Source organism: Thalassoglobus sp. JC818 (genome assembly GCF_040717535.1).
Taxonomy (GTDB): domain Bacteria; phylum Planctomycetota; class Planctomycetia; order Planctomycetales; family Planctomycetaceae; genus Thalassoglobus.
The window spans coordinates 576714-634384 of the sequence record NZ_JBFEFI010000001.1 but is presented as its reverse complement, the minus strand read 5'-3'; the positions used below and the strand labels follow the sequence as shown (position 1 = coordinate 634384).

At 52.8% G+C, this 57671-nt stretch carries 42 protein-coding genes and 1 pseudogene (2 of these 43 cut by a window edge); 27 read left to right on the top strand and 16 right to left on the bottom strand.

Annotated elements, in window-relative coordinates:
* Positions 1 to 527: the 3' portion of a sulfotransferase gene (locus tag AB1L42_RS02220; RefSeq protein WP_367050700.1), read on the top strand. The gene continues 202 nt to the left of window position 1, outside the view; 527 of the gene's 729 nt are visible here — the last part of the coding sequence; its start codon lies beyond the left edge, outside the window; the stop codon is at positions 525 to 527.
* Between the two features lie 79 nt (positions 528 to 606).
* Here AB1L42_RS02220 and AB1L42_RS02215 read toward each other — a convergent pair.
* Together AB1L42_RS02215 and AB1L42_RS02210 are read right to left on the bottom strand one after the other, a co-directional pair.
* A pseudogene (locus AB1L42_RS02215) lies at positions 607 to 1323 on the bottom strand (sulfite exporter TauE/SafE family protein); the annotation flags it as partial.
* 260 nt (positions 1324 to 1583) lie between these two features.
* Complete coding sequence (locus tag AB1L42_RS02210) at positions 1584 to 1919, bottom strand: EF-hand domain-containing protein (RefSeq protein ID WP_367050698.1); 336 nt, start codon at positions 1917 to 1919, stop codon at positions 1584 to 1586.
* A gap of 449 nt (positions 1920 to 2368) precedes the next feature.
* Here AB1L42_RS02210 and AB1L42_RS02205 point away from each other — a divergent pair, with 449 nt between their 5' ends.
* The 5 genes from AB1L42_RS02205 (at position 2369) to AB1L42_RS02185 (ending at position 9268) form a co-directional block, all read left to right on the top strand.
* Positions 2369 to 2716, top strand: a complete 348-nt coding sequence (locus tag AB1L42_RS02205; RefSeq protein WP_367050696.1) for a helix-turn-helix transcriptional regulator — start codon at positions 2369 to 2371, stop codon at positions 2714 to 2716.
* On the top strand, positions 2713 to 3447 hold the full coding sequence (locus AB1L42_RS02200; protein ID WP_367050694.1) for a hypothetical protein: 735 nt from the start codon (positions 2713 to 2715) through the stop codon (positions 3445 to 3447). The genes AB1L42_RS02205 and AB1L42_RS02200 overlap by 4 nt, the downstream gene beginning before the upstream one ends.
* Before the next feature lie 234 nt (positions 3448 to 3681).
* Positions 3682 to 5670, top strand: a complete 1989-nt coding sequence (locus AB1L42_RS02195; protein ID WP_367050692.1) for a multiheme c-type cytochrome — start codon at positions 3682 to 3684, stop codon at positions 5668 to 5670.
* A 30-nt stretch (positions 5671 to 5700) separates the two neighbouring features.
* On the top strand, positions 5701 to 7248 hold the full coding sequence (locus AB1L42_RS02190) for a hypothetical protein (protein WP_367050690.1): 1548 nt from the start codon (positions 5701 to 5703) through the stop codon (positions 7246 to 7248).
* Between the two features lie 292 nt (positions 7249 to 7540).
* Positions 7541 to 9268, top strand: coding sequence for a hypothetical protein (locus tag AB1L42_RS02185; protein WP_367050688.1), 1728 nt, complete (start codon positions 7541 to 7543; stop codon positions 9266 to 9268).
* Positions 9269 to 9490: 222 nt separating this feature from the next.
* On the opposite strand, the gene AB1L42_RS02180 is transcribed toward AB1L42_RS02185, so the two are convergent.
* Together AB1L42_RS02180 and AB1L42_RS02175 are read right to left on the bottom strand one after the other, a co-directional pair.
* Complete coding sequence (locus tag AB1L42_RS02180; RefSeq protein ID WP_367050686.1) at positions 9491 to 9976, bottom strand: type VI secretion system tube protein Hcp; 486 nt, start codon at positions 9974 to 9976, stop codon at positions 9491 to 9493.
* Between the two features lie 343 nt (positions 9977 to 10319).
* Positions 10320 to 11933, bottom strand: a complete 1614-nt coding sequence (locus AB1L42_RS02175) for a protein kinase (RefSeq protein ID WP_367050684.1) — start codon at positions 11931 to 11933, stop codon at positions 10320 to 10322.
* Between the two features lie 195 nt (positions 11934 to 12128).
* On the opposite strand from AB1L42_RS02175, the gene AB1L42_RS02170 reads away from it, so the two are divergent.
* The 4 genes from AB1L42_RS02170 (at position 12129) to AB1L42_RS02155 (ending at position 18290) form a co-directional block, all read left to right on the top strand.
* Positions 12129 to 13751, top strand: a complete 1623-nt coding sequence (locus AB1L42_RS02170) for a hypothetical protein (protein ID WP_367050682.1) — start codon at positions 12129 to 12131, stop codon at positions 13749 to 13751.
* A gap of 69 nt (positions 13752 to 13820) precedes the next feature.
* A complete protein-coding gene (locus AB1L42_RS02165) occupies positions 13821 to 15611 on the top strand; it encodes a hypothetical protein (protein WP_367050680.1) in 1791 nt (596 codons plus the stop codon).
* Positions 15612 to 15618: 7 nt separating this feature from the next.
* Positions 15619 to 17424 carry an adenylate/guanylate cyclase domain-containing protein gene (locus AB1L42_RS02160; protein ID WP_367050678.1) on the top strand — a complete coding sequence of 602 codons (1806 nt, stop codon included), beginning with the start codon at positions 15619 to 15621 and terminating at the stop codon, positions 17422 to 17424.
* Positions 17425 to 17459: 35 nt separating this feature from the next.
* On the top strand, positions 17460 to 18290 hold the full coding sequence (locus tag AB1L42_RS02155) for a DUF1853 family protein (RefSeq protein WP_367050676.1): 831 nt from the start codon (positions 17460 to 17462) through the stop codon (positions 18288 to 18290).
* A 15-nt stretch (positions 18291 to 18305) separates the two neighbouring features.
* Here AB1L42_RS02155 and ggt read toward each other — a convergent pair whose 3' ends face one another.
* From ggt to AB1L42_RS02130, 5 genes are all read right to left on the bottom strand, one after another.
* Positions 18306 to 20012, bottom strand: a complete 1707-nt coding sequence (gene ggt, locus AB1L42_RS02150; protein WP_367050674.1) for a gamma-glutamyltransferase — start codon at positions 20010 to 20012, stop codon at positions 18306 to 18308.
* Between the two features lie 14 nt (positions 20013 to 20026).
* The gene (gene hisC / locus AB1L42_RS02145) at positions 20027 to 21136 is read right to left on the bottom strand and encodes a histidinol-phosphate transaminase (protein ID WP_367050672.1); all 1110 of its coding nucleotides are present in this window, start codon (positions 21134 to 21136) and stop codon (positions 20027 to 20029) included.
* 111 nt (positions 21137 to 21247) lie between these two features.
* Positions 21248 to 22615, bottom strand: coding sequence for a sulfatase-like hydrolase/transferase (locus AB1L42_RS02140; protein ID WP_367050670.1), 1368 nt, complete (start codon positions 22613 to 22615; stop codon positions 21248 to 21250).
* A gap of 292 nt (positions 22616 to 22907) precedes the next feature.
* Positions 22908 to 25046, bottom strand: a complete 2139-nt coding sequence (locus AB1L42_RS02135) for a hypothetical protein (protein ID WP_367050668.1) — start codon at positions 25044 to 25046, stop codon at positions 22908 to 22910.
* A 252-nt stretch (positions 25047 to 25298) separates the two neighbouring features.
* Positions 25299 to 26453, bottom strand: coding sequence for a lactate racemase domain-containing protein (locus tag AB1L42_RS02130; RefSeq protein WP_367050666.1), 1155 nt, complete (start codon positions 26451 to 26453; stop codon positions 25299 to 25301).
* Between the two features lie 208 nt (positions 26454 to 26661).
* On the opposite strand from AB1L42_RS02130, the gene AB1L42_RS02125 reads away from it, so the two are divergent.
* The 3 genes from AB1L42_RS02125 (at position 26662) to AB1L42_RS02115 (ending at position 29459) form a co-directional block, all read left to right on the top strand.
* A complete protein-coding gene (locus AB1L42_RS02125; protein ID WP_367050664.1) occupies positions 26662 to 27288 on the top strand; it encodes an RNA polymerase sigma factor in 627 nt (208 codons plus the stop codon).
* 217 nt (positions 27289 to 27505) lie between these two features.
* The gene (locus AB1L42_RS02120) at positions 27506 to 28054 is read left to right on the top strand and encodes a PspA/IM30 family protein (protein ID WP_367050661.1); all 549 of its coding nucleotides are present in this window, start codon (positions 27506 to 27508) and stop codon (positions 28052 to 28054) included.
* Positions 28055 to 28268: 214 nt separating this feature from the next.
* Entirely contained in the window at positions 28269 to 29459 is a 1191-nt protein-coding gene (locus tag AB1L42_RS02115) for a pyridoxal phosphate-dependent aminotransferase (protein ID WP_367050659.1), read from the top strand.
* Positions 29460 to 29480: 21 nt separating this feature from the next.
* Here AB1L42_RS02115 and AB1L42_RS02110 read toward each other — a convergent pair whose 3' ends face one another.
* Positions 29481 to 30461 (bottom strand): amidohydrolase family protein, encoded by a 981-nt coding sequence (locus AB1L42_RS02110; protein ID WP_367050658.1) that lies wholly within the window; start codon positions 30459 to 30461, stop codon positions 29481 to 29483.
* Positions 30462 to 30836: 375 nt separating this feature from the next.
* Here AB1L42_RS02110 and AB1L42_RS02105 point away from each other — a divergent pair, with 375 nt between their 5' ends.
* Positions 30837 to 31793: a homocysteine S-methyltransferase family protein gene (locus AB1L42_RS02105; protein WP_367050656.1), complete on the top strand. Its 957-nt coding sequence runs from the start codon at positions 30837 to 30839 to the stop codon at positions 31791 to 31793.
* A 158-nt stretch (positions 31794 to 31951) separates the two neighbouring features.
* On the opposite strand, the gene AB1L42_RS02100 is transcribed toward AB1L42_RS02105, so the two are convergent.
* A complete protein-coding gene (locus AB1L42_RS02100; protein ID WP_367050654.1) occupies positions 31952 to 32908 on the bottom strand; it encodes a PEP-CTERM sorting domain-containing protein in 957 nt (318 codons plus the stop codon).
* A 481-nt stretch (positions 32909 to 33389) separates the two neighbouring features.
* On the opposite strand from AB1L42_RS02100, the gene AB1L42_RS02095 reads away from it, so the two are divergent.
* The 3 genes from AB1L42_RS02095 to AB1L42_RS02085 all read left to right on the top strand — a co-directional run bounded on the left by AB1L42_RS02095 (position 33390) and on the right by AB1L42_RS02085 (position 36991).
* Positions 33390 to 34328, top strand: a complete 939-nt coding sequence (locus AB1L42_RS02095; RefSeq protein WP_367050652.1) for a PmoA family protein — start codon at positions 33390 to 33392, stop codon at positions 34326 to 34328.
* 140 nt (positions 34329 to 34468) lie between these two features.
* Complete coding sequence (locus AB1L42_RS02090; protein ID WP_367050650.1) at positions 34469 to 35782, top strand: Gfo/Idh/MocA family oxidoreductase; 1314 nt, start codon at positions 34469 to 34471, stop codon at positions 35780 to 35782.
* A gap of 54 nt (positions 35783 to 35836) precedes the next feature.
* Complete coding sequence (locus AB1L42_RS02085; protein ID WP_367050648.1) at positions 35837 to 36991, top strand: hypothetical protein; 1155 nt, start codon at positions 35837 to 35839, stop codon at positions 36989 to 36991.
* 182 nt (positions 36992 to 37173) lie between these two features.
* Here AB1L42_RS02085 and AB1L42_RS02080 read toward each other — a convergent pair whose 3' ends face one another.
* Complete coding sequence (locus tag AB1L42_RS02080; protein WP_367050646.1) at positions 37174 to 38478, bottom strand: Gfo/Idh/MocA family oxidoreductase; 1305 nt, start codon at positions 38476 to 38478, stop codon at positions 37174 to 37176.
* A gap of 322 nt (positions 38479 to 38800) precedes the next feature.
* On the opposite strand from AB1L42_RS02080, the gene AB1L42_RS02075 reads away from it, so the two are divergent.
* The 5 genes from AB1L42_RS02075 (at position 38801) to AB1L42_RS02055 (ending at position 44586) form a co-directional block, all read left to right on the top strand.
* Positions 38801 to 40600: an arylsulfatase gene (locus AB1L42_RS02075; RefSeq protein WP_367050644.1), complete on the top strand. Its 1800-nt coding sequence runs from the start codon at positions 38801 to 38803 to the stop codon at positions 40598 to 40600.
* Entirely contained in the window at positions 40593 to 41567 is a 975-nt protein-coding gene (locus AB1L42_RS02070) for a DUF6807 family protein (RefSeq protein WP_367050642.1), read from the top strand. Before AB1L42_RS02075 ends, AB1L42_RS02070 begins: the two co-directional genes overlap by 8 nt.
* Positions 41567 to 43117, top strand: coding sequence for an arylsulfatase (locus tag AB1L42_RS02065; RefSeq protein WP_367050640.1), 1551 nt, complete (start codon positions 41567 to 41569; stop codon positions 43115 to 43117). Before AB1L42_RS02070 ends, AB1L42_RS02065 begins: the two co-directional genes overlap by 1 nt.
* 178 nt (positions 43118 to 43295) lie before the next feature.
* Positions 43296 to 43688 (top strand): VOC family protein, encoded by a 393-nt coding sequence (locus AB1L42_RS02060; protein WP_367050638.1) that lies wholly within the window; start codon positions 43296 to 43298, stop codon positions 43686 to 43688.
* Positions 43689 to 43803: 115 nt separating this feature from the next.
* On the top strand, positions 43804 to 44586 hold the full coding sequence (locus AB1L42_RS02055) for a TrkA C-terminal domain-containing protein (RefSeq protein WP_367050636.1): 783 nt from the start codon (positions 43804 to 43806) through the stop codon (positions 44584 to 44586).
* Between the two features lie 42 nt (positions 44587 to 44628).
* Here AB1L42_RS02055 and AB1L42_RS02050 read toward each other — a convergent pair whose 3' ends face one another.
* The 3 genes from AB1L42_RS02050 to AB1L42_RS02040 form a co-directional block, all read right to left on the bottom strand.
* On the bottom strand, positions 44629 to 46326 hold the full coding sequence (locus AB1L42_RS02050; RefSeq protein WP_367050634.1) for an ATP-binding protein: 1698 nt from the start codon (positions 46324 to 46326) through the stop codon (positions 44629 to 44631).
* Between the two features lie 234 nt (positions 46327 to 46560).
* Positions 46561 to 47337 (bottom strand): response regulator, encoded by a 777-nt coding sequence (locus AB1L42_RS02045; protein ID WP_367050632.1) that lies wholly within the window; start codon positions 47335 to 47337, stop codon positions 46561 to 46563.
* A 294-nt stretch (positions 47338 to 47631) separates the two neighbouring features.
* Complete coding sequence (locus tag AB1L42_RS02040) at positions 47632 to 49371, bottom strand: hypothetical protein (protein ID WP_367050630.1); 1740 nt, start codon at positions 49369 to 49371, stop codon at positions 47632 to 47634.
* Positions 49372 to 49746: 375 nt separating this feature from the next.
* On the opposite strand from AB1L42_RS02040, the gene AB1L42_RS02035 reads away from it, so the two are divergent.
* Entirely contained in the window at positions 49747 to 51345 is a 1599-nt protein-coding gene (locus AB1L42_RS02035) for a glycosyltransferase family 39 protein (protein WP_367050628.1), read from the top strand.
* A gap of 69 nt (positions 51346 to 51414) precedes the next feature.
* Here the strand turns inward: AB1L42_RS02035 and hemE are convergent, their stop codons facing one another.
* Positions 51415 to 52461 (bottom strand): uroporphyrinogen decarboxylase, encoded by a 1047-nt coding sequence (hemE, locus tag AB1L42_RS02030; protein ID WP_367050626.1) that lies wholly within the window; start codon positions 52459 to 52461, stop codon positions 51415 to 51417.
* A 383-nt stretch (positions 52462 to 52844) separates the two neighbouring features.
* On the opposite strand from hemE, the gene groL (AB1L42_RS02025) reads away from it, so the two are divergent.
* The 4 genes from groL (AB1L42_RS02025) to dnaJ form a co-directional block, all read left to right on the top strand.
* Positions 52845 to 54545: a chaperonin GroEL gene (gene groL / locus AB1L42_RS02025; protein ID WP_367050624.1), complete on the top strand. Its 1701-nt coding sequence runs from the start codon at positions 52845 to 52847 to the stop codon at positions 54543 to 54545.
* Positions 54546 to 54757: 212 nt separating this feature from the next.
* Positions 54758 to 55048, top strand: a complete 291-nt coding sequence (gene groES, locus AB1L42_RS02020; protein WP_367050622.1) for a co-chaperone GroES — start codon at positions 54758 to 54760, stop codon at positions 55046 to 55048.
* A 115-nt stretch (positions 55049 to 55163) separates the two neighbouring features.
* Entirely contained in the window at positions 55164 to 56780 is a 1617-nt protein-coding gene (gene groL / locus AB1L42_RS02015) for a chaperonin GroEL (protein WP_367050620.1), read from the top strand.
* Between the two features lie 309 nt (positions 56781 to 57089).
* Positions 57090 to 57671 carry the 5' portion of a molecular chaperone DnaJ gene (gene dnaJ / locus AB1L42_RS02010; protein ID WP_367050618.1) on the top strand. 537 nt of this gene lie beyond the right edge of the window, so the window shows 582 of its 1119 coding nt (coding positions 1–582); its start codon is at positions 57090 to 57092; its stop codon lies off the right edge, out of view.

The window sequence follows — 57671 nt, the reverse complement described above, 5'->3', positions numbered from 1 at the left end:
TGAGTGAGTGCGATGGGCTCGCTGATTATCCCGTCTGTATTCCCGAGGTTTTCGAAGCGCTCGATCAGCAGTTTCCGAACAGCTTGTTCATCAATGTTCGTCGTGATGAAAATCTGCAATCGTGGCTGCAATCAGCGGAGAAGCAGTTTATCGGGCTGCGACTGCTGAAAACCGGCGACGGAGCGACCGAAGAAGACCGACAGTTTGCCGATGCGATGGCGGACTTTCGTCGAATGACGTTCGGGCAAAGTGAATTCGATCCCGAAGCCTTCTTGAAGGCTTATCATCGTCATCAGGATTGCGTCCGAAACTATTTCTCAGGGCGTGAAGATCAACTGCTCGACATTCCCGATGTCGGTCTCTTGCGCGAGAACGGTTTCAACCTGTTGTGCGGGTTCCTGAAGTGCGACACGAAACAGATCCTGTTCCCTCAGAAAAACGATCACAGTGTCGCGCCCCAGCAGGCATTCTTTGATGCTCTGAAGGAAGGCAAAATCGATTCCAAGACGGGGCTGCGACCCTCTTGACGGATTCCGCTTTCTGGACTTCGCTCGGAGCACTTGTTGACGCGAACGAAAACGCGACGTTGAGCAGCAAGAACACGGCGATCAGAATCAGCACGAGATGTACGATTCGGGCAAAGTGCGAAGGTGAAATCAATTTAGCGAGTCGATGTCCGGTCCAAATCGCCAGAGCCACCATGGGCAGGCTCGTCACGAAGTAATGAAGCACTGTTGTTGTCACGGAACCCGAGACAAAGTGCATCGTCAGGACCCAGATGCTGGTGACAGTAAAAAAGCTTTGAAGCATGGCACGAAAACGCTCCGGCGGCCATCTTCGCAGCGCTCCGTACATCACGACCGGAGGCCCAGACGTGTTGTATGCTCCTCCGAGAAAACCGGCGATCAGCCCTACGACTGGTCCCCAGCGATCGTCCTTGAGTCGAAATCCGTCAGGATGAATGAGCGACCACATCGAAAAGATGAAAATCACAACCGCCAAAAGAGATTTGGCAATGCGATCGTCTCCACTCTGAAGCAGCCAAACGCCCAACGGGACGGTGAGAATCGCGGGCAGCGTGAAGGAAAGTGCATCACGGAAGCGAATGTGCTGCCATTCCCGAATCAGGATTCCAATGCCGTTCAGAAATGAGAGCATCGCCACGAGCGGAGCAGCTTGCTGGAGAGGAAGGAGTGTTCCGAGCAAAGGCATCGCAATGAGTGCCTCTCCGAATCCGATCGTCGATCGAACCGTCGCTGAGAGAAAGACGATTCCGCAAATCAGAACGGTGCTCAGACCGTCTGTCAGTGTGAAAGCAAGCAACAGGGTGTCTCAAGAGTCGGAGAAAATGGGCGGGAGCGATCAAACCGCACATGGTGTCAATTGAGATGCGCGAGTCAAGAGAGTCGAGTTCAGCCCGAGTCGACTTCGGCCTGAGTCGATTCGGCAATGGATCGATGTGGAGGGAATCTGAAAACAAAAAACGACAGCACTCTGACTCCGAAATGTCGTAGCAGAGTGCTGTCAATTGGATTGCATCCAGAAGATCGGAAGCAGTTCGATTGATTCCTAACCTCGGAACCTTACTCAGCGGCAGCTTTTTTCTTTTTCTTTGCTGGTGCTGGTTTCTTGTACTCTTCCAGAGTCACTTTCTTGTCTTTGTCCTGATCCATACGGGCAAAGAGTGTTTTGAGCCGTGTTTCCTGCTTCTTGGTCTCTTCAGCAGTTTTTTCTGTCTTCGAAGGACGAACTTTGAACTCTTCCCAAGTCAGACTGCCGTCTGCGTTCTTGTCGAGTCGTTTGAAGACTTTTTCTGGATCAGCTTTCTTGGCGTCGGCTTTCTTTTCTTCAGCCGCGTAAAGCGAAGTCGCAATACCCACGAAAACCAGGCTCAGCAGTGCGAGGCGCAATTGACTCATCGGGACACCTTTCAAAACAAGTGGAGCGATAACTTGCAAGACGAAAAGAGGCAACGTTTGTAGAACATCTCAAACGTTGAAACAGCGATCGACCGCTAAATTCAAGCGGTCACATGGACGAGCCAAAAAGAAGAAACCACGCGCTGAGAGTTGGAGATTGCGGGCTGTCCGATGATCGATTGATGCTATCCACTTTCGTTGATATTGCAAGCGATCGCGAATCGACATTGTAACCTCTCGGGTACGCTCGCAGGTTCAGACCAGTTCTGAGCTGTGACTGCAATCAATGAGTCTGGCTATATACTTGTTGACGCTAGGTATTTTGTGAGGTATCGTTATTGTCGTGGTTCGGAATATCTTTCACGATCTTGATCGAGTCACACTCGCCCATCCAACAACAGATGCTTGGAAAGATTTTCAGTGTCTCTTTAGGAATAAAGGAGGGACAAATGTCGACGCCGATTGAAGGCAACCAAGTCCGTGGACATTTGGAGACGATGATTCTGTCGATCCTCGAATCCGAAGCCGCTCACGGGTTCGAAGTCGTCAAGCGGCTTTGTGCCGCCGGGAATGGGGCCCTTGAACTGAAAGAAGGCACAGTTTATCCCGTTCTATATCGCCTCGAAGATGCTGGGCTGATTCGTTCGAAGTGGGAGAAGGAGACCACCGGTCGACGCGGCCCGCGAAGGAAGATTTATCAATTGACCAAACGGGGTGAACGGCAATTGAACGCCGGTCGCGCTCAGTGGAAGTCGTTCGTCGAAACAATCGGTCCAATCGTGGGAGGTGTCGCATGAATCCTTCGTTAATGATTCCAGTCGAACGAGTTGTTCGTCCGATCCACGCAGCGATGACTAGCAAAATGAGAATGCGAAACGAACTCTATTCGCATCTGGAACAGATCTATCAGGAAGAGTTCGCCGCGACTCAGGACGAAACGAAAGCACTTGAGCGCTCACTGGCCCGGTTCGGTGATCTCGATGAAATTAGAACACAACTGCAATCCGGGATTTCGAAACCACTTCAATGGGTGGCGCGACTCGATGCATTGTTTTCGCGCCGTCCTGGGGAACCCCCTCTCTCGTTCGCGGTTCGGAATTCTGTTCAAATCGGAGCTGTGTTTCTCGTTCAGTGGGTCCTCATTCTGCTTCTCGCTGTCTTGAGGCTGTCTGCTGTTCGTGAGTCCGCTTGGCTGATCGCCCCATATTTCCTGATTCTGTCGCTGACAGCAGCTTCGGTGACGTTTGTCGTCCTGCTCATCGCGCAACCGTTAGTCGATCGTCCTGTCGGAGAATTGTCGAAGTGGGAACTCTTTCGCGGAGCGACTCTGTTTGGAGTGGTCGCGGCGGTCGCTGAAGCGGTTTTGTTGTTTGGCGGAAAGATTTTCAGCAATTGGGAACAGCCCTTGTATCTCTTTCCACTTATGGGAACAGCGTTCCTTGGGGCCGCTGGGATGTTTTCTGTCGTTATCTACTTGTTCAGAAACGAGTTAAGTCAGCTCTCGCAGTGGCACGAGCTCGAAATCTGAGCCTGAACTCAGCAAATGATTCGCTTGTCTGAGTGAACTTGCTGTACCCCAAAGCCCGCACAGTCCGATGATAAGGAAGGTCACTAGCGTTGTGTCTGGTGAATGAGCCGAATCTGCGGATTCTGCTGCGAACGCCTTTCGAAACGGATTTTGATGGCGTTGGGGGGTATGAAAAGCGACTCAACAAATGAGCCTGCGCGCTCAGTCTGCACTCAACCTGCGACCGATCCGACTGTGGATCGGCCAGCGAAGAGGATTCGTGGCCACCGCTGGACCGTGTTGCTGTTGGTCGCTGGCTGGCTGGGGATTTCGTTTCTGGTAACCGGAGAGTCGATCGAAGATTCTGCGGAAGCCGCACCGCCGGTCGTGCGCGACAACACCCTGCCCTACAACAAAGACTGGCTCGAAGTCCATTGGGTTCTCAGAACAAAGTGCAGCGGGTGTCATCGTCCCAACTCCGGACAGCATGACTTTTCGACATACGAAGCCGTCATGGCTGATGGTGAGTTCAGCGGGGAGCCGATTGTCATCCCCGGACTTCCTGAAGAGTCGCTGCTCTGGAAGTACGTGAACTGGAACCACGCTTTCGATCCTGATTCCGATGCTCCGGAACGTCCGGACATGCCGCCTGATGACAAGGGCGAATGGCTCTCCAAAGGGCAACTGGAAACGCTTCATCGTTGGATCGAATCGGGAGCGCTCGAATACGTGCTTCCGCCAACTTGCGATACGAGTCCACTTCTCGAGACCGATTTCGTCTCCGCTCGTGAATGTGCTCAGTGCCATCCTCGGCAGTACGAGGAGTGGTCCCGGTCCATGCATGCATACGCTCAGCATAGCCCCGTGTTCGAAGCCTTCACGTTGACGATGGTCGAGCGAACCGGCGGAACGATTGGCACGTTCTGTACGCGATGCCATACGCCGATCGGGGTCTCCATCGGCGAAGACGCATCGATGAGGAATGTGCATCGGTCGCGAATTTCCATGGAAGGCGTCACTTGCGTCGTCTGTCATCGACTCGAAAAACCATTCTACAAAGCGAGCGGTCGACTTCCGGTCACTCCCGGGTTGCTCAGAGACGGCTGCATGTACGGTCCGTTCAAGGATTCAGTTGATCCAGATGGATCAGGACACCCCGCGGAAGAGGCAGCCCATCTCACGAAATCGTCGTTCTGTGGCTCCTGTCACGACGTCACGAATCCCGTTGGTGTGCGGCTTGAAGAAGCCTTCAGCGAATGGCAAAACAGCCCGGCTGCAAAACAGGGAATCTCTTGTCAAGATTGCCACATGGGCCCGATCCCGGGAGTTCCGGTGAAAGCTTGTGACCGGCCATTCGGAAAAGTGGCTGTCGTCCCGGGCATCGATCCTGACATGTTGCCAGATCGACCTCTCTCCAATCACTCATTTGTCGGGCCGGACTATTCGATGCTCCCCGATACAGAGTTTCCGTACAAACTCGATTGGATGTACGAAACAGACTACCGGGACACAAAGAATCTTACGCCGCATCAACGGGAAACATTGACACATCTGCGCGTGCAGAACCGTAAGCAACTTGCCAAAGCCCGAAATCTTCGATTCGAACTTCTCAAGAATGCGGCCGAAATTCGCGTCGAGCATCCGCGAGAAGCAAACCGACATCGAAAAATGAAAGTCCACGTTGACGTCGTCAGCAAAACGGCCGGTCATAACTTCCCGACGGGATTCACTGCCGAGCGCCAAGTTTGGGTCGAACTGATTCTCGTCGATCCGCTTGGACGCACAGTGTTCTCGTCCGGCGATCTGGACTCCAACGGAGATCTTCGTGACGAACATAGCCACGAAGTCGAAGCGGGGCACCTTCACTGGGATCGCCATCTGTTGAATTTTCAGAGCAAATTCACGCTGCTTACCGTTCAGGGGACCGAACGTTCCGTCATCATCCCGGTCAATCGAGATTTGACGCCGATTAATGTTGTTCGTCCCAATCCGGCTCCAGCCCAGTCGTTTGGTCGCCCGGCAGATTTTCGAGTTGCGAAGGCGAGTTTGCCTCCACTCGACACGATGGGGAACACGTATCCGATACGCTTAGGAGACTGCGCAGGGCCACACCGCTTACGCGTGCGTTTGAATTACCGAAATCTTCCCCCTGCCCTGTTCGACAAGATTGGGATTCCACATTTGAAGCATCTCATTGAGACCGTTGTGATTGATGAATACGAGAGTGTGATCGACGTTCGTTGAGTGATATCCATCCCTTGAATTGACAACAGAATGTTTCAGCGCAGTCGAGTTCTCTGCACCTCTTTCTTGATCGTCATGTTCGGCATGACGAACGGTCACCCATGCGCTGCTGAAGACAAGAAAACTGCTGGCTTTTTGTACCTCGACGATGTTCCTCCGGAACCGACAGATTCTGACCTTCCGATCATGTACTACGAAGGGGAACAACTCGTCGAGTTGCCTCCGCTGGAGGAAGAGCTTCTGACCCATGGTGGGGCTCACATGTACTACTCGAGTGACTATCTCAATGCTGTCGCTCCGGTGTGTGAAGGCAGTCACTCCCAAAATTTGCGACTTGATGAATGCTGGGAAGAACCTCAGCCTTGGTGTTCGCGCCCTCATGAATACCTGGGTCCGGGAATCGTTGAGTGGAGTCCTGACTGGAGTTGGTTTGGTTCGAATCCCAATATGTGGGAGCCACGATTTGTCGGTCATGGAGCATACGAGGTTTTCGGAGCTGTCTTTGACCAGGGTGGCACCGAACAGAATGGAATCGGTCACCAACTCTTCATCGATCTCGACTTAAGATTGACGGGCACCGAGCGGTTTCATGTTCAGTTCCGACCACTCGGGAAAGATAACTCGGGCGGATCGTTTTGGAGATTAAATTCTCCGACGGAGTACATCGACAACTCGACAGGAGTCCCGCAACGCTGGTGGTTCGAAGGAGAGTTGCAAAGCCTGTTCGGGCCGTGGCTGGGTGATGAGCGTCATCAGCTCGACATCAACTTCACCATTGGACGATTCCCGTTCCGACTTCAGAACGGGTTGTTGATGGATGATGAAATCACCGGGCTTGCAGTCGCGAAGAACAACATTCTTTCGCTTGGCTTTAGCAACGTGAACATCCAGGGATTCTATGCGCTGGACGAAGTCGATTCGTACCCCGCGAGTAGCGATTTGGCTGGTGTTGCTGTGACTGCGGACTATCGTACTTCGTTCTTTGAAGCGGAGTATGTTTCGCTATTTCGCAATCGAGAAGAGGAATTTCGGGCACACTACTTTGCATTGAGCGGAACAAAATTCTTCGGCCCGATCAGTCTGGCTGCTCGAACGATGTATCGGCTGGGTGATCAAAACGCTGGTGGTGATGGCTATTTCCAGGTTCTCGAGTCGAACATGACCCGCTCGATGGGCCACACGATTGAACACCTGACCGGGGTCGATCTCGCAGTGAGTTACCTCAACCTGTTCTACGCAAGCGAAAACTGGGTGACGATTGCAGGCGGAAATCTCGACCGAATCCGCAACGCGTTTGCGGTTAACCCGTTGTTCAACATCGCTGCCGGAAGTCCGCCTGTGGAACGTTACGGAGTCGCTGCGGGTGTCGAGTTCTTCCGAAACAATCAGGATGAAGCGATCATCCCTGAGTTCGCGTTCGAGTCGCAAGCTTCTGATCCAATTTATGGAGCGGGACTACGATACCGCCGAAAAATGACGGCTCGCATGTTCTTCGAGCTTCGCGGCATCAAAAACTGGTCAACAAATCCCGCTCTCCGACGCGAAGGACTGTTCGCTTCGACGACTGTCATATTCTAACGCGGCATGCTTTGAAGACTCTCCTTGATCATTTCAGATCAATCAGACAACTGGCTTCAGCTTCATGTCCGGTGCAGCTCTTTGAATCTCAGCGCAAGCGTCGTCAGATACGTGGAGTGACAGAACAGGGCTTTTCGCCGTTTTTCACTTCTTAGCGGCTGCAGAAATGCGGGCTGATGAATTAGCTTAAAGCGAACTCGAAGCCTGCAAGTCGGGAGCTAGTGAGCGCTCTTATTCGTATTAGAACGAAACTTTCGGCTGGCTTTCTGAATGACTTGTGGAGTAGCTGAAGATGTTCGGACGACGTCAATGGGGACTGCTGGCCTTTTTAATCGCGAATACGTTCGTGAATCTGGTCTGGGGAGAAGTCCGAACGTGGGATAGCCGTCATTCGATCGAGAAAATCGATGTCCGTGTCGTTTACTTCGTCCCCAACGACCGGCAGCCTCTCACGGATTGGAGACGTCGCGTCGACTATTTCTGCCAGCGAATTGAACAGTTCCACGCACAGGAGTACGACGGACAATCGGTGCTGACCACGACTGTGGAAGCAGAGCCTTTCGTCTCGAAGATGTCGACTCAACAGCTTCGAGTCGGCGATGGAGATGCCATCTTTTTCCGAACGCTGCGGGAAGTTGATGCGAGTTTCGACTGGGACGAAAGCGACTCGGATGCGTTTCCCATTGTGCTCGTCCTGTCGGAGATCAACTGGAGGCCACTCGACGATTTCTATCGCCTTCGACAAACCGACAACGGGCTGGAATTTGAAGGCCAATTGATTGATTCGCAACACTTCCCGGGTGCAACTTCCGGAGGGGCACGAGCGACTTACCTCTCTCGCGAAGGCAAAGGTTGGGGACTGGTGAGCGCCGACGGTTGGCGCGTCCCCTATCGAGGAAGTGATTGTGTCGTCTATCACGAAGGCGTCGGACACACGATTGGACTTCCGCACCCGGAACCAGGCAACGGGTCGGTGATGAGCTTCGGTCAGTATCGCGGCTGGATCAGTGAATCATGGCTCGACAAAGATCAAAAACTCCGCCTGGGATGGCAGCCAAACGAGTCGAAGGAAGAGAACAGCGAAGACAATTTGTTCCGACAGTTTCGGGCTATCCCGAATCCACTCGAACCTAAATCGGGGGATGAAGTTTTTCTGAAACTCGATCTTCCCAGTGATGCGGTTGTGCAGTCCTGCGTCGCGGAAGTTCAAACCGATGTCCGCGGACCGTGGTTGGAGTCGACAGCGAGTTTTCGAGATGAATCACGCACAGATTTGACCTCGATTTCGCTCGGGCGATTCGATCGGAAGACTCCGGTCAGCTATCGCGTAAACGTGACTCTTGAGGATGGGCAATCCGAAGAATTGTGGGGATATTTCCAAGTCGGCGCACCGCAGGAAATCGCTTCTCTCAACCATCGGTCCGTTCTCTCGGATGAAGCCGCTCAAAAACCACGAGAAAGCAGTTCGTTCTCGGTAAAAGCCGAGAGTGATCAGTTGGAAGCACTTGATCTCGCTGAAGTTTGGAAGCAGGGAGATTGGACAGTCGAGGAAGGCAACCGAATTGTCTCTCCGAAAATGTATGGAGCCAAGATCGAACTTCCGGGAAAAGTTTCCGGGCCTTATCGATTGATTGCGATCGTTGAGCCGCTCGATGCTCCGAATGGGCTGATTCTTGGGAGTCGGATGGGAGAGTCACGTTTTGTGACGTTGCTCAACTACGCTCAGGGAGACCAATCGCTTTCTGCCTTAGAAAATGTCGATGGAAAAAACGTGGGCAACTTCACGACGGTGAATCGCGCACTGTTCAAGACCGGGCAACTCTCACAGATCGTTTTGACGGTGACCGACGACGCAGTTTCGGTTTCAGTCGATGGCGTCCCCGTCGTTGAATGGAGCGGAAAAGCAACGGATCTGAGCTTGAGTGATTATTGGCGGACTCCCGACCAGAGCTCCCTTTTCCTCGGCACTTATGATTGTCGATACCGTTTCCACCGAGTGACTTTGCAGACCAGCAAATAGAAAACTCCCAGAAACATGATTGCTCACGCTTCCGGGAGTGATCGAAGTCTTCGAACCATTCAATCGACAATTGAGCAATTCGCTCTTGTCGCTGCACTCGCCTGAACTTGTCTTTCACGATGTCTGAAACATTGACTCTTGCGAGTCGCTGCAGATCATCTCTCAGGGTGCTCAAGTTAGGCAGTTGTGTAATGCGACCAGTTGCCGTTTGAAGTCGGCTGGTTACGAAGCTCCTTTTCCTGGGTTGTACTTCGCAGGGACGTTGCCCTTCTTGTCGCCAGTCTTTGGATCGACAGTGATGTAGGTCCATTCGACTTCGGTGTATCCGAGTGTGATTTCTTCGCTTGGAAGTGGATCACCGGCAGCGTTTCCGTGGAATCCGTAGCTTGTGACGACGACGTCTTTGAGTTTGTAAGTCAGGTAAGGTTCCTGCTTGTTCTTGACGGTCGTACAGAAGTGAATGTCCACTTCACTGAAGAAGGTTCCGTTCGCACAAGCTTCCTGAAGTTTGGTGGATGACTTGTCGAGTTCGCGAACGACAACAACGTCTCCGAGGGTGGTTTCCCCTTTTGTTCGCTGAGAGTCTTTGGCACCTTCTGGGATCGAGCGATAGATCGGTGAACTCATCGACTGAATGATAATCCAATCTTTGTGATCGTTGTCTGTTGCTTCGCCTTTGATGTCGCCAAGTTTCATGAAAGCAGCCATGTGAACGTCTCCTGAGTGAAAGTGAAAAGGTGAGTGATTCAAGAACAATGGATCGCGTTTGCGTCCAGTTTTTTGTTGCCCGCTTGATGCTGACACCCCTATTCTCGGAGTTTCCCCGGAAGGGTTGCGTGATTTTCGAAAAAGAATTCCGAAAGATTGCTTGTTCGGCTTCAACTCTTTTGAAGTCAGCGGTTTACGTCGTTTTGGCCCAGTCTGGAAAGCACCCTACGCTATTTCTTTCGAAGAGAAAGCTCTTTCCTCGACAGCATTTCACACGTAGGGAGAAGCGAAGATCTGAGAGATTCTAGGCGATCGTCAGAGGCTGAATCAGTTTCCCAGCAAATTAAGCGTCTTGGCTCGGACGGACATCGTCCTGGAAGCAGGACCACTGCTCGACATCGACCGGTTTCCGGAAGTCAGTAAGATGATCAACAGCTTTCCCGCGAGCGTCGACATCCAGCGACAACATCATCTTCAGGACGGCGCACAGATCACCGAATTGTGAAGGCAGAGCCTCCAGCAACTGCTCCGGTTTGTAATCGAAGTATTGTCGACTGAGCTGAAGCATATTCTTGGGACGGAAAGCCTTCTTTCCGGTTGCGAGTTCAAATCCGACGAGGCCAAGCGAGAACCAGTCCGCAGCTGGGCAAATCTGTCCCCGCATCTGCTCCGGAGAAATGTATGCCGGCGTACCCGCTGCGATGGGGCGATCGTCGTCTCCACGAAAGATCGGCAGCGAAAGCCCAAAGTCCATCAACTTCACCCTTCCCGAAGGAGCGAGCATGCAATTCGACGGCTTGATGTCGCGGTGGACAATCTGCTCCTGATGTGCGTAGCTCAGTGCATCAGCGAGTTGCGCGAGAATGCGGAGAACGCTTTCTTCGTCCAGCGGACCAACAATTCGGGCGACGTCGGAAAGCGAACATCCTTCCAGAAACTCCATCGCGATAAAAGATGTCGCGAACGCATCGAATCGTTCGTACAGGATCGGAATTCCCGGATGATGAAAACGCTCGATGATCTCCGCTTCGCGGATAAACCAGTCCCGGGCATTCGCATCAATCGCCAGACGATGACTCATCATCTTCAGTGCGACGCGACGGTTGGATTCCAGCTGAAAGGCATCGTACACGACCGCCATTCCGCCTCGGCCAAGACGTCGATTGATTTTGTATCCTTCGAGCGTGACGGTCGAAAGTGCATCATGGCTGCGACGGCCAAGCCTGTCGGCCACGATCATCGTCATGACGTTGGAAAACTCAGGGTGTCGCTGACACAGTTCGTGAAAGTCAGAACTACTGAGACTCAAGACGGTCATGTCGCTGTCGGCGACAACCGATGCTGTTCGCGTTGGCGTCCCCATGAGCGCCATTTCTCCGAAAACATGTCCGGGAAAAATACTGCCGAGTTCGATTGGGTTCGCGTCGGTCGATGAGATCGACACCGTCGCTGCTCCGTCGACACAAACGAGCAGGCAGTCTCCGTGAGTCCCTTCCCGAATCACGAAATCCCCTGCCTTGAATTTGATGCGATGCATTCTCTCGTAAAGAGCGGATTGCATCAGTGCAGGAAGATCTTCGAGCGGGCCGCAGGCGAAATCTGTGACGCCTTCATCCGAACCAGAGAGAGGAATCGAAACAGCTTCTGAACGCTCTCGGTCCAGCTGAGATTCCATCGAGGAACCCGACAAACCTGCCAGTTTGCCTGACCACGGAGCATGATCCGGAAAGAGGGAACCGTAGTCTTCAATTGATAGATCGGGCTGCCGCTCTTTCAGCATGGAGTAATGGTGTCGAACGAGATCAGTGAGCAGTTCACGCGGATTGCTCAGCACGGTCCGCGATTCGACCATCTGCATGATCGAAAAGTCTTTTCCCGAATCACAATAGTCCTGCAATTCCAGCAGGAGTTCTTGCATCATCGTCAGGGAAATCGTCTCGTCAGCCTCTTCAAACATCCGACTTCGCACCAATCAGGTCACGAGAATATCAGATCGTCTACACCAAAAGTCGATTATTGCAGGAATCCGTTCAACGGAAAACCTCGACTGACCTGAGATTCATAGGACGGTCGAGCGTAAGAAAAATTCCCTGAAACCGACCGAAAGTTTGAGCCCGTCGACCGAGATCTTTGACTTGAAGTCAGTTCGATCATGGGAAAACAAGTAAAATCTGTGTACGATCAAAGTTGGTGGATGTATCGGCAGGCGTCGATGATCCAACCCTTTAAACTCCGGGAGATGAGCATGGTTCATTTTCAATCAAACTCCGATCGACGACAGTTTCTAGTTCAATCAAGTGGAGCTGTTCTCGGAGCCGCAGGGTTATCGTTTTTCGGTGTGTTGCCACGAGTGTCTCGTGCGGAAGCGAGCTTGGAAACCGGCCGCGTCATCTACAAAGGACAAATTGAGCCCCTCGTCGAATTGATTGAAACAACCGACCGCGGACAGCTTCTGGAGAAAGTCGCCGAGAAAATCCGTTCTGGAACGTCATATCAGGAAGTGCTTTCTGCGTTGTTGCTAGCCGGGGTTCGAAATGTTCAGCCCCGTCCGTCCGTCGGCTTCAAGTTTCATACAGTTCTCGTCGTCAATTCGTGTCACCTCGCCAGCTTGCATGGTCCGGATGAGGATCGATGGCTGCCGATTTTCTGGGCTCTTGATTACTTCAAGTCGGCACAGGCAGACGAAGCCCGCCAAAGTGGCTGGCAGATGCAAGCGGTCGACGAAGCACGCGTCCCGGCACCTGAACAGGCTCGATCTCTGTTCGTCGATGCGATGGAACGTTGGGATGTAGAACAGGCGGACGTGGCTACCGCTGCTCTCGTCCGTTCCAGCGGAAGCAACGAATTATTCGACCTCTACGCAAATTATGCAGCGAGAGATTTTCGTTCGATTGGACACAAAGCAATTTTTCTGGCGAACGCTTGGCGGACCCTACAAGTCATTGGCTGGCAGAATGCAGAACCGGTGCTTCGATCACTGACCTTCGCGATTCTTAACCATGAAGGTGACGGCGATCCCTCGCAGCATGATTACGAAGCTGACCGACCATGGCGCACGAACGATCCGCTCGCGGGAGAAATTCCAATCGAGTGGCAATCCGGAGAATTGAACAGCACAGCGACGCGCGATCTGATCGCTGCGATGCATCGAGATTCCGCTGGCGATGTCTCCAAAGCGGCTCAACAGGCGATTGTCGACGGAGTGAATCCACAGTCGATCTGGGATGCCGTCTTTGTGTCGGCAGGAGAACTGTTGATGCGTCAACCGGGAATCGTTGGATTGCATGGGCTGACAACTGCCAACGCGGTCCATTTCATCTATCAACAGACTCGCGACGAGAATTTGCGAAAACGACTCGTCCTTCAAGCCTGTGCGTTCAACCCACTGTTTCGCGGTGCTGCTGAAGGTCGCGGCAGTCTGAAACAGCTTTCCTTCGCACAGTGGAAAGAGCGGTCGGATACTCCCACGAACGAACTTTCGGAACTCAGCGAAAACATTTCCCGCGACAAAATGAAAGCTTCCATTCAGGTCAGAGACTATCTCAACGGCGGAAATAACCCGTACGAACTGATTGATGAAGCTCGCCGGCAAGTTTTCTTGCGAGGACGAAATACTCACGACTATAAGTACAGTTCGGCAGTCCTCGAAGACTTCAATTCAGTGAGCCCGGAATGGCGAAACGATTTTCTGGCGTTGAGCGTCTTCAACTTGAAAGGATCTGGGGACTCGATGAGTAACCTCGTTGAACGGACTCGAGAGGCGCTGCAAAGTTGAATGTTGTTTGGCACCGAATCTTGAGGTTTGGCGAGGGGAAACTTGTGACTTCACGTTCTTGAGAATTGCGTGTCTGGAATCATTGGCAACAGGAAACCTCTCCAAAGACCGCAAGAGTCTTCTCGACTGACGAAGGTGCGTCGGCGTCTACTCAATGGAATCATCGGGATCCTCGAGTGGTTCGCGTGGAGCCTGCTTGCTGCGATTACCGTCCTCGGACATTGTTGGGAATACGGCGAGAAGATTCCGACCGGATGGGAACGTGATCCGACCGTTTCTTTCTTCAACATGTGGACCGTGGGCTGGAATGCGGAATCGCTCCAGCGAGGTTTTCGCGGGTACTGGCACGCGCCAATTTTCCATCCGCTTCAGGGGACATTCACTTTCTCGGAGATGCAGCCGACAAGTCTCGTTGTCGCTCCGTTCGCCTGGCTGTTTTCTTTGTGCTTCGCGTACAACATTTTCATTTTGCTCACTCTTGGTGCCAACGCTTTTCTCGGTCGGCGCATCGCCGCTAGCCTTGGATATTCGCTCGTCAGTCAGATCTTCTGCGGGCTGGCTTTTCTCACTCTGCCTTTTGTCCATCTACAACTGGGAGTGATTCAACTCGGGGCGGTCTGGTCGATCCTTTTAATTCTCTGGACCCTGATCGAATTCGAAAAGAACTCCACTCCCCTCTCTGGCTCGACGTTCGGACTGGCTTTGGGAATCTGCTATCTCGCATGTCATTACTACGGCCTGTTCATGGTGATTCTGTCACCTTGTTTTGTGGTTTACCTGTGGCGGAAGTTGCTGTTCCGGTCGACCTGGATCGGGATGATGTGTGCCGCGGTGGTTGCATTAACCATCGTCAGTCCTTTCTTGTGGGCTCAATGCCGCTGGCTTGAGCCGATGTCCGAACCGAGACGTCTCCAATTGATCTCCAGCTTGTCAGCCGACGAGACCGATTATCTGTTCACAAGTGAACGGCGATTCCTCTGGACCGAACTTGGCCCTCTTCTCGGCTATGAAGTTCGATACCGACGAGATGTTGGCTGTGGAACATTGATGATGGTGTTGGCAGCGACTGGTCTCGTCGCTGGAAGTGTTGTTCGTTCGCGCCGAAAGTGGACGTCGTTCCTGCTGCTTTGGGGAGGAGTCGCTGGTCTGCTCTCACTTGGTCCGACAATTCATTGGGGAAATTGGCACCATTACGAACTGTTTATGGACTGGATTCCTGGTTTGCAGCTGATTCGCAGCCCGTATCGATTCGGAGTCATTGTTCAAATCGCTGTCGTTCTGTTGGCGACCATCGGCGTCGATGTATGGTGGAGGTGTTTTTCCGCTCGCGATGCCGACCCGTCGGAACTGCGACGAAAATGGTGGCGTCGACTTGGTTTGGGAGTCGTCGTTGTTGTCGCTGGGATTTCGGTGATTGAAACCTGGCCCAAACACTGCATCTGGGCGAAGCCTCCGAATTCGGAAATCAACGAGCAATGGGTGCAATGGATTGAGACAGAAACGCCAGCGGATGCAGTTGTCGCATGCGTTCCGTTCGCAACGGGAGGCAAAACATCCGACTTTATTGAGACCACTCGCTGGATGCTTCTGGCACTCGAACATGATCGACGAATGCCTGACGGTTACTCGGGTTTCTTCCCGCAACAGCATCGCAATCTGCGGGCAACGATGAGACGATTTCCGAATGATGCGAGTTGCGATTTTCTGAAAGGTGTGGACGTCGATTACGTCGTCATCAAGAATGCAGTTCTGCCGGAAAAACTGAAAAGTGTCGCTCCACTCTTTGATGACCGAACAGCGAAGGTAAAAATCTATTCCCTGCAGTCAATCGCGGACGCGATTCACGATCACGGGAACTAGCGAACCAATGTCCATTCCTCTCCAAATTTTCTATCACGATCGACCGGTCTTCACCGGAGCGCTCGATGATGCGCTCGAACTCGGTCGTCAGCAGCACCACGAGACGGACATTGCACTTCTTCAAGTGAATTCCGGTTCGGAACAGCAAGGACCGCGACTCGTCCTGGCTCCTTTGGCCGAAACGCGTATCGGACGACGACAGCTTCTCATCGAAGAAGTTGCTGATGGACTCGTGCGACTTCACAATCTGAGCCCGATCGTTCCCGTTGAAGTGACGGGGCGAGGAGAACTCGATCCAGAATCTGAACAAACGCTTCCTATTCCCGTCGAAGTCGTTCTGCCTTCCAATCATCGAATTCTGATCGGCGGTCCATCTTCTGCGAATACGCTTCAAAGTCTGGGTTTGGCGACATGTGCGCCGGGGCAGCATCTTGATCAGTTTGTTGCCAAGTCGATTGACCAACTCGATCTGGCTGGAAGCGACGTCGAACAACTCGTTCAGTTGCTGCAGGCAGCGATGGATGTCTTCCAATCAGCGAGGACGCAGGAACAATTGTTCAAAAGCGCGGTCCAGGGTGCCCGCACAATGGTCGGCATGAATCGGGCTGTGGTCGTCATGTTACGCGATGGGAAATGGATTCCGAACTGGACAGAGTCGGTTCAGCAACCATGGCGGATCAGCGAAAGCGTGCTTTGGAAAGTCCATGCTGGCAAACAAACGTTTTGGGACTCGACAGCTTTTGATGCTTCGAAAACGTCGACCAATGTCGAAGGCGTGATTGCAGCTCCTGTTCTGAACATCGATGGAGAAGTCATCGGTGCTTTGTACGGAGAGTGCCAACGAAAGCGGCTCGAATCCGGACCGGAAGTGATCAGTCGAGTTCAGGCTCGGCTCATGGAACTTCTGTCGTGCGGAGTTTCGTCAGGGCTCTCGCGAATCGAACAGGAAGTTCGTGCCATCAATATGAAGTTGCAGTTCGAGCAATACTTCACCAAGAAACTTGCCGAGGAACTCGAACTTAACCCGACACTGATCGACGGTCGGGACGCCGATGTTACGGTCTTATTTTGTGACATTCGCCGATTTAGCCGGATTTCAGAACGAATCGGAACCAAGCAAACCTTCCAGTGGATCAACGACGTGATGGAAGTCCTGTCGTTGTGCGTGAACCGCCATGACGGCGTGCTCGTTGATTATATCGGCGACGAATTGATGGCGATGTGGGGAGCACCCAAGCCACAAACTGATCATGCGAGCCTCGCGTGCCGTGCAGCGATTGACATGTTGTCGTCACTTCCGGAAATCGAACGCAGATGGAGCGAGACACTCGGCGAACCGCTCGAAGTGGGAATCGGAATCAATTCGGGCCAAGTTCGCGCCGGGAATACGGGGTCGAACTTCAAATTCAAGTACAGCCCTCTCGGCACGACCGTCAATCTCGCCAGCCGGTTGGAAGGAGCGACAAAGTATTTGCGCACACCAGCTTTGATCTCTGGAGAAACGTCTCGCCTCGTTGATGCAGATATCTCGCGACGTCGTTTGTGTCAGGTGAAAGTGGTCAATATCGACGAACCTGTTCCGCTTTATGAACTGGCTGGGAGCAGTTGCGATCCGGAACTCGTCGCTGGCTACGAAACCGCACTTGCTGCCTTTGAGCAGAAGGATTTCACGAAAGCAGCGAACTCGCTGACTGGTCTGCTCCAATCATTTCCGAATGATGGTCCCTCTCTCGTCCTTCTCTCTCGCACGGTTCACTCGATGATCAACGGAGCCGAAGCCGAACACCCGGTCTGGGTACTTCCGGCGAAGTGAGTGAAATTCTTATCACGCATTCCAATTGAACGCAAATGCAATCCTTGACTTATCAGATGCTCCGTGACTTGGATTGGATTCTGAACAGCCCTTCACTTCTGAAAACTCCGATTCCCGAAGAGTTTGGCCCTGCTGCGATTGCCGAGACGGACACCTACAGCATTGCCAAGACTCCGAGACGCGTCGGCCGCTATTTTGAAGAACTGATCGCTTGCTGGCTTCGTTCACGCAGCGACATTGAACTGATTCATCAGCAGAAGCAGTTGAGTGATGGGATTCGAACAATTGGAGAAGTCGACTTCATTTATCGTACTCCGAGTGGTGACGTCGTGCATTGCGAGACCGCGGTCAAGTTCTACCTGTATGCACCGTTTGTCAGCGACGATCAAAGCCATTTCATCGGTCCGAATTCGGCGGACAACTTTGAAAAGAAAACGTCACGACTGTTTGGCCATCAACTTCAATTGGGAAAGAAGCACTTTCCCGAGGTAACACACACATTCGCATTCATGAAGGGCCGGATTTTCATCCATCCAAGTGACGCTCTTCCCGCTCAACGCCCGAAGTACATGAGCGACAATCTGCTACAGGGAACCTGGGTTTACGAGGATGAACTCGATCTTCTGCAGGAACTCTTTCCGAATTGCTGTTACTGCCAGATTGAGAAACCGTACTGGCTGAGTCCGATTCCGGTTGGCCCTGATCAGAAGAAGTATTCACAGGCGGAGTTGGTCCAGTTTCTGGACGATCACTTTCTTAAGACCAGAACTCCCCGACTGTGGAGTGTGCGATCACTGAACGATCCAGGCGGCCACGAATTGGACCGTGTGTTTGTCGTTTCGCGCGACTGGCCGGGCACTCGATAACAAAGAATCTCGCCATCAGAATCCAGCTGCCGCAGCTCCAGGTCGACGGTGGTCGACCCCAGTCTGAAGCTCTTTGTTTTTCGGATCAACGACGATGATTTGCGCCGACCCTTGTGCCCCGAGTTGATCGAGAACGTGCCCTCGTTCGAGCAGTAAGTTAAGCGTGTCCGGTGAGAAGGCGTTACGTTCGTATTGAATTCGATCGGGAAGCCATTGTTGGTGAATGCGTCCGTAATTGACTGCGTCTTGAGCATTCATCTCGTGATCGATGACATTGATGATTGTCTGCAGAACGGTGTTGATGATCGTCCGACCGCCGGGACTGCCGGTGACCATCAAAAGTTCTCCGTCTCGTTCTACAATCGTTGGAGTCATGCTGGAGAGCATTCGTTTGCCCGGAGCGGTCAGATTCGCCTGGCTTCCGATTTGTCCGGTGAGAGTTGTCACTCCTTCGACAGGATTGAAGTCTCCCATTTCGTTGTTCAGGAGGAACCCTCCTCCAGCAACGACGATTCCAGAGCCGTAGCTGTACTCGAGGGTTGTTGTCAGTGCGACAGCGTTTCGTTGACCATCGACGACCGACAAGTGTGTTGTTTCCGGACTTTCCTGCAGCATCTGAATTTGTTTGATCTCAGAGACACCCGCTTGTTCTGGGGAGATCTTTGAATGCTGCTCTTGGGCGTATGGTTTTGAGATCAACAGCTCGACCGGTTGATCATCGACGAAGTCGGGGTCACCCAAATGACGCGCCCGGTCGAGGTACGCCAACCGCATCGACTCTGCCATCCAGTGTAACGAGTTTGCAGAGCCGGCACCGAACTCTCTCAGGTTGACGTGTTCAAGAATGTTCAGCATCTGAATCAACGTCACACCACCGGAACTGGGGGGCGGCATTGAGATAATCTTGTGTCCTCGATACGTGCCGGTCACCGGAGATCGCTGCACGGGGCGATAAGCTTTGAGATCTTCGTGGTCGATCAGGCCGCCCATTGCCTGCATCTGTTCCACAATCAAATCGGCAGTCTTTCCCTCGTAAAATCCGGCGGGGCCTTCGAGAGCAATTCGCTCAAGTGATCGTGCCAGGTCCTTTTGAACGAGTCGGTCTCCTACTGCGAATAACTCGCCGTTATTGGTGAATTGATCGAGGGAAGCTTGTGAAATTTTGAACCGGTCGTGAGATTCAGCGAGTGAGTGTGCCAAGCCGGGTGTTACTTCGAAGCCTTCGTCAGCGAGTTGGATGGCAGGTTCGACAAGCCGTTTCCACGGAAGTTTTCCATGTTCGCTCCAGGCGAGATGAAGTCCTGCCACTGAACCGGGAACTCCGACAGCCAGCGCGCTGGAGTGATGGCGATCTCGATCATATTTTCCATCCTCGTCGATCCACATTTCTGCAGTCGCGCTGCGAGGAGCAACTTCTCGAAAGTCGTAGGTTGTCGTGGAACCGTCCGCTGCGCGATAAACGAGAAACCCACCTCCGCCGATATTTCCGGCTGCGGGATGAGTGACGGCCATGGCAAATGCGCTTGCCACTGCCGCGTCGATGGCATTTCCTCCATCTCGCATCACATCCCGGCCGACTTGTGAAGCAAGTTCGCTCTGCGTGACCACCGCACAACTCGAAAACCGTTCCGGGATGCTTCCCGCAGAGAGTGATGTGCTTAACCAGACAATTGCCAGAAGCACACTGAGTGTGGTTGAGAAGAGGTGTCGCGGAAAGACCATCACTTGCTCCCGAATTAAGTCGATGCTGACTCGTCGATGACAACTCGAAGTGTTTTCAGAAAACTCTGAATCTCTTCGTCCGTGCCCACTGTGATTCGCAAACCGTCGAGTTTTCCATCGGGGTATCGATCGCACGGCTCAATTCCACCAGGGAACTGCATGAATCGAATCAGGACTTTGCGAGCTTTGAGCCCTTCGTAAATCGTCTGGTGCTTGAGCACCGGATGCGTGGCCCAAACGAAGTTGGCATCGCTTGGAACAACGTCAAATCCCAACTTAGTCAAAGCAGCTTCAAGCTGGGTGCGCGTGTTGAGAATCTTGTTTCGGTTGGCAAGCATCCAGTCCTGATCACGCAGTGCTGCTTCAGCGGCTGCCATGGCAATCATGTCGCAGTTGTAGCTGTCCTTGACTTTTCGCATTCCGCGAATCAAGTCGGGCTGGGCGATGCAAAAACCGAAGCGTAATCCGGCGAGGCTGTAAGATTTGCTGAGAGTCTTGGTCACAACAACCTGATTGCCCACCTCGGAACGGAGAAGTTCCATACGATGCGGATTCGCAGCGAAGTCGCCGTAAGCTTCATCGTGAACCAGCACTCCGTTCGGCGGAACGAGTTTCTGAATGCAGTCCAGCGACCACGAATTCCCTGAAGGAGAATTTGGATTCGGAAGAAACAGCATTTTCGCTTGTTCGATCAGCGGTCGATTTCGCTGTAAATCCCAGGACCAGTCCTCATTGAGTTGCAGCCGGGCTCTGCGTGTTCCTTGAATTTCGGCAAGAGTTTCGTACAGAACGTAACTCGGGTACGGGTACGCGATCAGATCGTTCTTGTCGGCAAACGCTCGAACGAGAATGGTCAGGTTTTCGTCACTGCCGTTCGCAGGGAGAATCCAGTCGGGATCGACTCCGTAAACCTCCGCCGCAACCTGGCAGAACTTCCGCCCCAATGGATCGGGATAAACATTCAGCCGACCCTCCGCTGCTTGCTTGATCGCCGCAACAACTGTTGGCGACGGAGGATATGGGTTTTCGTTGGTGTTGAGCTTGACCCATCCAGTTTCTTGAGGTTGTTCTCCAGGGGTGTAACCAGCAAGGGCTTCAACATCGGGCCGGAACAGTGACGTCATTAAACAGTGTCTTTCACGAGAGAACTAAAGGAACAGGCAGTTGAGCCGATTTCACACAATCACTGTGACCTTTAGCGACAAGGTCACAGTGACCCATTGTGACGAGATCGTCTACTCTTGCCAGTCCTCACGCAACGTTTCGATGCGGGCGGTCAATTCTTGAACGACGTCAGGGTGTTGTTTCGCCACATTGGTCATCTCTTCAGGATCGCTTTGGAGATTCACCAGAAAGACATCGTCATCGGCGGTGAGTTCGCCTTTATCGCTTCGGTCTTGAGGATGAATCAGCAATTTCCATTGTCCGGATCGGAGTGCGAGTTGCGGCTTATTCCCAGACCCAAGTTGCCAGAACAATTCTTCGTGAGGGGACGCTTCGTTTTTGATGACAACGCTAGCGATGCTCTTTCCATCGAGGTGATGATCAACCGGTTCAACGTCGCACAATTCAAGAATTGTTGGATACCAGTCACAACCGAAAACCATCTGGTCGCGGACTTCGCCCTGAGGAATCTTCTCTGGCCAGGAAATAAAGCTCGGAACGCGAACTCCCCCCTCAAAGAGGCAGCCTTTGGCTCCGCGAAGATTTCCGGCATTGCCGCCTCCGAAAAACGCTCGTTCTTCGGTCGAGTGACCGTGGTCAGACTGCAGAATCACAATCGTGTTTTCTCTCATCCCTTGCTCATCGAGAAAGTCGAGAACTTCGCCCACTTTCTCATCCATCGTTGAAACGAACTCTGCATACATTCGACGTGGAGCGGGCAGGTCCTTGTAAACCTCTCTCCATCGTTCGGTCCCCTGCATCGGGTAATGCGGGACATTGATCGCCCAATACAGAAAGAATGGTTGATCCGGTTCCTGGCCGATGAAGTCTTTGCACTCGCGAACCATTAGGTCAGGGAAGAATTGTCCATCCTCCCAGATTTCTTCCCCGTTTCGCCAGAGATCGTGACGATTCGGACCCGCCCAGTAGAAGAAGTGAGAGTAGTTGTCGATGCATCCGCCCATATGGCCGTACGAGAAGTCAAAACCCTGACCATTCGGCATCGTGGCTTCATCATACCCCAGGTGCCATTTTCCGACGTGACCGGTTCGGTAACCGGCAGCCTTGAGTGCTTCGGCAATGGTCACTTCGCTGGGAGGCATCCCGGCATGTCCGTGCGTCGATGAGACGTTTCCCGGAACTCCGGCTCGGGCAGGAAAACGTCCGGTCATCAGCCCAGCTCGTGAAGCGGAACAAATCGCCGACGGAGAATACATCTGCGTGAACCGAACCCCCGTTTCGGCGAGCAGATCCTGAGTGGGGGTAACGAGGTCTTCCGACCCATAACAATTCGCGTCAAAACTCCCCTGATCGTCGGTGTAGATGAGCACAACGTTGGGAGGTGCGGCGTTCACATCTTGAGGACTTTGCCCCCAAAAACTAAAGACTCCGACCAACAGGATGAGCAATTTCCGTTGCTGTGAGAACATGCGAGCCATTTCTGTTCTGAGTTGTTTATCGAGGTTCAGATTCTGAGATCAGAGCGATTCAGTGTTTCAGGATCGATTTGGAAAACGACTTGGAATTTGAATCGGTGGGGCGTGCGGCAAGTACGAAAAGCGGGCGTGATTTGTGTGGAGAAGTTATCCATCGCATGGCAAAAGCATAGTCGATGAATCCAATTCGTTTTCGATCAGGAAGGAAGTTGGGAGCGGAGGTAAGGATGCCTGTCCCACTAAAGAGACCACTCCTAGACAAGAAGTGGCCTCGCGATTGTGATTACCAACATGATTACTCGGTGGATGAGACTTGTGCGTCTTCCGTGGCTGTATCTGGAACTTGCACGACGAGAATTTCAACGACGAATTCTCCGCCCGAACCGCCTCGCTGTCCTCCTCCATAGCCTCCATCGTAGTTGGAGGAATCATTGTATCCACCTGAGTTTTGGGGACTTCCAGGGGCATTTTGAGCGGGCTTTTGCATCAGGTCAGCAACTTGACCGCGCGCCTTGTTTCGGGAGAGGAGAACGTCAACGCTTTGGAGGTCGTCAGACTTTCGGTCCTTCTTGACTCCAGCGTCGAGCCACATTCCGTTGCCGTTGAGAATCGTACGAACTTCTTCGCCACGAACTGCGTTGCGGTAGTGTTGAACTGTTGTGTTGTTCAACTCGGATGACTCGATGCGGACGTAGTTGACGATCGTCTTTTCGAGCGGAGCGAGACCGCTCGAATCGCTCCCAGCGACTGGAATTTCGAAGCGGTGTGAGGCGGTCACCTCAGCGTTACGATGCAGGTCCAGCGGAATTTCTGCCGGTTGATAAGGGGTCGCGTTTTCAGTTGTCGATGCGAGTTTCATCCGATCCATCAGGCCGATCAGGCTTTGTTCGCTGGCATCGAGCCAGGCATAGCCAGCTTCAATCCGGGCTTCTCGATCTGGATCAGGTTCATCGTTCTTACGGGGTCGAAACGCGGACTGACGATTGTTGCCCTGTCCTGTTCTGGGATTGGCTTCCGGTCGCTCTTCCCGCGTTTGTGATTTGGTCAGTAAGTGGATTGCGGGATCGTGCAGATGTTTCTCGAAGGCTTCCTGAGCAATTAGAACTGCTGGTGATTTCAGGTTGTGTTCTGCGAAGAAGCTTCTGAGTGCATCTCGAGTTTGAACTGCCGGGATTTGCGCGGCCAGCAAGAGTGCTTCTGTTGACTCAGGATTCTTTTCCATGTTCTGAGCAGCAAACTGCACGAACTCAGGAGTCCAGAGGTAAGTCACGATTGACTCAGCATCCTCTTGTGAAAGCGGAATAGATTCAACTTCGATCGGTTCCGCTTTCACCTGCGGCCGAGGTGCTTGAGCCATCGAGGACGGACCACCATCGGGGTTGTAGTTGCTGTCGTAACCGGCGCTGTCTCCGTAGTCATCGTAGCTGTTGTACTGCGAAGTTTGTCTTGGCTCGACCGGATCTTTCGGGACACCGACGAGTGCATCCATCGCCGAAGTTGCGAGACCGATGTGCAGAGCGACGGCTCGGTCCGCGAACGGTGATGTGGCTGCTGCATCGGACTGAGTGAGTGCTGTCCACAAGAGTTGTCGAGTCGGATTGTTCGGGTGAGGGATATTTCGAAGCAACGCGTTCATGGCGATCTTGACCGACTCGCCTTCCTCAAGCCCCAACTCCGTTGTCCCGCTGAAGACATTCTGAATGACGGTGTAGGCTTCTTTTGTCCCGTTTTGAGCCAGCAAATCGATGAGTGAAGCAGCAATTTGTGATTTCGGACTGGCTTGCTGACGACCACGATTCTGATAACCGTAGCTTCCATCATCGCCTCCGTCATACCCTCCGCGGTATCCACTGTTCGCGCTGGAATTGGTTTCCGGTTCAGCTGTCAGTGCGGCAATCCACAATTCGAACTGTTTGACGGCTTCCGCGTCGGCGGGTTGAGTTTTTGAGAACGTTTCGAAAACTGGGATGACTTTCACATCACCTTCGGCAATTGCCTCGGTGACTTGTTCGGGAGTCCATTCAGCGGTGTTTTCCGGACGAGGCGGCTTCCGAGATTGGTTCCCGGGATAACTTCCTCCATCGTAACCTGGGTTGTAGCCGTTGTAGTCATCACCGTCGTCGTCATCGCTTGAGTAGCCAGGATTGTAACCTCCTCCAGAGTCTCCATGTTCCCCGCCACCAGGAGGTCCACCAGCAGAAGCCATTTCATTCGACTGGGGTGACTCTTCACTCTCCCCCGGTGCTTCCGCTGCGGTATCTTCGGATACGCTTTCTCGACTGCTGGAAGTGTCGGCTGCTGGCGTCGAGTTCGATGCAGCAGTGCTGCTTGCATCATCACCTCCACCGCATCCCACCGCCACGACACATGCCAGGCAGAGTGCGAATAAAAGATGCGATGACAATTTTAGATGCTCTCGCTGATGCTCTGACATTCTCTGTGTTCTCCACATCGTCGAACGCTGCGACATAAACTTTGCCGCTACCCTGAAAGCCACAATTTCTGCCAATTGAACCGGCAGGAATAACACGGGCTCAGTTTCGCATCTCAACAGTGGAAAAACCAGTCCAATTGAACTTCATTGATCCGTTTCGTTCCAGCGCAATCCAACTGTCCCTGACGGATCAAGTACTGGTCGACACAGAAGTTCACTGTCCTTCAGGAAGCAATCGCGAGTCTTCGAGGATCACTGACAGATGGTGAAGACCTTTTGAGCACTCTCGATGACGGCGATCGAATCGTCGCTTTGAATCAGTTTCTGGACTTCTTCATCGCTTTCGAGAGGGATCATGAACAGCTCTTCCACGATGTGCGATGGCAGCTCGCTACGGAGATAAACGTTCGCCCAGTCTGCGACTTTGGCAAGTTGAATCGCTGCCTGATAACCGTGTGGACGATTGCTTTCCAGCATCTGAATCGCTTCTTCCGGAGTGCGGGCTTGCCGCATCAACTCAATCGCTTCAGTGAGCTTCTGGTCGAGTTGCGTCAGTACGATGATCCGCCCTTCACGGTCAACAATTCGTCGAGCTGAATTAACTGCTTCAGCAACCTGATCCCAATCCTGACCAGCGGGTCCGGACTCGATGGCGATGAGGACCATTTCCACCCGCTGTTCCAACTCAACGAGACATGTCTCGACAAGTTCTTTACGAGCGGTTCTGGCAACAGCGTCGCTTGCCCCTGCGAAGACCGCTTGAATTGCGTCTCCATGACCGGGAATGACGCTGACGACAAACTGCATCCCCAGCAGCCAGCCAACTTCATCAGCGAGTTGCCGCAGCGGCCGCTGATCCTGAGGGGTGAGTTCGTCGTGTCCTTGTCCGACGGCTTGCTCAATTGCCTCAGCATTGGACAAGGCTGGGTACAAGACTCCCGATTCCCCACGGAATCCCATGAGAGGATCGAAACCCGCCACGCCGACAGCGATCACGAAATCGGCATGCACAACACTGCTTGCGAGGTAAATTCGCTGTCCGCCGCTCGACGACGCCAGATACGAAATCCCCTCTTCGGACTCAGGATCGTGGCGGACCCACTCAATTTTTGAACGCGGATCAGGCGCAAGCAGCACGCGAGGATCGTTGACTTCTAACCCCGAACGGGCTTTCGCCTGAAGGATCGTGACATCTTCCGGCGACACTCCAGCTTTCGACAATTCTTTCCAGAGCATCGCGATAATCGCATCTGCCCGAGGCGTTTCGGGATCGAGAGCGATCAAAACCTTGTCGCCGGGAACACAGGCTTTCTGAACCGTTGGAAAGTCGATGGGATTTGCCAATGCGTCGCGAATGGCACTCGCAACGTCTCCCACGTCCGGACGCGGAAGGAAATGGAACTGCATCCGCTTGTCCAGAATCTCTCCACGAAACGAACCGTTTGATCCGAATGTGCAATGCAATGAAATCAGTTCGTTACTCATGTTGGATTGAAGCGCCTACCGCTGGAAAGGTTGTCTCAAAGCTGCATTTGAATCGATTAGTGTTCACAAAAACAATCGAGGTGACTGCTTTGATTCCCGTCGGCATCAATGATTATTATCTCTGTTCACCATGACAGACCGGATTTCCCACGAGAACATGACCGACGACGAATTGATGATCCTGATTCAGGCAGGAACTCTCGATGCGTTCAACGATATCGTCGAACGGTATCAGGGGATGTTAGTCGGGTTTTTTCTTCGCAATACCCGCGACGTCCAACTTTCTGAAGATCTCGCCCAGGAAACCCTGCTCAAGGTCTATAATCAAGCGTGGGACTATTTGCCACTCGGACGATTTCGAGGCTGGATGTTTCGAATTGCTCGAAACCTGTTGATCGATAGTGTTCGTCGTCGCACAAACGATGCCTTGGTGCAAGCGGTCAAGTGGCAACCGCAAACTGAAGACAACGCCCTGAATCGTATTGCTGAGGAGATCTTTCAGCCAGAAGAACGCGTGCAGCATGTCGAGTTTGCCTCGTTGATCGACGAACTTCTCGCCGAGATTCCTGACGATCAAAGACAGACATTTGTGCTTCACCATTATTCAGAACTGAGTCTCCCCGAGGTTTCGGAAGTGATGGAAGTTCCGTTGGCGACTTGCAAGAGTCGTCTGAGGCTGGCTCGAGAGAAGCTCGCCGACAAGCTTCATGCTCGTGGAATTGGCCCGCAAGGGCTTCAAGGATTTACAACAACCTGAGTTTGATCGGCCAGATTCGATGGAATGTTCGCAGTCGACAAGAATCAACCGCAGAAAACACTCGAACAAACTCTTTACAATGTTTTTCAGTCAGGCACACTGTTGATCGAATGATCGAAATTATCTCGGAAACCGAATCTGATTGATCCGCGATGAAAACTTTGACGTTTGACAATTCACTTTGCCCATGAAAGCGGGTGTTCGGGATACCTAAAAGATGCCATATTTCAGCCGATTAACAGATATCGTGACATGCAACCTCACTTCCATCCTGGAGCATGCAGACGACAAGGAAGCGGTTCTCAAAGAGATCATCTTTGAAATGACGGAGGGGCTCGCCGGAGCGGAAAGAAGCGTCGGGACGGCTTCCACGAACGTTTCACGTCTCGAAGTCGAAATCGGTGAGCAGCGACAACAGGCCGAACAATGGGTTCTGGAAGCACAAAACGCACTCGCCAGCGGAAATGAAAATCAGGCACGTTCCGCCCTGGAACGCAAGCACGAAGTCGAAGACCTCATCGCGGGGCTTGAACAACAACTCGCTGCCGCGGTTTCCACTCGAGATCATCTCAAAACGATTCTAAATGCTCTTCAGGCTCGCCTCGCTGACGGACGCCGTCGTTTGCGCAGCCTTGATTCCGAGACGCAAGAAGCTGACGTCGCATCGAGCACGGGCGCTGATCCCGAAACGCCAGCGGTCGCTGAGAAAAAGTCGAAAGTCGATGCCGAACTCGAAGCTCTCCGGAAGCAAATGCAGGCCAAGTAAGCGTCGATCTTCGCAATCTCACTGCACTTTTCTTGACAAAACATGTGAGTTCTGACGGCCCGAAGCTTGACCGGGAAAAGACTTCGACGACTATCGTGCGAATTGCGAACTTTTCTCGACTTCAGGACTCTCGTTCTCTGAAGATCCAGCTGACTGGGGAGTGTATGAACCCAGCAGTGATGCTTTATTCCTTCTAGCGTTGTGATTCCGAACCATGCGACTCTCCAAGGCTGTCCAAACTCTCAAACCGTCCGCCACAATCGCTGCTGCGACGAAAGCCAAAGAACTTAAGGCATCTGGAGTTAAGGTCTACGAATTCACGCTGGGAGAGCCGGACTTCACAACTCCCGAGCACATTTGCGACGCAGCCAAGCAGGCGATTGACGCCGGAGAAACTCACTACACCCCAGCTGCCGGGACTCCCAGCCTGAAGCAGGCAATTTGCGACCGCTACCAGCGGGACTACAACCTCAGCTATCAACCCTCGCAAGTTGTCGTTTCCAACGGGGCGAAGCATTCGATCCACAATGTTCTGTCTGCCCTGTGCGGTCCTGGCGACGAAGTGATCATCCCAACACCTTATTGGGTGAGCTATAGCGCACTCGTCGAACTGACCGGCGCGACACCTGTTCTTGTTCCGACGACACAGGAAAGTGGATTCTGTCTCTCAGCCGAACAGTTCGAGTCTGCGATCACAGACAAGACCCGACTGATGATGTTGAACAACCCATGCAATCCGACCGGAGCGGCCTACCCGGTTGAAACGCTGGAGGCTCTCGCGAGAGTTGCCGTCGAACGCCAGATTCCCGTTCTCTCTGATGAAATCTACGAGCACTTGATCTACGAAGGTGCCGAGTTCCGGTCGTTTGCCTCATTCGGCGAAGACGTCAAAGACTTGACCATCATCGTCAGTGGAGTCAGTAAAGCTTACGCCATGACCGGTTGGCGAATCGGTTGGACTCTTGCTCCGGTCGATGTCACGAAGGCCATGAGCAACCTCCAAAGCCAGCAAACTTCAAATCCGTGCAGTATCAGCCAGATTGCCGCAGAAGCTGCCCTGAACGGACCTCAAGAGTGCGTGCAGGAGATGTTGAAGCACTTCGCTGAACGTCGCAAATACGTCCTTGAACGCTTGGGCAACATCGATGGACTGAGCTTCGCGACTCCCGGAGGAGCGTTCTACGCATTTTTCGATGTCAGCAAGTTCTTCGGAAAACCGCTGCAGGGTGGCGTCGTTGTGAATGATGCAACCGAGTTCTGCACCGCAGCTCTCGAACAGGCTCATGTCGGACTCGTCACCGGCGATGCCTTTGGTGCTCCGGGTTATGTCCGATTGTCATTCGCAACCGATCTGAAAACACTCGAAGAAGGTATCAACCAGCTCGAAAAATTCCTCGCTGGCTAGTTGGCTGCGAGGAACTTTTTCTCAATTCGAGAAGAAGACCGATTCGGCGGACTTTTTGAGAATCCAGTCTTTGTCGTCTGCGCTCAAGAAGTCGATTCGATCTGTGATCAGCGCCAGTGAATCGTTGTAGTTGTTCGGCGAAGTCAGTTGATAAGGACAGTCGCTTCCCCACATCAGTCGTTGCGGTCCGAATTTGTCATAGAGTTGACGGATCATCGGAACGAGTTCGCGATGGGGAGGCTGTTTTTCTCCCAGTGCGTAAAACGCAGAAACTTTGACGAACACGTTGGAGAATCTGGCAAGCTGCAGCAGGTTGTCGAGATCGGACTGACGAATCGTTCCGTCGATTCCAATTCGGGCGAAGTGGTCGATGACAACTGTCGTCTCTGGAAACGACTGGCACATGCGATCGACTTCCGGCAGGTACTCCGGGTTGATGAGCGGACACATGGCCAGCCCAATCTCTGGGCCACGGCGCCACATCTCCTTCATTCCCTCAGAGTCGCTCCAAAGTTTGACGCCCCCATCTCCCGGGCGAATTCGAAGTCCGCGGCAACCAGAATCGTGGAGACTGACCAGTGAATCTGAAAGGTTTTCTGATCTTGGTTCGACGCAAGCAACTCCGGAGAAACGACCGGGGAAATGTTTGATGGTGTCAACGAGATATGAGTTGTCTTTGTCGTGGTAAACTGTGTGTTGAATTAGCACCACACGACTGACACCGACCGGCTCGGCAATGGCAAGCAGTTCTTCAGGTGTGAACGTTCGAGGTTTTAAGTCTGCGGCTGTCTGTGTTCCCTGAAGAGGATATAACTCAATGTCATCTGTCCAGACATGGGAATGACAGTCGATGAAGCCTGACTTCATATTGTCCTCTGCAAAGATCTTCGAAAAGCCAAAGCTCACCCCGAGTGCCAGCGACGTCGACTTTAAGAACGTTCGTCGATTGTAATCCCGAACATTCACGCTCTGCTCGGTGTCAACATCTCGGTCTGGATTCATGTTTCGACCAGTCTCTTTGGACATGCAAGCGAGGTTTTCAAAATGTTGAGAGCGTGTTGCTCTGGACCGATCAGCATGGTCACATCGGTTGGTCGATGATGGCAGGAATCACATCGAGGTTCAATCCACGCATTTAGGGCGTTTTCTGATTTTGAGTGCACAGGAAAGAGCAACTTGCTTTAGGAGATTTCTGATGTCGTGTCCGAAAATCGTGTCACAGGTCAAGAATGAATACGCTTCTGAGAAGACAGATCGAAGTCGTTCCGAGTCGACATCTTGTTTGAGGATGCACGAGTCCGTTCGATCTCCGAAGAGCATCTTCGCTTCCAAGTTTTTGAGTACCCCGAATTTCATCTGGGTGAACGGAGTTTTTAAATGAGTTCCTATCGAAACCAACTGCCACAACTTAATGGGAGTACGCTGCTCACCGACGGTGGGTTGGAATCGACGCTCGTCTTTCATGATGGTTTCGACATCCCCGCTTATTCCGCATACCTTCTGCTTGATGAGGATGCTGGTATTCAACATCTGCAGAACTACTTCAGGAAGTACCTCGCAATTGCGGATCGATTCTCGTTGGGCTTCCTCCTCGAAAGTGTCACCTGGCGAGCGAATCGAGACTGGGCAGATCAAGTCGGTTACAACCTGAGTCGACTTGACTCGGTAAATCGTCAGGCGGTAGACATGCTTTTGCGGCTGCGACAAGAAAACGAAAAAGCTGGCCAGCCGATAGTTGTGAGCGGATGCGTTGGCCCACGCGGCGACGGTTACGTTGTCGGATCGATGATGAATTCCGAACAAGCTGCCGACTATCACGGAACGCAAATCCAATCGCTTGTCAGTGGCGGGGCGGACATGATCACTGCAATGACGCTGACGTATGCAGAGGAAGCGGCTGGAATCGCTCTGGCGAGTCAGAATGCTCGCGTCCCGGTTGCAATTTCATTTACTGTGGAAACAGATGGTCGTCTGCCAAGCGGCCAACCGCTGGGAGAAGCAATTGAGCAGGTCGATCAAGAGACAGGTTCGTGTCCAGCCTACTACATGATCAATTGCGCTCACCCGACACACTTCGCGGAGACTCTCACGAGTGCAGCCGGCTGGCGATCACGCATTGGAGGCTTACGAGCCAACGCGTCGAAATTGAGTCACGAAGAACTCGATGGATCCGAGGAACTCGACTCTGGCAATCCTGACGAATTCGGCCAGGAGCATCGGCATCTTCTCGACAATCTCGATCACAACATCAACGTGCTTGGCGGATGCTGTGGAACGGACTATCGGCACATTGAAGCACTGTGCCAGTCAGTCTTCGCTGCAAAGCTCGATTGAAATTCTTCACAGCCCGAGACTTACTCGAACGACGGCTTCGGATCTTTGCGACGAGTTGACAGCAGCAAGTCGAAAATGAAACAAACCCGGCGAGATGACAGCTGTCACTTCGCCGGGTTGATCTTTAATCGCACTTCTGAGTTCGTTGGATTCGGACGTTATTTTGCAGCGTTCTTACGTCGGCGAGAAGCGCAACCGAGTCCGGTCAGTCCCATGGCCAGCAACGCCATGGATGATGGTTCAGGAACTGGATTGGTGGGAGGAATGTCGATCACGTCTGGCACTCCGCCAAGGTAGGTGATCACAGTCGCTGAACTCGCATTCGGATCGATGACCCAGGAGAGAGCTGTGGTGATGTCTTCAGGTCCGAAAGCTGGGCCGAATGTCGGATCGACGAATGCTGGAAGAGATATCATGTCGACTTCCCCAGTCAGACTGAATGCAGCTGTTCCCGCTGTGATGTCATCTTGCAGGTCAGAGTATTCGTCAGCCGCCCAACCTTCGAAAGTTGAATTTACAAGACCTTGAGAGTCTGAATACGCTCCGCTCTGGCTGATTCCGGCCTCTTCATCTTGATCGACGGTAAAGAGTTCGAGATCTCCACCGGCGAGTGAACCACGTGTGAACAAGATGTCGGTGATACCGAAAACATCTTGATCGAGGTAGTTCATGAATCGGAGATCACCCAGCGTTTCGTTGCTGTTTACGGTGAATGTGATTTCATTTCGCATTGCCGAGTCACCATCAGCGATCGAAGCTGTCGAGCGCCAGAAAACCGTATTACCGTTCGAGCCGACAAATGAACCGCTGCTGACATAGGTGTCTTCAGTAGTGATGCTCCCTGTTCCACTCAGGGCAGAGACCCCAGCACCTGTTTGAACGTAGTTGATCATCTCATACACGACGTTCGTCGTCGTTGTTCCGCTGATCGCTCCGTTCGCAGTGATGTTCGCGGTCTCAGACTGACCACCCGGATCAACGTCCACTTCAAAATGACCAACAGTTCCGGCGGGGACGTCATTGTCGATCAGGTCTGCGAAGGCCATTGCGGGGAGCAGAAAGGCACAACTGAATACTGGAAGAATGAAGCGCAACTTCTCAAGCAAGCAATTCATGAGTTCTCTCTCAATGTTTGGGCGGACTCTCTCAATTAAGGGATCTGGCCATATACAATCCGTCTGGCCACACAACGTTTTCAGGTTGACCCTAAGAAATCGGTTTTACCGATTACAACCGTCAGTTTGAGAAAAATGAGAGTATTGGGCAGATTTACCCCTTGCCTTTTCAGAAACTTACTGCATGCGAACCCATGTTCAGTTTGCGAGGCATTTCGTTGTTAAGAACTTGAAACGCGTGTTCAGAGATCTGAACGATCTTGGGCTGTGAGACGGTGACATGGGGGCGGATGGTTGTTTTTCCACGCGGTCTTGAATCGAATGAAGGTCGATTCTGGCCCCAGCGAGATCAGTTCGCGCGTTTCGTGAGCTTCTCTTCGAATAGATCGATTGAGTTCAAGAGATGTCGACAAACGCGAGGGAAACTGTCTGCTGCAGGGGGCGATGGATGTTCCGACCCAAAACGAGATGAGACTTGCTGATGAGCCGAATTCCCTTTTGCGAAATCATTCCTCTTCCCGACGATCAGGTCAGTTTTCGGATCGATGGAGTCGAGAAGACCCGTTGGCATTTTGGATCGCATTACCCGCGTCCGTTCTTCTATCCGGTGAATTCTTCTAGCAGACAGTCACTGACGCGAATGGGTCATCCCGGTGCTCCCAATCACGATCACCATCAGTCGGTCTGGTTCGCACATCATCGTGTGCTTGGAATCGACTTCTGGGCAAACGGGCTTCCGCAGATTCGCCAGAAAGAGTGGTTCGTTTACGAAGATGGAGAAGGTGTGGCCCGAATGGCGGTTCGCCTGGAGTGGGTTGATGGTCACGATCCCACTCCCCTGCTCCATCAGGAATTGATCGTGCAAATTCGTTCTCTTCCCGATTCCAGCTACACACTCGATCTGCAGTCCACCTTTCACCCTGAAAGCGAGATGATCGAGTTTCAGAAGACCAACTACGGGTTTCTTGCAGTCCGTGTCGCAAAGTCGATTTCGGTGCATTTTGGAGACGGAGTGCTCACCGGAGCTTCGGGGGCGACAGGCGAACCCGATCTCTTTGGTCAGGAGAACGTCTGGATGGACTACTCGGGTTCATTGGCAGACTACGACGAAGCTGGCAATCAAACGAAAGCAGTCTCCGGCATGACGTACTTCGATCACCCTGGGAATCCCTCGCATCCAACGAAATGGCATGTTCGCGAAGATGGGTGGATGGGCGCATCCGCTTGCTTCTCCGGTCCGTTGGAAACATCAAAGGAGCGACCATTGAAGTTGCGCTACCTCCTGCATGTGCATGATGGCCCCGTCGATCCGGCAGCAGCCAATGAGCTCTTTTCAGAATGGAAAAAACTACCGTGGCTGGAGGTGGTTCGTTCGAAACGTCCACATCAGCATTATGAGTTGCAAAACGGGAAAGAATAGTTTTAGGAACATATCTTGATGCGTGATTGTTGCAGAACAAACAACGCAAAATGGTGAGTCAATCACTTCCAGCGAGTGCACAGACGCGGGCAACTTGTTCTATGATGTGGCCCTCACCAGAAATGACCTCAGGAGAATTCATGACTTCACCATTTCTCGATCGACGGACCTTCCTTCAAAGCGCCGCAGCCACTGCCCTCCTTGGACCTCTCGTCGCGCAAGCTCAAACAAATCACGACCCTGTAATGATCGCCTGTGTCGGCGTCGGCGGCAAAGGCTGGTCCGACATGCTGGAGTGCTCGAAGGGCAACGAAATTGTCGCGATCTGTGACATCGACGAAGGTCGACTGCTGAAAGCGAGTGAGCAATTTCCCAAAGCCAAAAAGTTCGCTGACTGGCGAAAACTCCTCGAAATGCCCGGCATCGATGCTGTGACCATTTCAACGCCCGATCACATGCACGCTCCTGTCACGCTCAGTGCAATTCATGCGGGTAAGCATGTCTACGGTCAGAAGCCGTTGACTCATTCGGTCAAAGAATCACGAACTCTCACTGAAGCCGCTCAAGAAGCGGGTGTCGTGACTCAAATGGGAATCCAGCATCACGCAACTGCTCGTTTGAAGCTGGCAGTCGATGCTCTCCGCAAAGGTGTCGTGGGAAAAGTGCATGAAGTTCACGTCTGGACAGACCGACCCGGTAACTTCTGGAAACAGGGGCTGACACGTCCTGAACATCACGACCCAGCTCCAAAGACCGTCGCTTGGGATTTGTGGCTTGGAGTGGCTCCCGAGCGACCGTATGTCGCTTCGCTTTATCATCCCTTCCATTGGCGTGGCTGGTGGGACTTCGGAACCGGTGCACTGGGCGACATGGGATGCCATCTTCTCGATCCCGTCGTGCATGGACTGGAACTGGGGGCTCCGAAAACCGTGATGGCTGAGGGACCAGAGCCCAGCCCTGAAAGTGGGCCGCTTTGGTGTGAGGTTCAATACACGTTCCCCGGAACGAAACACACCACAGACGAGGTTCTCGTTCACTGGTACGAAGCCGGCAGACAACCGGATCGAGAGTTGTTTGATGCCCCGGAGGACTGGGCAGGCTCGAAGAATGGAGTTCTGTATCGCGGATCAGAAGGGAATCTGTTTGTTGGATTTCCTGAGATGCCAGAACTCTTCCCGAAAGCAAAATTCGCCGACTACGAATGGCCGGATATGAGTGATCACAATCACTATCAGGAATGGACGAACGCCGTCGCGGGAATCGGAAAGACATCCTGCCCGTTCGAATACTCTGGACCACTTACCGAAACCGTGTTGCTCGGCAATGTTGCCTACCGATCACAAAGCAAAATCAACTGGAACAGCGAAGAGTTGGTCTGTGAAGGAAACCCAGGTGCGTCGGAATTCCTTCATCGCGAATACCGCAAGGGATGGTCGATTCCGAATCTGGGATAGACATTCACTCGCTTATCGACCAACTGCTACTATTTGGAATGAGAACTGACACTGATGAGAAAAACATTTCTATTGTTGATGGCATGCGGAGCGTGGGGCTTCGTTTCAGGATGCGTCGGGGAAAATCCACCGGAAGACACGACTGCCAAGCCGACCGTGGAACCTGCGGTTGAGAATCCGCCGCCGAGCGCCTCCCCTGCCCCTCCGCCAAGTGTCGGCGGGGATGATGAAAACATGGTCCAGGCGATTCGACGCGCTGCTGCCAATGTCAAAGTCAACAGCGACGGAGTGGTGACCGAAGTTGATTATCGCGGCAAAAAGATCAACGACGAGTATCTTCTGATTCTGCCTCGCTTGAGCGGTTTGCAATCGGTTCTATTGAATGAAACCGAAATCACCGATGCGGGACTCGAAACTCTCGGGAAGATTGAGACGTTGAGAAATCTGGACTTGCGTGACTGTGCCATCAGCAACGATGGACTCGCTCACCTTGTCGGTCTCAAAGAACTCCGCGCGCTTCGACTTTCCGGGAAATCGGGAGCGACCACAGTCGACGATGAAGGCATGGAATCTGTCGGGCAACTGACAAACTTGAAAGCCCTCCTACTCGATTTCCTGTGGGTCAGCGGCGATGGACTCGCAAAGTTGAACGGTCTCGAAAACCTCGAAGAACTCTACCTCGCCGGGACGCTCGTCGGTGACGAAGACCTCAAGCAGGTTCAGCAGTTTCCAAAGCTTAAGAAGCTGCGGATTTCGAAATTGTCACAAGTGACTGGTGCGGGATTGACTCACGTTCAGGACCTGCCGCTGACCGATCTCGACCTGAGTGAGAACAGCTCAATGTTCGACAACGATTTGTCTGCACTGGCGAACATGGGTGACCTTGAGCGACTCAACTTGTGGCGAGTTGCGATGAGTGACGCAGGTGCGGCTCACCTCGCTGGGTTGAACAAAATGAAGTGGTTGAACCTCGACAACACTCAACTGACCGATGCCGGGATTCCAAGCCTGAAGGACATGTCTGACCTGGAGTTTTTACACCTCGGATCGACATCGGTGACGGATGCCGGAATTCAGGAGTTGGAAACTTTGAAAGCCCTCAAAGACTTGAAGGTGACGCGGACTGCCGTGACCGAGGCCGGTGTCGAAGAACTTCAGAAGAAACTCCCGGATGTCTCCATTCAACTCAAATACATCGAGGGACAATAAGACTCGGGAATACAGTTAGTCAGCCTGAAAGCAAGTGTCGGAAACGATTCGCAGACGCGCTGACCTTGTGTGTTCCAAAAAGTTTGAATTGAAGCGTCAACGAAAAAATCGCCGTCGATCAAAAACTGATCGACGGCGATTTTCCTTTATCGAGTCACGTTCTAAGTGACCGTGACGAAATGTCAGGCAACTTCCCAGCCTTCGCGATATTGCTTCGAGATATACTGATCGGCTGCGTCGGTATTGGTTGCTTTCAACTTCGCAGCATCCCATTCGAGCTTCTGACCAGTTCGATAAGCCACGTTGCCGAGCAGAACGGTTTCCGTGAGTGCTCCGGCATAGTCAAAGTTGCAGAGTGGTTGGCCGCCGTCTTTGCAGGCTTTGATCCATTCTGCGTGGTGCCCGATCGAAGGTTCGATCCACGGAGTTGGAGGCTGGAAGTCTGCGAACTTCTCTTTCGGGAACAGTCGGTAGTTGTTGTAATCGGCGAACAGTTTTCCTTCGCTGCCGATGAACATCACGCCGCTTCCGGGAACACGTTCGCCAGCGACTTCTCGCGGAGTTTGATCTCCGTCGTACCACGTCAATTTACAGGCTGCGAGATCTTCACGAGCTGGGAATTGGTATTCGACGCTCAAGCCGAGAGGACAGGTTTCCTCATGGACTTTTGGGCCTTTCGCAACACAGCTTGTGGGGTGTCGTAGTTTGAGGGCCCAGAATGGGAGGTCCATGTAGTGACATCCCATATCGCCGAGGGTTCCTTGTCCGAAGTCCCACCAGCGACGCCACTGAGCAGGATGATATCGACCGGCGGCGTAGGGACGTTCAGGGGCTGGTCCGAGCCACAGATCCCAATGCAGATGGGCTGGCGGTTCGGTGCCATTTTCTGGTCGATCTCCTCCGCCCCAGCCTTTGCCGACCCACACGTGAACGTCGGTCACGTCACCGATGGCTCCGGATTGAACGATCTCGACGACACGTCGATAGTTGTCGCCCGCGTGAATCTGCGTTCCCATTTGAGTGACAACACCGTGCTCTTTGGCTGCTTCGGCGATAATGCGAGCTTCCTGAACGGTGTGGGTCAGCGGTTTCTCGCAGTAGACGTGCAGCCCTTGGCGAATCGCACGGATTGTCGCTGGAGCATGATGATGATCGGTGGTCCCGATCACGACTGCGTCGATCTTGCCCTTCTCCTGATCGAGCATCTCACGATAGTCGTGATAAGTGCGGGCGTTTGGAAACTCTTCGAGTTTGCGTTTCAAGTAGTTCTCGTCGACATCGACGAGAGCCACAATGTTTTCGCCTTGGACTCCCTGAATATCGTTGGCAGCCCGGTTGGCTGTTCCGATGCAGGCGATGTTGAGCTTTTCGTTGGGGGAACTTGATTCCTGTGCTTTTGCTCCAGTCCACACCGAACTGGCGATGGCAGCGGCACCAGCTGTTGTGGCTTGGATGAATTTCCGACGTGAGGTACGTGGGTTCAACATGGTGAGATTGTCCTCAATGGTAAGAAAGGAAGTCCGTGGTGGTGGGAGATCAGAAGACTCTTGCGGGCGGTGAATCTTAGACCTTTACATATCCTGTCGCTTTCAGGGTGTCAGCGTCAAGCATTGCTTCGTTTGATCGCCTTAATTCGGAATGTCATGAAAGAGATGTTGGATCGATGGAGAAGCTGGCAGTTCAAAGTGGATCAAGATATGTTGATGCACTGGCGTTTCTAATGGAGTTTGGACGTTGAGCCGATGCGAACGTGAAAACTCCCGGAACTTCCTGAGGAATGAGTCTCTCGAAAGAAAGTGAGCAATTGCGATGCGAGGTCACGGGTTATGTTGTCTTCTCATTGTTCTGGCGAATTGTTCGGCGCACAGCGTCTTCGCCGCAGATCAGCCAAATGTCGTGCTGGTGATCACCGATGATCAGGGCTATGGAGATCTTTCCTGCCACGGAAATCCCGTGCTTAAGACTCCTGCAATCGATGAGCTGTTTGAAGAGAGTGTCCGACTGACGGACTATCACGTTTCGCCCACGTGCTCTCCAACACGCTCAGCCCTGCTGACCGGACACTGGACGAATCGCACAGGCGTGTGGCATACAATTATGGGGCGATCGATGCTTCGCGAAAACGAAGTCACGATGGGCCAGATCTTCAAAGACAACGGATACGCGACCGGAATGTTCGGGAAGTGGCATCTCGGCGACAATGCCCCGTACCGTCCTGAAGATCGTGGTTACACAGAGGTCTTGCGCCACGGCGGCGGCGGTGTCGGTCAGACTCCCGATTACTGGGACAACGCTTACTTCGACGGAAGCTATTGGCACAACGGAGAAGTTGAACCTGCCGAAGGTTTTTGCACCGATGTTTTCTTTGAAGCAGCCATGGACTTCATTGATGAGGAGAGCTCAGCGGGACGACCATTTCTCGCTTACATCGCCACCAACGCTCCGCATGGACCGATGCATTCTCCGGAAGAATACAGTGCTCCCTACGCCGGTCTGAACGATGTCGGCCTCGAGAACTTTTTCGGAATGATCGCCAATATCGACTACAACGTGGATCGCCTAAGATCATTTCTGGATGAGAAAAATCTGACCGAAAACACGATCTTCATTTTCACAACAGACAATGGTTCGTCATCGGGATGGAAGCTGCACAACTCGGGAATGCGAGCCGGGAAAGGCAGCCCGTACGACGGAGGTCATCGTGTTCCGTTCTTTATCTACTGGCCGGAAGGAGACCTGACAGGTGGCCGGGATGTGAAACCGATCACGGCTCACGTCGATGTGATTCCAACTCTCATCGAGCTCTGCGGTTTGACTCCGCCTGAGTCGGTGAAGTTCGACGGCCAAAGCATTGTTTCTCTACTGAACAACAACGCCAACGATTGGCCGGATCGTATTCTGGTGACCGATTCACAGCGAGTGAAAGACCCGATCAAGTGGCGGCAAAGCTCGGTGATGACAAACCAGTGGCGTCTAATCAATGGCAAAGAACTATACGACATTCAACAGGATCCCGGACAAGAGTCGGACGTTGCATCCGGACATCCGGAAGTGGTCGCGCGGCTCAGGGACTTTTACGAAGAGTGGTGGGCTGACCTGCTTCCTTCGTTCAGTCAGAATGCAGCCATTCATCTGGGAGATCCGCGTGACAATCCAGCCCGATTGACATCACACGACTGGATCACGACTGGTTCAACTCCGTGGAACCAAGCTCATATTCGAAGTGCTTTGAACGGTGATGCAAATACAGGATTCTGGAATGTGAACGTTCTCGAAGATGGACTCTATCGAATTCGTCTGCGTCGCTGGCCAGAAGAGACTCAAGCTGCGCTTAACGCCGAACTTCCTCCGGGAGATCCAGTCCCAGGGACGAAAGCTTTCAGAACAACTCCCGGTAAGTCGATTCAGCCGGTGCGGGCAACATTAAAAATCGGTGATCTGGTCGAAGAGAAGTCGGTCGACGCGGATGCCGAAGAAGTTGTCTTCGAAGTGCAGATTCCTGCTGGAAAGAAACAGATGACAGCACTGTTCGAAGCTCCTGATGGAACTGTCTACGGCGCTTACTATGCCTATGTTGAAAAGCTCAATCAAAGGGCATCTCTTGATTGATCAACCAGAGACGAACGTCTCGAAGTGTCGCGATCTCTCGATAACTGTTCTGCTGCTGGGATTGGGGATGATTCTCCTTTCAACCTCAGTAGACGGACAGGACGCAGCCGCGACTCTGAAGTTTCGTGATTCCGATGTCGTCATTCGTGCTGGAGCGAACGAGATCGCGAGATATGTGTTCAAGGACCAAGAGATTCCCCGACCCTATCTGTGCGATGTGAAGGCGCCCACTCAATTTCAGGTAACGCGTCGTCATCCTCCAATACCGGACGTTGATGCCACTGACCATGCGACGATGCATCCGGGGATCTGGTTGGCTTTCGGTGATTTGAGCGGATCGGACTTCTGGAGAAACAAAGCCACAATTCAGCATGTGGAGTTTCTGGCGAATCCACAACACGAAGACGAGCCCGAGACGCTGCGTGAACGCAAACTGTATCTCTCGAAGGATGGTGAGGTTCTGTGTGAAGAAGAATTCTCGTTGCGCGTGATCGTCAAGGACAGCGGCTATCTCTTCGAGTTCGATTCGATCTTCACGAGTGATCGTGAGTTCTCATTCGGAGATCAGGAGGAGATGGGCTTGGGAGTGCGCGCAGCGACGCAACTCGCGGAAAACGCTGGTGGCCGAATGAAGAGTTCTCGCGGATTAGAGTCAGCGAAGGCAATTTGGGGCCAGCCGGCCGAGTGGTGTGAATTGAGTCGCGTGATTGAAAACGACAAAGTCGGCTTTGCGATCTTTTGTCATCGCGACAACTTGCGATCGAGTTGGATGCATGCTCGTGACTACGGGTTGATGACCGCAAACCTCTTCGGTCGAGAAGCAATGAAACAGGGCGAACGTAGCCGAATTGTCGTTATGCCCGAAGAAGAATTCCGCTTGCGGTATGCAGTGTTTGTTTACGCAGTGAAATCAGATCAAACAGTCGACGTCGAACGTATATATCAAGACTATCTGGAGCGCAATTGATGAACTCAGGGAATCGAATGGCCACCGGTTGGGGGATGGCTTCCGTCGTTGTTTGCGTTGCTTTGAGTGGACATTCATTTTGTGCAGGAGCTGAGAAGCCAAATGTTATTTTGATTTACACGGATGATCAGGGTTACGGAGACATGAGTGCTTTGAACCCGGACAGCCGGTTTCAAACTCCAAGTCTCGATCGATTGGCTCGCGAGGGAATCCTCTTCACCGATGCTCATTGCTCCGACACAGTCTGCACTCCTTCCCGTTACGGACTACTCACCGGGCGTTACAGCTGGCGGACAACTCTGAAAAGCGGTGTCTTCGGAGCTGAGCGAGAAGGGCTGATCGCAGATGACCGCATGACGTTGGCATCGATGTTGTCGAGCCAGGGTTATCGAACCATCATGGTCGGGAAGTGGCATCTGGGGATGGATTTTCCCGGTGATGAACCGACTAAGAAGAATCCCGACTCGCGAGATTGGAGTCAGCCGGTCCGCGACATGCCGCTCGATAAGGGGTTCGAGACGTTTTTCGGTATTCCTGCTTCGATGAACTACGGCGTCCTGGCGTGGTTTGATGGACGTCATGCAAGTGTCCCGCCCACGCAGTTCACGAAGAAAAAGCCCAACGATCGAGCCATTGCGGACTATCGAATCATGCCGCCTTACGAGAGCTCCCCTGCTCCCAATTTGATGGAAGTGGCTCCCGACTTCATTGACAGCGAATGTTTAACGCGATTCACCGATCGAGCGATTGAAGAAGTCCGAAAGTCGGTGCACGGAAGTCGACAGGCCGCCCCGTTCTTCCTCTATCTTCCGTTCACTTCTCCCCACAAGCCGGTCATTACCTTGCCGCAGTTCCAGGGCAAAAGTGATGCGGGTGAGTACGGCGACTTCATGATGGAGACCGACTGGCATATCGGTCGACTGCTGGATGTCCTCGATGAGCTGCAACTTGCAGAAAATACCATTGTGGTCGTCACGAGTGACAACGGTCCGGAGAACACATGGAAGGAACGACTGAAGCGTTTCGGACATGCAAGCAACGGACCGTTCCGCGAAGGCAAGCGTTCGATTTATGAAGGGGGGCACCGAGTCCCATTCGTCATGCGGTGGCCCAAACGAGTCCTTCCAGGACAACTCACGGACGCGACGATCTGTCAGACTGATTTACTCGCCACGATGGCCGATCTACTTGACGTTCCGTTACCGGACCGAGCGGGTGAAGACAGCCAAAGCTTCCTGCCGGTGCTGCTTGGAAAGGATGCAGAGCACACCCGAGTGCCGATGATTCATCACTCATCTGGAGGTGGATTTGCAATCCGCGACGGCGACTGGAAGTTGATTCTTCCCCATGGCAAGCAGAAGAGTGAGCTCTACAACATCAGTCAAGATCCGGGTGAGAAACACGACGTCTTGGACAAGCATCCCGAAATCGTCAGTCGCCTGACGTCTGCCATTACGGAGATCGTTGAAAACGGACGATCGACGCCCGGTGCTCCGCAGAAAAACGACACCGGCCACTGGGACGATCTCACATGGATTGAGAAGAACTGAGATCACTCGAGCAATTCGATAACTTTGTGTTCAATCTCGCGAAGATTGCATGAATTACCGACTCGAATTGACCAATCGTTCGATGATCGAAGTCGCGAACGTTACCATCTGGGGAGATGATCTGACTGTTCGTCATGTCGCATGATGACCCTTTCCACTTCCGTTTCTGGAGACGTCAATGGGCAATTTTAATCGTGAGAAGAACCGTCTCGTCTGGTTTGATCTGCCTGTCGAAGACCTCGATCGGGCAGCGGAGTTTTATCGACACGTGCTGGCAGTTGGAGTGGCCATTGAAGAATTCAACGGCACCCGATTTGGTGTCATCGATCACGAAGACGGCAACGGAGGGTGTCTCGTGATTCAAAGTGAAGAGATCACTCCTGCCAAGGGACCGCTGATTTATCTCAACGTTCACGGACGAATCAATGACGCTATTGAGTGTGTGGCCAACTACGGAGGTGAAGTTCTCGAGGAAGTCCATTCAATTGGACCTCACGGCTTGCGAGCCATTATTCTCGACACCGAAGGCAACCGAGTCGCACTGCATTCAGATCATGTTGACGATGCATGAACTGGAAAAAGCGATTTTTCGAGTATGATCTTCGAAGAGACTTCGAGCACTCATTCGGAAATGCGCCTCCGATGAATTTGTGCTGCGCTGAGTTCAGTCGTTCAGAGAGGTACCTTTGGCTGCGATTTCGTCACTCCTCATCGTCTTAACGTTGTCGCTTTTGGTGACCCGAGTCGCGGCGATGGCCTTGATGCTCACGGGACTTTCAAAAGAGGTCGCCCGGTTTCAGTCGCGATCAGCATTTACCGGAGTAGGCTTCCCAGCCCGTGAAGCGGAAGAGATTGTCAATCACCCGATCCGTCGACGCATCGTCATGCTTCTGATGTTGTTGGGGAATCTCGGAATCGGCGCGGTGGTTGCGACGCTGATGGTTTCGTTTCTGCAGACATCAGAATCTCAATACTGGTGGTTGCGGCTGATTTTTCTTGCGGCTGGGTTGATCACACTCTGGCTGATCGCAAGAAATCGCTATATCGAGAGGCATCTCAATCGATTGATCTCCAAAATCCTCCGGCGATGGGGAGACTTGCCGCGACGCAACTACGCCGCAATTCTACAACTCGAAGGCGGATTCGCTGTGAGTGAATTGCTCGTCAATTCCAAGGACTGGGTTGCTGGAAAGAAGCTTGCTGAACTGCGGCTTCCCAACGAAGGTGTTCTCGTGTTGGGAATTCGACGTGGGAAAGATGGAAAATTCGTGGGAACGCCCAACGGAGCCACGGAAGTCCATGCCAACGACACCTTGATTCTGTATGGACGAGTCGAAAGTGTTTCGGATCTCGATCAGCGAACACTTGGAAGACGCGGCGATGAAGCACATCGTGAAGCAGTTTTGAGACATTCAAGTGATCAGGATTTGCAGGATGCTTCGGACGACGATGACGATCAGCGAGAATAGCTATCCGTCGATCGTGCTCAAACGAAATTGATCACGCAGTAGCTATTCATTCAAAGTCACTGCCTTTCCGGATTTCTCAGAGCTTGGAGCTTCGATTAACTTGATGAGATCATTCGGGAGAAATGGTTTCGCGACGTGATGGTCGATGCCCACTTCCCGCGAAAGATCTCGGTATTCGTTCCCGTCCCATCCGCTGACTGCAATGATTCGAACGTCGTTCATTTCAGGCTGCCGCCGAAGAATTCGTGCGACTTCGAAACCGTCCATTCCAGGCAGGCCAATGTCGAGCAGTATCACATCGGGGATGTTCACCTCAGCAAGCTGAATGCCATCGATTCCGTTGTTAGCTGTGATGACATCGTACCCCTCCATCGATAGTAACAGCTTCAGCATCTCGGCAGAATCGACGTTGTCGTCGACGATGAGAATGCGCCGGTTCGACGAAGCGACTCTCGTCGAATTGCTCGTTTTCGAAAGTTTGCGCCTGGGGGCTTCCTGCGAACTCTTGAATTCTGGCTTGCTCAGCGCCTTGTGCGATGTGGCTAAAGAATCGCTTCCGCCCGACAAGGTATGGTCTTTCGAATGCGGTGCAGTCTCTGATTTTTCCTGTTTCAAGCATGGAATTCGAAGCACGAAACGAGTCCCCTGCCCTAAGCCGTCGCTGACCATCTCGACTGTCCCTTGATGGGCTGCGATGATGTGACGTACGAGCGAAAGACCAATGCCAAGCCCTCCTTCGCGGCGGGAGCGGGAGGAGTTGACCTGTCTAAACAACTCAAAAATATCACTTTCGAGTTCCTGAGGAATCCCGATTCCGTCGTCTTCCACGCAAACTGACGCAAACCCATTTTCCGAGGAAACTGCCAGTCGAATGTGGCCTTTCACAGGAGTGAACTTCGCGGCATTGTGCAGCAGGTTCGAAATCGACTGCGACATTCGCGCGAGGTCGCCGTTGATCATCACCGGTGTCGTTGGCAGACTCGCACGAAATTGATGTCCGCGTTCCTGGATCACGGAACTGGACATTTCGATCGCCATCTCCACCGCGTCCACGAGGTTAATCGGAGCGAGTTGCACGCGCAGCTTCCCGTGGACATAACGCGAAGCATCGAGCAGGTCGTTCACGAGCCGGATCGTTTGACCAAGTTGCCGACGAATCGTGTGCAGAGCGTGGGATTGCTGTCTCGACTTTGGACCATCTTCGAGAATGTCGAGCGCCGTTTGAATCGGAGTGAGAGGGTTTCTTAGCTCATGCGCAAGCATTGCCAAAAACTCATCCTTTCGACGGTCTGCTTCCATCAAGCCATCGTTGAGTCGGGCGTTCTCCTTCGCGCTGTTTTCCGAGATTCTGCGTTGAACGGACAACTGATTGAAAATCATGATGGCCGCGATAGTCACTCCCAGGTAGATCCAGAGTGAGACCAGATCTGACGCATGAATCAGCAGCAAGCTGTCGTGCGGCGGAATAATGAAGTGTGCTGCCGACAGCAGACTCAGAACGGCCGCGAGAATGGCAGGCCCGGTGCCGGCCAGCCAGGCTGTCAGGAGTGAGGAAACGAAAAAGAGACCGAATGGAACTTTCGATTCGAGAATCGGATCGAGTTCCATTCGAATCCAGGTTGCAGTCAGCGTGCTAAACAGAGCAATGCTGTAGCGGCGCATGTGTTCCACGAACCGCGAACCTGCATCGTGCCCACCGCCTGTCAGGTCGGCAGTCTGAAAAGCTGTCTTCAGGGACAAATCATTCTTCCCACAGAACCCTGGAAATGAAACTGAGAGCCTAATGCTCTGTTACTGAAATCAGTCAATGCTCCCGCCGGTCGACCCATCATCTTCGTGAGTGGTCTACGGAATCACTCTCTGAGCGCTCTTCGGATCGATTCATGAACAACTCGATCCGACTCTTCTCAGTTGAAAGAGTGAATTCCTTCTCTCACAGAACTCGGTCATCGGCAGGAGTACAAGTGATTTTGACTACGCTTTTGAGGCCCGCGATCCCTGTGTAAATCCACCTTTGACTGTTGCGATGACTCGATCGGGATCGAGTGGCTTGGCGAACCAGCCATCAAAACCGTTCGACCGCGGGGCAATCTCTTGCTCGTCCTCCGAGATTCCCGTCATCGCGTAGACTTTGAGTTGAGCGAGTTGTTTGTCGTCGCGGATGTGGTGCAACGTTTCGAGTCCGTCGCAATTTGGCATTCGGATGTCGAGCAGAACACCGTCGAGGTCAGAGTGTTCGTGCATTTGCTTCAGCGCCTCTCGACCATCTCCCGCGTCGATCACGTTGAATCCGTAGAGTCTTAGAATCGCAGAGAGCATTTCGCGCTCGTTGGCGTCGTCGTCAACGACGAGCAACTTGCGGCCTTTGACTGGTGATTGGACCGCAGCGGATTCCGGCTTCGACTCTCCACAAATCGAATCGAGGTTCGCGATCTCTGTTGTCAGTCGGTGAAAGGTCGCCTGCGCAGCTTGCGTCAGACCAGCTTCAATCTGTTTCTGGAAGAGGTGAATTCCCAGGTTGACGGCGTTGAGGCGATTTCGAACCTGGTGCTTACTGACGGCAGTGAGTGTTCCGCCAGCGAGTTCGATCAATTGTTCGTCTGAGCAAACCTCTTTACGAAGGATACGAACGTCGTCCGGAGCCTGAATTCCGATCTTGATGACCTGGCCGCGAACTTGGAGAAGCTTAAGAGAGATTCCTGTGTTGGGAAAAACAATCTCCTGATCAACACGTCTGGACAGCACGAGCATGGGCGGGTTTCCTTTCCCGAAAGGCGAATGCAGAATCTTCTCACGAAGAATCACCTGGTCACTGCCTGCGATGTTCAAACGACGCAGCTTCCTCCATCATTCCGGTCAATCATTGGAATGATGGCGAGCGTGAAAAGTCTCTTCGTGATTCCCTGAGTTGAGTGCATTCCGTGCTCGTCAGCTTGGGGAGATCAATTGCAAAACTTCTTGTTTCGCAGTGGAAAGAGATAACAAGTCCAAGTCAGTCCGGCAATCAGATTCTGGAAATATTTTCAGCCCCGATTTCGCCTTGCTTCAGCCAGATGAATTCTGCGGCTGAGCGTGTTCAATCGTGGAGTTGCCAACTCGAGGATGCCCATCGTTGCCGTGAACATATCCGTCGCCAAAATTCGGAAGATCGATGATCTTTCCATTCGCCAAACCGAGCAGTAAATCGTCAATTTGTTTTGGTGACGGTTCAGGTTGGCAGGCGAGCGTTTCGGCTGAGGAATCGATGTCGAGTTTGACAACACACTCGTCCAGAATTCGACAGAGGCGCTGACCGTCGAAATATTCCTCCCGATAATGAAGCGACACCTGACGAACTTTCTCCTGCCCAGTAAACGCAGGCAACTCACCCCAATAGAAAACTTGATCGCCGGGTGCTTTCAGCCAACTCAGCCAGCTTGGCAAGACTCGCTTGCGTTGACCCTGATTGACTGCGTGAAAAAACTTCCGCAGATAGTTCAGGTGATTGGTTTCCAACTCTGGGCTGCGAGGAAGCACACCATATCGCTCGCGGACCTGGTTGAGCTTTTCGAGGTCCGGGCCCGCTGCTCGAAGTGCGTCACGAAGGTCGTGTTTCCAGACCTCGCCCAGGTGGTAAGTCATCCCTGCCACCGGCGCGAGAAAACATGCATGGACCTTGCCATACAACCGTTCATTCGGGCACATAAAGTTGTTGTAGATTCCGTAGCGAGTCCCGCTCTCCCCGATGGCAACCCAGTGCATTCGCTGCGTGAATGGAGTGTCCCACCATCCGAGCGGCATCGGCTTCCAGAGTTTGTGACGTAGAGGAAGCAGGGCCATGAAGATCAGACTGATGAAAACACTGAACGGGCTGAAGATCTGAGCAGTCACTGCTTCGGGGAGCATGACGAGTGCCGCAGCGATGGCGAGATCGGTCAGAATCCAGTCCCAGAACAGAAGTCCAGAAACCGCAAATACGCCCAGATGAAATGCACTCCAACCCAGGCAAAAGCCAATCCCAAGGAGTGGATGAAGCAGAGCCAGTGGAGAGAGTAACTCGATCGCGAATGCTCCGATTTGCATCGGTTTCTCAGCGACTCTCAGGAAACGAATTCCTCGACTCCACGTGCTCCAGGGAAGAAACCTTCCCCAACCCCAGCTGTACGACGTCGCTGCCAGATGGTGAAGTCGATTGTCCAGCGCCCAGGAGTACCATTTCGGACCCAGCCAAATTTTCGCCAGGGCAGTGATCAGATAGTGAGAGATCTGAATCGTCAGAACAAAGAACCAAAGGATGGAAGAGTCCGACAAGATTGGCGTCGCAAAAAGCGAAGCACCCCATGCAGTGAAGAGAAAAGCTGAGATTGCAAGCAGCACCCGCATCGGCAGAGTCGAGTGATGTTCCCAAAGTGCGAAGGGAGTCGTCAGCAGGAATGCGGCGATCAACACGCACGCCGGGCTCCACCAGATTCCGATCACAGCCGCAAAAAGGGCAAATCGTTCGAGCGACTGCGAATCGCCGAAGACGGGATCGATGTCTTTCGTTGTCGCTTTCCAGGTGAGGAACGCGGAGACAAAAATGGCAGCGAATCGAATGGTCTGAAACTCGGGTACGTTCGCCCACGTCCAAACCGGAGAGAGAACAATCAGCGGGGCGACGATCAAGAGTGTTTTCAGTCTCGTAGCTTGCACTCCAGCCCAGTCGAGAAACTTCGTCAATGCTTCCTGATGAATTGTCAGTTCCAGCAACCAGTAGCCAAGCGTCAGCACAATCAAATTGGCAAACGAGGTGAGGGTTGCCTGCATCGTTGCTCTCCATCGAGAAATCGATTCAATGTTCGCGGTCGAATACGATCACGATTCACAGAGAATAGCGGCGAATGTGAATTCTCAGTAAAGGAGGAAAACGACGGCACTCCGTCCACGCTGAGAACGTGCTTTCACACGCTTATTGGCGAGGATTTTTCTGTGACCTCATCCGGAAATCTTCGTCTTCCGGTGATTTTTGTAATTCTGCTAGAATCCGCAAAATTCCCGGTCGGAGCCGATGGCTGACATCAAGAGGATGTCACGAATAGCTTCAGGAAATCGCGCATTTCAGCAGCTCTCTTTCGATGCGCGATTCTCCGCAAAAATGGCTGTGTCACCTCAGTGGCCTGATGAGAAAAGAGATTAAGACGGATGAGGAAACCAGTTGAATTGATCGCGAATCAGGATGCCGCGGTCACGGCGGTGTGGCCAACTGATCGTCAGGCAGCATTGTTTTTCTGGCTGTTCTTGATCGGGCATTGTCTCGCCTGGATCATCGTTCCCAGCCTGACTCAGCCCAACGGGACGCTCGATGCCATCGAGATGATTTACTGGGGGCACGAGTGGGAACTCGGTTACTACAAGCACCCTCCTCTGCCTGCCTGGCTCGCCGAATCAGCCTCGTGGTTGGGCGGCAATACTGTTTGGCCTACTTACGTACTGGCACAGATCTCGACAGCTGCCTGCTTCTGGGCAGTTTTTATGATTGGTCGCGACATCGGCGGAAATCGGTTCGCACTCCTGGCCGTTCTGCTCCTTGAATCCTGCTACTACTACAACTTCACGACAACAGAATTCAACAATAACGTTACATCCAGAGGGTTCTGCGCGGCTGCGGTCGCGTTCGTTTATTTCGCAATGACCCGAGAGCGGCTGCACTACTGGGCCCTTGCCGGTGTGGCCATCGGTTGCGGGATGCTGAGTAAATACGACACAGCCTTGTTCGCGATCATAATGCTCGCCTTCTCAGTCGTTCATCCTCGAGGACGAGAGGCTTGGAAAACCGCCGGACCTGTTGTGCTGCTTGCCACTTCTGCTCTCTGTTTTGCTCCTCATATTTACTGGCTCATCCAGAACGACTTTCCGACGATCGACTACTTGCTCAGGCGATCGGACGACGGAGAAACCACGCTCATTTCGCATTTACTGGAGCCACTCGAATTTCTGATTTCACAGATTGGGGCCATCGTTCCGCTGTTGCTCCTCTCCATTCCGATTACTGGCTTGTGGTGGAAGAAGCGTACAAACTTGACGGAGAAGGCAAGCTTTCAGCGTGACTTCGTGTTGTGGTTTGGACTCGGGCCGGTCCTGCTGGTGATGGCTGTCACGATGTTGACCGGAGGCGATGTACGCTCGATGTGGGGAGCCAAAATCTGGACGTTCACGGGATTGGCTCTGTTGAGTTCCGTTCAGATTCAGGGATCGCTTGTGGAGTTCCGCAAGGTTTGTCGTCGCTGTGTTTTGGCTGGCGGGTTGGCCATTGTGGCCCTGCTCGGGCGAGATCTGATTGTGCCGCATTTTCGTGATCATGGCTCACGCGTTCACTTTCCTGGAAAAGCGTTGGCGACCGTGGCTCGTGATGCGTACGAGGCGGAGGTCGGCGAGCCGCCGAAAGTTGTTGGCGGACCATGGTGGGATGCTGCGAATGTGGCCGTTTCGGGAAGTCAGCGGGCTACTGTCTTTGCAAATCTTGACCCTTCGATCAGCCCTTGGGCTTCGGATCAATACTTGAAAGAAAACGGCGGAGTGATCGTCTGGCAGCCGAAGCAAATTCGCGGAAGCTACGAGGCGGAGGTTCGGGAGAGATTTCCGAAGGCGATCTTCATCGATCCAGTCGAACTCAACTGGGAAACGTCTGCCAAGCTGGAGCCGATTCTCTTTCAGATCGCCATCGTGAAGCCTGAACCAGCGTCACAGAAAGTCGTCAAAGTGAACACTGCTTCCGCTGGTGGAAGTGTCGTCGTTCGATGACCTTTATGCGGCGTTGGTTGTCTGAGCTGGAGACTTCCCAGCGCAGCCAATTTCGATCGGGTATTGGCTCTATCGGGCACTCAGTTCGTGAACCATTCTGACCAGCGCTTTCACATTGTCAGGATTCATGTCCGGGTGGACACCATGGCCGAGGTTAAAGATGTGGCCGGGATGTCCTGCGTTGGCGTCGAGGACTTCTTTCGCTCGTTTCTCCAACGTGGGCAATTCTGTGTAGAGTGAGGCAGGATCGAGATTGCCCTGAATTGCTCGGGACTGGCCGACAATTTCTCGGGCAGCTGCCAGGTCGATTCGCCAGTCGATCCCAATCACCTGTCCTCCGGCCGAGACCTGATCGGGGACGAGCGCGGGGTTTCCGGTGAGAAAGTTGATGACCGGAACGGCAGGATTGACTGCGGCAATCAGTCGCTGCGTGTGTGGGAGAACGTATTGCCGATAGTCGGACGGGCTCAGACAACCGGCCCAGCTATCGAAGACTTGAACTGCTTGGCAACCTGCTTCGATTTGAGCGTTCAGGTAATCTGCGAGCGAATCGACGAGTCGATTCATTAATGCGGTCCAGGCACCCGGATCGTTGTACATGATTGTCTTGGTGCGGATGTAATTCTTCGACCCGCCTCCTTCGATCGCGTAAGAAGCAAGAGTGAATGGGGCACCTGCGAATCCGAGCAGTGGGATGGTGGACGGCAACTGCTTGCGGATCAGTTTCACAGCGTCGAAGACATAACCCAGCACTTGCACGTCTTCGACGGAGCGGACCCGTTCCACTTCCTTTGACTCGAGGATCGGGTTGTGGATGACTGGGCCCTCTCCTTTGACGTATTCGAGGTCGAAGCCCATAGGCTGCAGGATTGGCAGGAGGTCCGCAAACAGGATTGCCGCATCGACCCCCAGCGCAGCCTGAGCTGACAAAGTCACTTCCGCTGCGAGTTCCGGAGTCTTGCAGAGTTCGATGAACGTTGTCTTCGAGCGAACTTCCATGTACTCAGGCAGATATCGACCCGCCTGGCGCATGATCCAAACAGGGGTACAATCGGTCGGCTCGCAGCGTGCGGCCTTCATGAAACGGCTGTTTTCGAGTTCCGGAGTCATCTGCATCAGGAGAAGTCTTCGTCAATAGTCGTCGAGGATTGATGTTGAAGTGTTGATCATAGCAGTCTGTCGACAAATGAAACGTGGACTCGGAAACGGAATTGGAAGTTCTGTCCAGTTTTCGTTCGAAGTCCGGACATGGACAAAATGTGTCGAGTCCGACTGGTGAGAGCGTCTGCCAGGAAGGCAGTTTGTCAAGTTGGCAGACTATGGTTGATGGCCGCTAAGTTGTTTTACAGATGGGGGATGTGTCTAATTCGACGTGCTTGGCACAGTGGTTGCATTCAGGGTGGGGAACTACATTTTGAGTGTCAAAACAGGCAGTCGTACGAATTGTCTGTGGAATTTGTGGTCAACACTGGCATCTGCAAGCTGGATGAGGAGCAGCCGTGGCCAAATTATTGAGCTTTGACGAAGACGCACGCAAGCAATTGCTGGCAGGAGTATCCAAGTTAGCTCGCGCTGTCGCGAGTACACTGGGTCCCCGTGGACGCAACGCCGTTCTGGACAAAGGTTGGGGGTCCCCCAAGGTGACAAAAGATGGTGTCACCGTCGCTGAAGACATCGAACTCGAAGACAAGTTCGAAAACTGCGGGGTTCAGTTGGTTAAAGAGGCAGCGTCGAAGACAGGCGATGTCGCTGGAGACGGAACCACGACAGCAACAGTGATCGCTGAAGCGGTTTACCGCGAAGGCCTGAAATTCATCGCTTCAGGTGCCGCACCAGTGGCGATGCAGCGAGGAATTCAGAAGGCTGTCGATGCAGTTGTCGAACATCTTCAGAAGATTGCCAAGCCTGTCGACGCAACCGACAAGAAAGCAATCGAAACTGTCGCGACCATCGCTGGTAACAACGACAAAGAAATCGGCAAAATTCTTGCCGATGCCCTCCTCAAAGTGGGTAAAGACGGTGTCATCACTGTCGAAGAAGGTCGTGGCATGGAGACGAGTGTTGAGCTCGTCGAAGGAATGCAGTTTGAGCGAGGTTTCCTCTCTCCTCATTTCGTCACCGACGAAGACGATCAGGAAGTTGCTCTCGATAACTGCTACATCCTGATTCACGAAGAAAAAATCAGTAACGCCCGCGATCTCGTTCCAGTGCTGGAACAGGTTTCCAAAGCTGGCAAGCCGCTGCTGATCATTGCCGAAGACATCGAAGGCGAAGCTTTGGCGACGTTGGTTGTCAACAAGCTCCGCGGAATCGTCTCTGTCTGTGCGGTCAAAGCTCCTGGCTATGGCGATCGACGCAAAGCGATGATGCAGGACCTCGCGATCCTGACCGGCGGAAAAGCGTTCTTCAAAGATCTCGGCGAAAAACTCGACACCGTGAAGCTGGCGGAGTTGGGAACAGCTAAGAAAATTCGCGTCTCTTCCGACAACACCACTGTGATTCAAGGTGGTGGTGCGAAGAAAGACGTCGAAGGACGTGCTGCTCAGATCCGAGCGGAAATCGAAACGACCGACAGCGATTACGATCGCGAAAAACTTCAGGAACGACTGGCGAAGCTCGCTGGTGGTGTCGCACAGGTCAATGTTGGTGCGGCAACTGAAACCGAAATGAAAGAGCGAAAAGACCTCATCGACGACGCACTGGCTGCAACGCGAGCTGCGATCGAAGAGGGAATCGTCCCTGGTGGTGGTGTCGCTCTGCTGCGTGCTGCTGACGCACTGAAAAAGGTCAAAGCCAAAGGCGACGAAGCTCTTGGTGTTCAGATCATTCAAAACGTGTTGAGCATGCCACTCCGTAAGATCGCTGAAAACGCCGGTCTTGATGGGGCTGTCGTTGCGAACACGATTTCGAAGAATTCAGACTCGAACTTCGGTTACGACGCTCTGAATGAAAAATACGGCGACATGTTTGACTTCGGTGTTGTCGACCCAACCAAAGTTGTGCGTTCCGCTCTTCAGAACGGTTCCAGCGTAGCTGCTTTGTTGATGACGACTGATTCGATTGTGGTTGATGAACCTGTCGAAGAGTCGGACGACCATTCTCACGATGATCACCACGATATGGGTGGCATGGGAGGAATGGGCGGCATGGGCGGAGGAATGCCTGGGATGGGTGGAATGCCTGGAATGGGCGGATTCTAAAGCATCTCTGATGTCGTTTCAGAAGATTCGCCCTCGTCGACCAGTGACACTGGGAGGCTCGGCATTTTCAAACAAACGATGGATCAGCGATTCGTACTGTTCTCAGTGTTTGAGTTCGCCTCACCGTTTGTTTGTCGTGTTCTTAAATCGTTTACGTTCCGGGATGCCCGGTTTTATTTCAAACATCAAGAATGAATTACGGAGTTTCATAGATGACGCTCAACCCACTTGATGATCGCGTCGTGGTCAAACCATTGGACGCTGAAGAGATGACAGCTGGGGGAATTGTTCTTCCAGATTCTGCAAAAGAAAAACCACAACGTGGTAAAGTCGTGGCTGTTGGTCCAGGACGACTCCTTGACAGTGGCGAACGTTCTGCAGTCGGTGTCGTCGTTGGCGACGAAGTTCTCTTCGGAAAATACGGCGGAACCGAAATCGAAGTTGATGGCGAAGAGATCAAGATTCTTCGTGAAGGGGATATTCTGGCCAAGATCGTTGGTTAGTTCCCTGAGGTACTAACGATGCGGTGAGACCGGGGTCAGGTCTCCTGGTTTCACCGATTTCTATTCATTCATTCGTGACAGTTAATGTCATCTGACCTCAACGAGGAGTCTCTAGGTGGCCAAGCAATTACTTTTTGAAGACCGTGCTCGATTGAAGCTGCAGCGTGGAGTGAACACTCTCGCTGACGCGGTCGCCGTGACAATGGGACCGACTGGTCGCAATGTGATCATCGACAAGAGCTTTGGAAATCCCGTCGTGACGAAAGATGGCGTGACGGTTTCGAAAGAAGTCGAATTGGAAGACCCATACGAGCACATGGGTGCCAAACTGGTCAACGAAGTTGCGACCAAAACCAGTGACAACGCCGGAGACGGAACGACAACAGCTACCGTCCTGGCACGTGCGATCTACAACGAGGGGCTGCGAAGCATTTCTCTCGGTGCGAACCCCACAGTGGTTCGTAAAGGGATCGAAAAAGCGGTTAACGCCGCGATTTCCTTCCTCGAAGAAATGGCTCGCCCAGTCACCGACAAAAAGGAAATTGAGCACGTTGGTGCGATTTCCGCGAACAACGATTCCGAGATCGGGAAACTGATCGCGGACGCGATGGAAAAAGTCGGTCGAGATGGTGTGATCACTGTCGAAGAAGGCAAGTCGAGCAGCACTACTCTCGAACTCGCCGAAGGAATGCAGTTCGACAAGGGATACATTTCTCCCTACTTCGTGACAGACGCATCGCAGATGAAAGCAATCCTCGAAGATTGCTACATCCTGTTGCACGAAAAGAAAATCTCCAATCTGCGTGATTTCATTCCGCTTCTGGAAAAGATCTCGCAGACCGGAAAGCCTCTTCTCGTCGTTGCTGAAGACGTTGACGGAGAAGCTTTGACAGCACTGGTTGTGAACCGGTTGCGAGGCATTTTGCCGGTCTGTGCAGTGAAAGCTCCCGGATTCGGCGATCGCCGCAAAGCAATGCTCGGCGACATGGCTGTCCTGACCGGAGCAACTCTGATCTCAGAAGATCTGGGATTGAAGCTCGAAAGCGTTGAGCTCGAGCAACTCGGTCGCGCAGCGAAGATCGAAGTCGACAAAGACTCCTGCACCATCATCGATGGAGCTGGATCACAAGACGACATCCAAAAGCGTGTTGGCCAGATCAAGCGTCACATCGAAGAAACTGACAGCGACTACGATCGCGAAAAGTTTCAGGAACGTCTCGCGAAGATGACCGGCGGCGTGGCGATCATTTCTGTCGGTGCAGCAACCGAAGCAGAAATGAAGCAAACCAAAGCACGTATGGAAGACGCATTGCATGCGACACGTGCGGCCGTTGAAGAAGGAATTCTGCCTGGAGGTGGTGTGGCATTGTTGCGTGCGATTTCCGCAGTCGGCGATGTCAAAGCCAAAGGGGACGAGAAAATCGGAGTCGAGATTGTCACTCGTGCTCTGGAAGCCCCAATTCGCCAGATTGCTTCGAACTGCGGCGTTGACGGTTCAGTCATCGCTGACGAAGTCAAGAATCTCGAAGAACCAACCATGGGGTACAATGCTGCCACTGGGAAGTACGTCGAGATGTACAAAGCTGGCGTGATTGACCCGGCCAAAGTTGTGAAGAGTGCCCTTCGGTACGCATCGTCCATTTCTGGACTGATGCTCACAACTCAGGTTTTGGTGACTCGAAACGAAGACGGTGACGACAAAGCTCCTCACGTCGAGGGAGCTGTCCGTTAGAGTTGGTTTGATTTCGCTTCAGGTCTTGTCCGGCGAATATCAACTGGCTCCATAGAGCGACGCGAGCCACCGGGCCTCCGGTGGCTCGTTTTTGTAGAAGGCCTTGTCGGACGTCTGGCACGGTGATTGACCTTGAGGAGACGTTTCACGAAGAGATGAGAGGCGACTGAACAGCCAAGTGTTCTGAGATCCTATCGATGGAGTCTTCTCACCGAACACTTAGTAATTCGTCTTGTCGCCCAGTCTGTAATCGAAAGAATGCAGTCGACGAAAACTCTCACATCGTGAGCCATCAGACCAATCAGAAGTATGTCTACCAAACGTGATTATTACGAAGTTCTCGAGGTGACTCGGTCGGCTTCGACTGTAGAAATTAAGAAAGCCTACAAGAAGCTCGCTCTCCGTTTTCACCCGGATCGTAATCCTGACGACAACGATGCGACCGAGCGATTCAAGGAAGCTGCTGAGGCGTACGACATACTCAGCGATGATGATAAACGCCGACGGTATGATCAGTACGGGCACGCTGGCGTGCAAGGTGCTGGGGCGCGGAGTGCGGGCGGTTTCCACGACGTTTCAGATATCTTCGAGGCATTCGGGGATCTCTTCGGAGGGCGCAGCAGCGGGCGTCGCAGTGGACCTCAACGTGGTTCAGATCTCAAAACTTCCATTGTGCTGGACCTGGTCGACGCAGCTTCTGGTGCCGAACGCGACATCGAAGTAACGCGTCGCAAAGCATGTGAACATTGTTCTGGAAGCGGTTCCGAACCAGGCTACGATCCCGAAGTTTGCGACTATTGTGGTGGACATGGACAAGTTGTTCAGTCGCAAGGTTTCTTCCGACTTCAGACGACCTGCCCTGCCTGTCGCGGTCGTGGCAACGTCGTTCGA

Bases quoted from the DNA above. Each gene is read 5' to 3' on its own strand.
- AB1L42_RS02210 (WP_367050698.1), bottom strand. From the start codon at position 1,919: ATGAGTCAATTGCGCCTCGCACTGCTGAGCCTGGTTTTCGTGGGTATT.
- AB1L42_RS02205 (WP_367050696.1), top strand. From the start codon at position 2,369: ATGTCGACGCCGATTGAAGGCAACCAAGTCCGTGGACATTTGGAGACG.
- AB1L42_RS02200 (WP_367050694.1), top strand. From the start codon at position 2,713: ATGAATCCTTCGTTAATGATTCCAGTCGAACGAGTTGTTCGTCCGATC.
- AB1L42_RS02190 (WP_367050690.1), top strand. From the start codon at position 5,701: ATGTTTCAGCGCAGTCGAGTTCTCTGCACCTCTTTCTTGATCGTCATG.
- AB1L42_RS02185 (WP_367050688.1), top strand. From the start codon at position 7,541: ATGTTCGGACGACGTCAATGGGGACTGCTGGCCTTTTTAATCGCGAAT.
- AB1L42_RS02180 (WP_367050686.1), bottom strand. From the start codon at position 9,976: ATGGCTGCTTTCATGAAACTTGGCGACATCAAAGGCGAAGCAACAGAC.
- AB1L42_RS02175 (WP_367050684.1), bottom strand. From the start codon at position 11,933: ATGTTTGAAGAGGCTGACGAGACGATTTCCCTGACGATGATGCAAGAA.
- AB1L42_RS02170 (WP_367050682.1), top strand. From the start codon at position 12,129: ATGGGAAAACAAGTAAAATCTGTGTACGATCAAAGTTGGTGGATGTAT.
- AB1L42_RS02160 (WP_367050678.1), top strand. From the start codon at position 15,619: ATGTCCATTCCTCTCCAAATTTTCTATCACGATCGACCGGTCTTCACC.
- AB1L42_RS02155 (WP_367050676.1), top strand. From the start codon at position 17,460: ATGCAATCCTTGACTTATCAGATGCTCCGTGACTTGGATTGGATTCTG.
- ggt (WP_367050674.1), bottom strand. From the start codon at position 20,012: ATGGTCTTTCCGCGACACCTCTTCTCAACCACACTCAGTGTGCTTCTG.
- hisC (WP_367050672.1), bottom strand. From the start codon at position 21,136: ATGACGTCACTGTTCCGGCCCGATGTTGAAGCCCTTGCTGGTTACACC.
- AB1L42_RS02140 (WP_367050670.1), bottom strand. From the start codon at position 22,615: ATGGCTCGCATGTTCTCACAGCAACGGAAATTGCTCATCCTGTTGGTC.
- AB1L42_RS02135 (WP_367050668.1), bottom strand. From the start codon at position 25,046: ATGTCAGAGCATCAGCGAGAGCATCTAAAATTGTCATCGCATCTTTTA.
- AB1L42_RS02130 (WP_367050666.1), bottom strand. From the start codon at position 26,453: ATGCAGTTCCATTTCCTTCCGCGTCCGGACGTGGGAGACGTTGCGAGT.
- AB1L42_RS02125 (WP_367050664.1), top strand. From the start codon at position 26,662: ATGACAGACCGGATTTCCCACGAGAACATGACCGACGACGAATTGATG.
- AB1L42_RS02120 (WP_367050661.1), top strand. From the start codon at position 27,506: ATGCCATATTTCAGCCGATTAACAGATATCGTGACATGCAACCTCACT.
- AB1L42_RS02115 (WP_367050659.1), top strand. From the start codon at position 28,269: ATGCGACTCTCCAAGGCTGTCCAAACTCTCAAACCGTCCGCCACAATC.
- AB1L42_RS02110 (WP_367050658.1), bottom strand. From the start codon at position 30,461: ATGAATCCAGACCGAGATGTTGACACCGAGCAGAGCGTGAATGTTCGG.
- AB1L42_RS02105 (WP_367050656.1), top strand. From the start codon at position 30,837: ATGAGTTCCTATCGAAACCAACTGCCACAACTTAATGGGAGTACGCTG.
- AB1L42_RS02100 (WP_367050654.1), bottom strand. From the start codon at position 32,908: ATGAATTGCTTGCTTGAGAAGTTGCGCTTCATTCTTCCAGTATTCAGT.
- AB1L42_RS02095 (WP_367050652.1), top strand. From the start codon at position 33,390: ATGAGCCGAATTCCCTTTTGCGAAATCATTCCTCTTCCCGACGATCAG.
- AB1L42_RS02090 (WP_367050650.1), top strand. From the start codon at position 34,469: ATGACTTCACCATTTCTCGATCGACGGACCTTCCTTCAAAGCGCCGCA.
- AB1L42_RS02085 (WP_367050648.1), top strand. From the start codon at position 35,837: ATGAGAAAAACATTTCTATTGTTGATGGCATGCGGAGCGTGGGGCTTC.
- AB1L42_RS02080 (WP_367050646.1), bottom strand. From the start codon at position 38,478: ATGTTGAACCCACGTACCTCACGTCGGAAATTCATCCAAGCCACAACA.
- AB1L42_RS02075 (WP_367050644.1), top strand. From the start codon at position 38,801: ATGCGAGGTCACGGGTTATGTTGTCTTCTCATTGTTCTGGCGAATTGT.
- AB1L42_RS02065 (WP_367050640.1), top strand. From the start codon at position 41,567: ATGAACTCAGGGAATCGAATGGCCACCGGTTGGGGGATGGCTTCCGTC.
- AB1L42_RS02060 (WP_367050638.1), top strand. From the start codon at position 43,296: ATGGGCAATTTTAATCGTGAGAAGAACCGTCTCGTCTGGTTTGATCTG.
- AB1L42_RS02045 (WP_367050632.1), bottom strand. From the start codon at position 47,337: ATGCTCGTGCTGTCCAGACGTGTTGATCAGGAGATTGTTTTTCCCAAC.
- AB1L42_RS02040 (WP_367050630.1), bottom strand. From the start codon at position 49,371: ATGCAGGCAACCCTCACCTCGTTTGCCAATTTGATTGTGCTGACGCTT.
- AB1L42_RS02035 (WP_367050628.1), top strand. From the start codon at position 49,747: ATGAGGAAACCAGTTGAATTGATCGCGAATCAGGATGCCGCGGTCACG.
- hemE (WP_367050626.1), bottom strand. From the start codon at position 52,461: ATGCAGATGACTCCGGAACTCGAAAACAGCCGTTTCATGAAGGCCGCA.
- groES (WP_367050622.1), top strand. From the start codon at position 54,758: ATGACGCTCAACCCACTTGATGATCGCGTCGTGGTCAAACCATTGGAC.